Source organism: Nonomuraea sp. NPDC050547 (assembly GCF_044457345.1).
Lineage (GTDB): Bacteria > Actinomycetota > Actinomycetes > Streptosporangiales > Streptosporangiaceae > Nonomuraea.
This window is the reverse complement of record NZ_JBITGW010000020.1, coordinates 57213-113123: the sequence shown is the minus strand read 5'-3', so window position 1 is coordinate 113123 and position 55911 is coordinate 57213. Positions and strand designations below refer to the sequence as shown.

Genomic DNA, 55911 nt, shown 5'->3' with positions numbered 1-55911 from the left:
GCAGCAGGATGCGCCGCCTGCCGAGCAGCGCGCGGTAGGTGATCCCGGCAACCACGGTGTTCATCAGGTGCTCCGGTTGATCAGGTAGGAGAAGACGCTCTCCAGGTCCTCGTCGACGGGGGAGACCTGGTGCAGGTTGATGCCCTCTGCGCGGGCGACGCGCGGCAGCAGCCAGGCGAAGCGGCGGAACTCCACCGCCTGTACCTCCAGGCCGTCGGGGCCGAGCGTGACGCCGCCTGAGGAGGCGTCCACGATGAGCGCGGCGGCCAGCTTCCTGTCGTCGCTGGACTTGATGCGGAACAGGTGCGGGCGGTCGGTCATCAGGCGGCGGATCTGCCGGAAGTCGCCGGAGGCCGCGTGGCGTCCGGCGACCAGCACCTCGATGTGCTGGGCGACCCGCTCGACCTCTTCGAGGATGTGCGAGCTGAACAGGATGGTCTTGCCGGCGGTGCCCATGGCGCGGATGAGGTCCATCAGGTGCATGCGCTGGCGCGGGTCCATCCCGTTGAACGGCTCGTCGAGCAGCAGCACCTCGGGGTCGTGGACGAGGGCGGCGGCGACCTTGACGCGCTGGCGCATGCCCTTGGAGTAGGTCTCGACGCGGCGGTCCTTCGGCCCCTCCATCTCGACCGTGGCCAGCGCCTTCTGGGCGGCGCTGACGGGGTCGGACAGGCCGTGGAGCTTGGCGGCCGACAGCACGAACTGCCAGCCGGTGAGGAAGCCGTAGACGCCCTCGCGCTCGGGCACCAGGCCGATGTTGCGGTAGATGTGGTGGTTCTTCCACACCTTGGTGCCGTCGAGCGTGACGCTGCCTCCGGACGGTCCCAGGAATCCGGCCATCATGTGCAGGAGCGTCGACTTGCCCGCGCCGTTGGGGCCGAGCAGGCCGGTCACGCCGGGCCCGATCGTCATGGTGACGTCGTTGACCGCCACCACGTTGCCGTACCAGCGCGAGACCTGGGAGAGCTCGAGTTTCATTGGGCCGCCGCCTTCCGGTAGCGCAGGGCCAGCACGCCGATGGCGAAGGCGATCAGCGCGAGCGTGATCAGCGCGGGCGCGGGGCCCGGCGGATATCCGCCTTCGGAGTTGGGCGTGGTGCCGAACAACCACACCTGGACCGCGTCCACCAGCCAGAACGGGTTGAGCAGCCACGCCCATTTGGCGGCCGCTTCCTCGTTCAGCGACAACAGCGTGCCGTAGATGACCGGTACGGCGGCCAGCGACAGCAGGTAGACGGCGATGACCGAGGCCACGCCGAGCCCGCGCCGGGGCGTGAGCGAGGCCAGCGCCAGGCCGAACGCGGTCAGCAGCACCGCCAGCAGCAGCGCCATGGCCATCGCGCCCAGGTACTCCTTGGTCTGCGGCGGCCCCGGCAGGTCGATGAGCAGCTCGCCGACGTAGATGAGTGTGAGCGGCACCGCCACCAGCATGAACAGCGCGACCGTCATCGAGATGACCTTGGCGCTGACGTATTGCGCGACCGCGACCGGCCGCGAGAGGTAGAGCGGCAGCACGCGGTAGCGCAGGTCGGGGGCGACCACGGTGGGCGCCTGCGCGGCCAGGAAGATAGCGATCACCGCCTGCATGATCACCGCGAACGCGCTGTAGGCCATGCCGCGCTGCTGGAGCAGGGCCATCATGGCGATGCTCACGACCGCGGGCAGCAGCATGATGATGGCCAGCAGGAACGGCATGATCTTGCTGCGGGCCGTACGGCCGAGGCCGAAGATGCCGCGCAGGCTGTGCAGCGTCAGCGCCCGCGTCGCGTAGCCGGGGCCCAGTCGTGGCCCGTCGTAGTGGCGGTAGCCGATGTCATAGATCTCAGACGACATCCGCGGCCTCCTCCCTGAAGACGTCCTCGATGCGGTGGCGGCCCTGCTCCATCCGGATGAGGCACAGGTCGAGGTCGACCACGGCGTCGCGGATGGCGTCGAACGTCTCCGGGCCGCTCACCTTGACCAGCAGCAGGCGGCCGTGCTGGGTGACCTGCTGGCCGTGCTCCGCCAGCCGTTCGGCCAGGGGCTGCACGCCCTCCTCGACCTCGACGGTGAGGCTCTGCGTGGCCTGGGTGAACTCGGTGATGGCGGAGGAGCGCAGCAGGCGGCCGGCGTCGATGACGATCACGTGGTCGCAGATGCGTTCCAGCTCGCCGAGCAGGTGGCTGGTGACCAGGACGCTGATGCCGAACTCGGTGCCGATGCGGCGGATCAGCGCGAGCATCTCGTCGCGCCCGCGCGGGTCGAGGCCGTTGGTGGGCTCGTCGAGGAAGATCATCTTTGGGTCGTGTACGAGCGCCTGCGCCAGCTTGACCCGCTGCTTCATGCCGGTGGAGTAGCCGCCCATGGCGCGGTAGCGCTCTTCGGCCAGCCCCACGTGGCGCAGGACGTCGGCGGCGCGTTCGCGGGCGGCCGTGCGCGGCAGCCCGGACATCTGGGCGAGGTGGACGACGAACTCGGTGGCCGACACGTCGGGCGGCAGGCAGTCGTGCTCGGGCATGTAGCCGACGAGGCGGCGAATCTGCGTGCCCTGCGTGGTCACGTCGAGATCGAGCACCTTGGCGCCGCCCGCGGTGGGCGGCAGCAGGCCCAGGAGGATCTTGATCAGTGTCGACTTGCCCGCGCCGTTGGCGCCGACCAGGCCGGTCACGCCGGTCCCGACGTCCACCGTGAGCCGGTCGAGCGCGGTGACGGTCGGGAAGCGTTTGGTCAGCCCCTCGGTAGCGAGGATGTGCATGATCCGGACACTACCCTCCGTGGCCACCGGGTGGCCTCCTTCACGGGGAGGAGGGGCGTCCTACTTGAGGCCAGACTCTGCGCTGGATCAGGAGGGTCACGGTCCCGGCGAGGACCATGCCGAAGATGTTGACCGCCAGCTGCCAGACCGGCCCCGCCACCTCCGCCCAGTCACCCACCGCGAGCGCCACGGCCAGGTAGCCGGCGGCGGGCACGGTGGTGACCGAGATGAAGACGCCGATCAGCGCCGAGGACTTGCCCGAGGTGATCGACAGTACGCCCGCGACGCCGGCCAGCAGCGCGACGATGAATGACCAGCGGTCCGGCTTCACGATGAACTTCACCTCGTCGTTGATGTTGAGGTTCGTGATGTCGATCCAGCCGAGCCAGTGGGAGACCAGCGCGCAGGCGAAGGTGATAGCGATCGCGATGGTGAAGCCGACGAACAACGTCCGCAGCGCCTCGATCACCAGGCGCCACCGCCGGCGCAGGAGCCCGAAGCAGATCGCCGCCACCGCGCCGAACTCCGGCCCGAGCACCATCGCGCCGACGATGAGGATGGGCGAGTTCTGCAGGGCGCCGATGCCCGCGAGCTGGGTGGCGATGGCCAGGAAGGCCAGGTACGCCCAGGTGATGCGGGAGTCGCTGTGCACCCGGTGGGCCAGTTCCTCCCACACCACGGCGTCGTCGGGGTCGCCCGGAGCCTCCTCGACCGCCTCCTCGGCGACCTTGGACAGGGCCAGGTCGATGTGCTCGATCGCGATCGACCCCTCGTCCTCCAGCCACTTGAGCTTGGACAGGGCCTCGTTGGCCGACTCCCGCGCGGTGTCGCAGAAGACGAGGTCGCCGGCGGGCTCGCGGGCGGCGCCGGGCAGCACCACGATGTTGGTGACGCCCGGACACTCCGCCAGCACCCTCAGCACCTCGTCCGTACGGCCGGGAGGGCAGATCAATCGAAGATGTAGCACGGGGCCATTGTCGTAGATTCGACGTTGACGTTCTGTTGAACGGGTCCCTTCAGGCTGTGGCCATGTCAATACGCATCTGCCACGTCGACGGCGAGGACTGCTGGTTCGCCGACATCGACGACCAGGGCTGCCAGGGCCGCTTCGCCGTCTACGTGCTGGGGGAGAGCGGGGGCGGGGATCTCACGTACGGCGCAGCCGTATCCGCCTGATCGAGTGGTCGGCGCCCTTCTGCAGGACCAGGTCGGCGCGGCCGCGGGTGGGGGCGATGTTCTCCACCAGGTTCCGCTCGTTGATGTCGCGCCAGACGTTGACGGCGAAGTCGGTGGCCTCTTCGTAGGAGAGTTCGGCGATGTACTTGAAGTAGGACTTGGGGTCTTCGAAGGCGGTTCTGCGCAGCTTGTGGAAGCGGTCGACGTACCAGGTCCTGATGTCCTCGACCTTCGCGTCCACGTAGATGGAGTAGTCGAAGTAGTCGTTGACCGCCAGCGAGGTCGGGGGAGCCGGCTGGAGGACGTTGAGCCCCTCGATGATCAAGATGTCGGGGCTTTTCACGATCTGGTGGGCCCCGGGGACGATGTCGTACTCAAGGTGGCTGTAGATCGGGGCGCGTACCTCGCCCATGCCCGCCTTCACCTCCGCCACGAACCGCACCAGCGCCCGCCGGTCGTAGCTTTCCGGGAAGCCCTTGCGGTGCATGATGCCCTTGGCTTCGAGGACCTTGTTGGGGTAGAGGAAACTGTCGGTGGTCAGCAGCCCGACGTTGGGGTGTTCTGGCCAGCGGGCCAGCAGCGTGTGCAGCAACCGCGCCGTCGTCGACTTGCCGACCGCGACGCTTCCGGCGATCCCCAGCACGTACGGCACGCGCGGCCCCGGCTTGCCGAGGAAGGCGCTCAGCACGTTGCTGCGCTCCTGGGACCCGGTGTAGTGCAGGTTGAGCAGTCGGGTGAGGGGGAGGTAGATGTCGGTGACCTCGGCGAGGTCGATGGGATCATCGACGCCGCGAAGGGCTTCCAGCTCGTCTGCGGTGAGAGTCAAGGGCGTGTTTCTGCGGAGATCGCTCCACTGCTCCCTGCTCAGTTCCACGTAGCCGTTGTTCACGTTGGCAGCGTAGCGACGGCGTACAAACCGGGTCGCCAGGGGTGCCCCGCGAACCTCTCCACAGCCTGTGGACAAAACACGGGGATTACCGGTGCTTGGCACGGGGAATGATGTACTGCCTTGGCGAGGTCTGACATAGCCCGCGATCTTCCGCGCACCTTAACATCCGGTGAACAACGTCACGGAAGGTCTGCATCATGGATCGACGTCGCTTTCTCGCCGGAGCGGGAGCCGTCGCGGCGGGTGTCGCCGGGCCGTTCGCCGGGGTCGCGGAGGCCGGCGCCCGGGGTGGCGCGCTGCCGGTGACCGGGTACGGCCCGCTCAGGCCGGTGCCCGACGCCCGGGACGGCCAGGTGAGGCTCTTCCTGCCGGACGGCTTCCGCTACCGCTCGTTCAACGCGGCGGGCGAGACGTTCTCCGACGGCAGCCGGGTTCCGGGCAGGCACGACGGCATGGCCGCCTTCCGCGGCCCGCGCGGCAGCACGATCCTGGTCCGCAACCACGAGGTCAACGGTCCCGTCGGCGCGTTCGGCGACCCGGCCAGGGCCTACGACCCGGCCGCCGGCGGCGGCACCGCGACGCTGCGGGTGACCCCGTACGGGGAGGTGCTGGCCGGCGGGCCCTCGCTCAACGGCACGATGATGAACTGCTCGGGCGGCCCGATGCCGTGGGGCGCCTGGGTGACCTGCGAGGAGACGGTCAACGGCCCGGACGTGGGCAACGACTTCTCCGGCGGCGACAACTCCAAGCTCACCCAGAAGCACGGCTACGTGTTCGAGGTGCCGATCACCGGGGTCGCGCGGCCCGTGCCGATCAGGTCGGCGGGGCGCTTCGCGCACGAGTCCGCGGCCTTCGACCCGGTCAGCGGGGCCCTGTACCTGACCGAGGACAACTTCGGTTTCCCGTCCGGCTTCTACCGCTACCTTCCGCCGAAGCATCCGCTCAGGGCCGGGCGCATCCTGGACGGCGGGCGGCTGGAGATGCTGGCCGTACGGGATGAGGACGGGAAGGATCTGTCGGCGGGCCAGCCCGCGGGCGCCGTCTACCGGACCCGGTGGGTGGAGATCGCCGAGCCCGACCCGCGGTTCACCGGCAGGCCGGACAACGACACGGCGATACGGGCGGTGAGCCGGCAGGGGCTCGACCAGGGCGCGGCGATCTTCTCCAGGCTGGAGGGCGCCGTCCACCACCACGGCACCGTCTACTTCGTCTCCACCCAGGGCGGCGCCACCGGCGACACGCCGCCGTCGGGGTTCGGGAAGGGCTGCGGGCAGGTCTGGGCCTACGAGACGTGGAGCGGGCGGCTGAAGCTCGCCTACGAGTCGCCCGGCTCGACCGTCCTGGACCTGCCCGACAACGTCACCGTCAGCCCGCGCGGCACGCTGGTGCTGTGCGAGGACGGCGGCGGCGACAACTTCCTGCGCGGCCTGACCAGGCGCGGCGAGATCTTCGACTTCGCCCGGCTGGCGCCCGTTACCGGAGACCCGGGTGCGGAGTTCGCCGGTTCGACCTTCGGCCCCGGCGGGCGGACCCTCTACGTCAACATCCAGTCGAACCAGGGCGTGTCGTTCGCCATCTGGGGACCCTGGCATCGGGGCGGCTTCTGATGTGAACGACGTGCGCGAGCATCCGGAATGTTCGCACCTCGCGCACGTCGTGCGCTATGCTGGCGGGCACGTGAGAGGAGCTTCGCATGCCCGCCCAGAAGCAGCCCATTCCCTCGGTGTGGACCCGCCCACGCCGCCAGCAGCAGCAACCCGCCCTCAGCCGTGAGCGCATCGTCGCCGAGGCCGTGAAGCTCCTCGACGAAGAGGGCATGGACAACCTCAGCATGCGCACGCTCGGCACCCGGCTCAACGCGGGCGCCACCTCCCTGTACCGCCACGTCGCCAACAAGGACGAGCTCATCGAGCTCGTCGTCGACGAGGTGTACGGCGAGCTGCGCGTGCCCGAGGCGGAAGGCGACTGGCGGGCGGCGGCGACCGAGTGCGCCGACAGCCTGCGCTCGATGATCCTGCGCCACCCGTGGGTGGCCTCGGTTCTGGGCCAGGTCGGCCTGGCCGAGCTCGGCCCCAACCTGATGCGCCAGACCGACCGCATGCTGGCCATCTTCACCCTGGCCGGGTTCGAGCTCGACGAGGCCAGCCAGGCGATGAGCACGCTCATCTCCTACGTCATCGGGATGTCGACCTCCGAGGCGGCGCTGCTGTCGATGCTGGCCAGGCTCGGCCAGACCGAGGAGGAGCTGGAGGCCCAGATCCGCGCCGCTGCCGCGCAGACCAATCGGGAGCTGCCCCGGCTCCAGGCGCTGGACGAGCACATCCTGAAGAACGGCGGCGGCCCCGCGGCGATGCGCGACCGGGACTTCCGCTACGGCGTGGACCGCATCCTCGACGGCCTCGCGACCCGCCTGCCCTAGCCTGGGGACATGATCCTGGGCATCGGCGTGGACGTGGTCGACGTCAAGCGGTTCGCGGCGGCCTTGGAGCGCACCCCGGGGCTGCGCGGCAGGCTGTTCACCGAGGACGAGCGGAAGGGCCGGGCCGTCCACTCCCTGGCCGCGCGCTTCGCCGCCAAGGAGGCCGTCGCCAAGGCGCTCGGCGCGCCACCCGGCCTCGGCCACCTGGAGGCCGAGGTCGTCTGCGACGAGAACGGCCGGCCCGAGCTCCGCGTGCGCGGCAAGGCCGCCGAGGTCGCCTACGGCCTGGGCGTCAAGCGCTGGCACCTCTCGCTCTCCCACGACGCGGGTGTGGCGATGGCCTACGTGATCGCGGAGGGATAGCTTCTGATCATGCTTACCGCCTACACCGCCGATCAGATCAGGGCCGCCGAGCAGGCGCTCATGGCGCGCCTGCCCGACGGGACGCTGATGGAGCGCGCCGCCGCCGGGCTGGCCGCCTGCTGCGCCGCGATGCTCGGGCGCGTCTACGGGGCGCGGGTGGTCCTGCTCGTCGGCAGCGGCGACAACGGCGGTGACGCCCTCTATGCCGGTGTACGGCTGGCGCGGCGCGGCGCCCAGGTCGAGGCGGTCCTGGCGGGCGGCAGGGTGCACGAGGCCGGGCTGGCGGCCCTGCGGCAGGCCGGTGGGCGGGTGCGCGGCATCGAGGCGGTGGACCGGGCGGACCTGGTCGTCGACGGGCTGGTCGGGATCGGGGTGGCGGGGGCGCTGCGGGAGCCGTACGCGCGGGCCGTGGCGCGGGTGAACCAGGGGCCGGGGCTGGTGGTCGCCGTGGACGTGCCGTCCGGGGTGGACGCGAGCACGGGCCGGGTGCCGGGGCCCGCGGTACGCGCGCATGTGACGGTCACGATGGGCGCCTGCAAGACCGGGCTGCTGATCGACCCCGGCGCCGGTCACACCGGGCGGTTGGAGCTGGTCGACATCGGGCTGGGCGCGTACCTGCCGGATCCGGACGTCGCGGCGCTCACCGACGGGGACGTCGCCGATCTGCTGCCGGAGCCGGGCGCCGAGTCCGACAAGTACCGCAGAGGCGTGGTGGGGGTGGCCGCTGGCAGCGAGGAGTACACGGGGGCCGCGGTGCTGGCCGTCGGCGGGGCGCTGCACGCCGGGGCCGGCATGGTGCGCTACGCCGGCACCGCCGCGCCCGTGGCGCAGGTGCGCTCCCACTGGCCCGAGGCGGTCGTCACCGAGTTGCGCGAGCCCTCGCTCGACGGCGTCGGCCGCGTGCAGGCCTGGGTGCTCGGCCCAGGGCTCGGCACCGGCGACTTCGCCCACGAGCTGGCCAGGAGGGTGCTGGCCAGTGACGTGCCCGTGCTGGTGGACGCCGACGCGCTCACGCTGGTCTCGCGCGACGCCACGCTGCTGCGCCGCAGCGCGCCCGTGCTGATCACGCCGCACGCCGGGGAACTGGCGCGGCTGATGCGGGTCCCGCGCGAGCGCGTCGAGGCGGGCAGGCTGGAGCACGCCCGCAGGGCGGCGGCCGATCTCGGCGTGACGGTGCTGCTCAAGGGCTCCACGACGCTGGTGGCCGAGCAGGACAGGCCGGTGCGGGTCAACCGTACGGGCACCGCGCGGCTGGCCACGGGCGGCACCGGCGACGTGCTGGCCGGGGTGGCGGGGGCGCTGCTGGCCCAGGGGCTGAGCTGCTATGACGCCGGGTCGTGCGGGGCGTACCTGCACGGGCTGGCGGGACGGCTGGCCGCCGACGGGGCGCCGCTGGTCACCGCGGACGTGGCCGCCGCGATCCCGGCGGCGATCAGGTCGCTGTCGTAGCCGCCCCTGCAAGCGGGCTGCGATCGAACCTCGCTCAAGCATCGAGTCCAGCTGACACACTGGAAAGATGACATCTCCGGCCGAGGCCCGCATCGATCTGTCCGCCATCAGGCACAACGTCGCCGTGCTCGCCGAGCACGCCGACGGCGCCGCGTTGATGGGCGTGGTCAAGGCGGACGCCTACGGACACGGGCTGGTGCGGGTGTCGCGGACCCTGCTCGACGCGGGGGTGAGCCGGTTGGGCACCGCCACGCTGAGCGAGGGGCTGGCCCTGCGGGCCGCGGGGATCACCGCTCCGGTCACGTCGTGGCTGCTGACGCGGGGCGGGCCGTACGAGGAGGCGTTGCGCGCGGACGTCGAGCTGTCGGCGGCGGAGACGGGGCTGCTGGGGGAGATCGCCGCCGCCGCGCGCGCCACCGGCGTCACCGCGAAGGTGCACCTGGAGGCCGACACGGGCATGAGCAGGGGCGGCGCGCCACTCGCCGCCTGGCCCGAGTTGCTGGCCGCCGCGGCGGCGCTGCGGGCCGAGGGCGCGGTCGAGGTCGTGGGCCTCTGGTCCCACTTCGCCTGTGCCGACATCCCCGGCCACCCCTCGATCGAGGCGCAGCTCGACGCCTTCGACCAGGCGCTCAAGATGGCCGACCAGGCCGGCCTCAGCGGGTCCCACGTGATCAGGCACATCGCCAACTCCGCCGCGCTGGTCGACGTGCCGCGCGCCCGCTTCGATCTGGTGCGGCCGGGCATCGCCCTCTACGGCCTGAGCCCGATCCCCGAGCTGGGTGATTTCGGTCTTCGCCAGGCGATGACCCTGGTGGCCAGGCTCGCCCTGGCCAAGCGCATGCCGGAGAATTCCGGAGTGTCCTATGGGCACCTTTATGTCACAGATCGCGAGACAACGCTTGGCCTGGTTCCCCTCGGGTACGCCGACGGGATCCTCAGACACGCGACGGGGCGGGTCGAGGTGCTGGCAGGAGGCCGCCGCAGGGCGATCGCCGGCCGGGTGTGCATGGATCAGTTCATGATCGACGTCGAGGACGACGTCATCGACGCAGGGGACGAGGTCGTCCTGTTCGGTCCTGGCAAGGACGGCGAGGCCACCTTGCAGGAATGGGCGGATAACCTCGGCACGATCACGCATGAGATCGTGACGAAGATCGGCGCACGCGTGCCGAGAGTTTATGAGGGGACATGACGACGACAACACGGCGGAAGGTTGGGATCGCCGGCGCGATCGTCGGCGCCGCTTCGGCGGGCGTCGCGGGGCTGGCCCTGGCCAAGCGCCTGGCGGTGGGCCGGATCAGGCTGCGCCCCGACTCCGAGGCCAGCGAGCCCTTCGGCGAGCTGCGCGGCAGGGAGCGCACCCACACCACCTCCGACGGCATCGACCTGCACGTGCAGATCGACGGCCCCGAGGACGCGCCGCTGACGATCGTGCTGTGCCACGGCTACTGCCTCAACCTGGAGTCCTGGCACTACCAGCGCCGCGACCTGCGCGAGGAGCATCGCCTGGTGCTGTGGGACCAGCGATCCCACGGCCGCTCGCAGCGCGCCGCCCCCGAGGACAGCACGATCGACCGGCTCGGCGACGACCTGGCCGAGGTGCTGGAGCGCTTCGTGCCCGGCCCGTGCGTGCTGGTCGGCCACTCGATGGGCGGCATGACCATCATGGCGCTGGCAGACCGCCACCCCGAGCTGTTCGGCGACAAGATCCGCGCCGTCTCGCTCATGGCCACCAGCGCGGGAAAGCTGGCCGAGCTGACGCTGGGCCTGCCCGCGATGGTCTCCAAGGCGGTCCACAAGATCGCACCGGGCACGATCTCCCTGCTCGGCAAGCGCGGCTCCCTGGTGGACAAGACCCGCCACGCCGGCAGCGACATCGCCTTCCTGATCACCCGCTTCGTCGGCTTCGGCGACTCCAAGAACGTCAGCCCGACGCTGGTCGACTTCGCCGAGTCGATGATCCGCGCTACCCCGACCGAGGTGTTCGCGAACTTCTACCCGGCCCTCATGGACCACGACAAGCTCTCGGCGCTGCACGTGCTCGATCCGGTGCCGACCGCGATCCTCGTCGGCGACAAGGACTGGCTGACCCCGCCCGAGCACGGCAGGGCGATGGCCGAGGCCCTGCCCAGGGCGAGCTTCACCGAGGTGCCCGACACCTCGCACCTCATCCAGCTGGAGCGCCCGGCCGTGGTCAACGAGGCGCTGCGCGATCTGATCAAGGAGATCTAGTGGAAAGGCTCGCCACCGCCGAGGACATGCGCGCGTACGGCACGCGGCTGGCGGCCCGGCTGCGCGCGGGAGACCTGCTGGTGCTGTCCGGCCCGCTGGGCGCCGGGAAGACCACGATGGTCCAGGGGATCGCCGAAGGCCTGAAGGTCCGCGGCCCGATCACCTCGCCCACGTTCGTCATCGCCCGCGTGCATCCGTCGCTGTGCGAGGGTCCGCCGCTCGTGCACGCGGACGCGTACCGGCTGGGCGGGGATCTGGAGGTCGACGACCTCGACCTGGACGCCTCGCTGGAGGAGTCGGTCACCATCGTCGAGTGGGGCGAGGGCCTGGTGGAGGGGCTGTCGGAGGACCGCTTGGAGATCCACATCGACCGGGAGGGCGGCGACGACGTCCGCCTTGTCACCCTGCGCGGGGTCGGCGAGCGCTGGGCCGACACGCCGTCTGATCGCGCAGAAGAGTAAAACGCTCCTCAGGCCCCGGCAACCCTGGCACCCTTGACGAGTATCGACATTGGCGTAAATCATGATCATTGGTCATGGATTTACCTAGATTTTCTGGGTATCAGGTGGGGCGGTATCCGCAATTCTGGTGGATGCTGAGGGAAGTCGGCGGAGTGGGGTGCGGCCGTGCTCAGGGTCAGGCAAGTCGCGTACGCAGGTGCCATCGTCATGTTCGGCGTCGTCGGCTGCACAGCCGACGCCTCGACCGATCCCACGGCCACGCCCTCGGCGAGCCCCACGACCACCGCGACCACCTCCCCACAGGCCACGGCGAGCGCCACACGGGCGCCCATCGACGTCCAGCTCAACCCCGACCGCGTCACCGCGGGCGAGACCTCCAAGGTCTGGATCCTGGCCAACTGCCCGGTGCCCACCGGCGGCCCCGCGCACGTCGGCACCGCCTCCTCCAACGCGTTCCTGTCCGGCGTCACGCTCAACCCCGTGCCGCCCGCCACCCCGTCGGCCAGCCCCGCCAACGCCACGGCCACCCCCGCGCCCGTCCCCTGGGTACGCGGGCAGGCGTCGGTCTCCGGCACCGTCAAACGCGGCAACTACACCGTCGACGTCAAGTGCGACGGCACCAGCCACACCGGCAGGGCCACGCTGCGCGTGGTCAGGGCCACCGACGACACGCCCACCGGCGTGCCCACCAAGGCGCCCAGGGCGGGCGGCGGCGGCACGTTCGGCCAGGACGCCGGTGACGACTCCTCGATGCCGATCGGCCCCGTAGGCGTGATCGTCGGCCTGGCCCTGGCGGGCGGCGCCATACTGATCCTCAAGCGCCGCCGGGCCTGAGCATGGCCCGTGCGGGACGGATCGTGCTGGCGGGCGCGATCACCGGCCTGGTGCTGGTGGCGTTCGGCAAGACCGTGGAGAAGAAGGCCGAGGCCGTCGTCCCGGAGAGCATCGGCATCCCCTCCATCGACGTGGACGCGCCGCTGATGAAGCTCGGGCTGACGAAGGACGGCGAGGTCGAGCTGCCGCCGTACGAGAAGCCCAAGCTGGCCGGCTGGTACGAGAAGAGCGCCGTCCCGGGGGAGAAGGGCGCCTCCGTCATCGTCGGACACGTGGACACCAAGACCGCCCCGGCCGTCTTCTACAAGCTGAAGCACCTGCGCAAGGGCCAGATCGTCCGCGTGGAGCGCAGCGACGGCAAGACCGCGGAGTACAAGGTCGACTCGGTCGAGCAGGTGCACAAGAACGACTTCCCAGCCAAGCGCGTCTACGTCGAGGACGGGCTCAAGCTGGTCACCTGCGGCGGAAAATTCGATTACGCCAAGGGCGAGTACGACGATAACGTCATCGTCTATGCCTCCCGCGCCTGATGCCTCCGGAGTAAGAGTCCCCTGGTCGGAGGTGGCCGCGCCGGTGCGCGCCCGCGTCGAGGACCTGCTCGGCGGGCGCGTGGCGGAGGCCGTCACCCAGACCGGCGGCTTCTCTCCCGCCACCGCCTCGCGGCTCCTGCTCGACACCGGCCGCCGCGCCTTCGTCAAGGCGGTCGGCCCCGGCGTCAACGACCGGGCCACCGCCCTGTACCGCGACGAGGCCCGCGTGGCCGCCGCGCTGCCGCCCAGCGTCCCCGCGCCGCGCATGCTCACCTCCTTCGAACAGGACGGCTGGGTGGTGCTGCTCTTCGAGGACGTCGACGGCCGCCCACCGGCGATGCCGTGGCGGCGCGACGAACTCGACCGCGTCCTGGCCGCCGCCGACGAACTCGCCGCCTCGCTCACCCCCGCCCCCATCGACGCGCCGCCCATCGCCGAGGTCTTCGGCCAGATGTTCCGCGGCTGGCGGCGGCTCGGCCACGGCGAGGACCACGACGGGCTCGACCCGTGGATCGTCCGCAACCTCGACGCCCTGGCCGAGCTGGAGTCCGGCTGGGAGAGCGCCGCCGCCGGCGACACGCTCGTCCACGCCGACCTGCGCGCCGACAACGTCCTGCTCACCGACGAACGCGTCTACGTCGTCGACTGGCCCTACGCCTGTCTGGGCGCCGCCTGGTTCGACCGGCTGGCCATGCTGCCCTCCGTCACCATGCAGGGCGGCCCCCGTCCCGGCGAGCTACTCGCCGACCCCGACCCGGCCGTGACCTGCGTCATCGCCGCCCTGGCCGGCTTCTTCGTACGGCAGAGCCGTCAGCCGCCGCCACCCGGCATCCCCACCGTCAGAGCCTTCCAGGCGGCGCAGGGCGAGGTCGCCGTCGAATGGCTTCGCGAGCGGACAGGATGGTCATGACGCGGGGCCGGTAGGCTCATTGTTCGTGCTGGTCCTGGCTTTCGATACCGCGACACCCGCTGTCACCGCCGCTCTCCACGACGGTGACCGCGTGCTCGCCGAGTCCACCACGGTCGACGCGCGCCGCCACGGCGAGCTGCTCGTGCCCACCATCGAGAAGGTGCTGGCAGAGGCTCGGGTGCGGCTGCGCGAGGTGACCGCCATCGTCGCCGGCACCGGCCCCGGCCCCTACACGGGGCTGCGGGTCGGGCTGATGACCGCCCAGGGGCTGGGCACCGCGCTCGGGCTGGCCGAGGTCTACGGCGTCTGCACGCTCGACGCCCTCGCCTACGGCACCCGCCGGGACGAGCCCTTCCTCGTGGTGACCGACGCGCGGCGCAAGGAACTGTTCTGGGCCCGCTACGACGACGCGCGCACGCGGGCCGAGGGGCCGTTCGTGGACAGGCCGGCCGACATTCCGCGAGACGGGCTGCCGGTCGCCGGGGCCGACCTCTACCCGGAGGTGCTGGGGGAGGCGGTGGCGCCGCCGTACCCCTTGGCGGGGTTTCTGGCCGCGCTGGCGGCCGAGCGCATCGCGGCGGGGCAGCCGCTCGACGAGCCGCGCCCCATCTACTTGCGGCGGCCCGACGCGGTCGAGCCCAAGGCACCCAAGAAGGTGACCGACAGGGAGCCCAGGCGGACCAGGGAGCGGGCGTGAGACTGCGGCAGATGACCGACGCGGACCTGCCCGCGGTCATGGCCATCGAGCGCGCGACGTTCCCGCTGGACGCGTGGAGCGAGGGGATGATGCGCGGCGAGCTGGCCGACCAGCCGCGCACCCGGCACTACGTCGTCGCGCTGCGCGACGACGGCGAGATCGTCGGCTACGCGGGGCTCGCCGCGGCCGGCGACCAGGCCGACGTGCAGACCATCGCGGTGCTACACGACCACCAGAGCCGGGGCATCGGCGGCGCGATGCTGACCGAACTGCTCGGCGAGGCGCGCCGGCGCGGAGCCAGGGAGATCTTCCTGGAGGTCAGGTCCGACAACCCGCGGGCCAAGGCGGTCTACGAACGGTTCGGTTTCGAGGAGATCGGCCTGCGCCGGCGCTACTACGACGACGGCACCGACGCGGTCATGATGAGAAGGAAGCTGGATGGCTGACAAGCACGAACCCCTGGTCCTCGGCATCGAGACCTCGTGCGACGAGACCGGGGTGGGGATCGTACGCGGGCACACGCTGCTGGCCAACACGATCGCCTCCAGCATGCACGAGCACGCCAGGTTCGGCGGCGTGGTGCCGGAGGTGGCCTCGCGGGCGCACCTGGAGGCGATGACGCCGGTCGTGGAGGGGGCGCTGACCGAGGCGGGCCTGACGTTCTCCGACATCGACGCGATCGCGGTCACCGCCGGTCCCGGACTGGCCGGGGCGCTGCTGGTGGGCGTGGCCGCCGCCAAGTCCTACTCGCTCGGCCTGGGCGTCCCCCTCTACGGAGTCAACCACCTGGCCGCCCACGTCGCCGTCGACCAGCTCGAACACGGGCCGCTGCCCAAACCCTGCATCGCCATGCTGGTGTCCGGCGGTCACTCGTCGCTTCTCCTGGTCCCCGACGTCGCCCAGGACGTGATCTCCCTCGGCTCCACCGTCGACGACGCCGCCGGTGAGGCCTTCGACAAGGTCGCGCGGGTGCTCGGCCTGCCCTTCCCCGGCGGCCCCCACATCGACCGCGCCGCCCGCGACGGCTCCGCCGCCGCGATCAGCTTCCCCCGCGGCAAGATGGACGACGGTACCCTCGACTTCTCCTTCTCCGGCCTGAAGACCGCCGTGGCCCGCTGGGTCGAGGCCCAGGACTCGATCCACGTGCCGGACGTCGCCGCCTCCTTCCAGGAGGCCGTGGTGGACGTGCTGACCCGCAAGGCCCTTCAGGCGTGCAAGAAGTACGGTGTGAAGGACCTGCTCATCGGTGGTGGCGTCGCGGCCAACTCACGGCTGCGCGCGCTGGCCCAGGAGCGTTGCGACAAGGCGGGCGTACGGCTGCGCGTGCCCCGCCCCGGACTCTGCACCGACAACGGCGCCATGGTCGCCGCGCTGGGCTCTGACCTGCTGGCGGCCGGGATCACCCCGTCGGCGCTGGACATCCCCGCCGACTCGTCGCTGCCCATCACGACCGTTCACGTGTGAGGCGACCACCCGCCAGGGCGGCGGCGTTCTGTGCTCCGGGGCCGCGGTTCCTCACGCCACCGATGCGGGTCTTGTGAGGTTCCGGGTTTCACGTGGGACGTCGCCGCGCCCGAGGTCGCACGTGTGACGGCCCCCAGGGGTATTCCGGCGCCGCGCGGTGGGGGTTCGGCGCCGCGCTGGACGGCGGCCAGCGCGGCGCACGGAACCCGGTCAAGAGCGGAGTTGTCACGGCGAGCACCCCGTGAGCCCTCACGACCATCGCTCGACGGGCGGTCAGAGGTATGGCGGGGCGGGTGCGTGGGCTCTGCCGTAGCTGCTCCAAAGGCCCTTTGAGTCAGTCCTTGGATCGCGTCGGGCGGAGGAGCGCCTCGGCGAGGGCGAGCATGGTCTCCTCCAGGGCGCCGAGGCGCTTGGTGAGGTCGGTGGAGGCGTCGGTGACGGACTGGGTCAGCTCGTCGCGGTCCGGGCGGGCCTCGATCGTGGCCGAGAGTTCGGCGGAGGCGGCGGCCAGGCGTTCGTCGATGGCGTCGAAGCGCCTGACCTGCTCGGTCGTCTGCGAGTCGAGCAGTTCGCCCACCCGCTCGGCGATCGCCAGCGTCGCGGGCAACTGGCCGACGCGCTGGTTGACCGCCTCGACCCGGTCGTCGACGCCCTCCAGCTGCTCGGTGCCGCGGGTGAGCTGGGTGTCCACGCCGTCGAAGCGGGCCACCACGTGCTCCTCGACCTCGCCGAGGCGCTCGTCGAGGGATTCGAAGGCGTTGTCGAGCTTGTTGAAGCGGCCCTCGGTGCGCGTGGCGGTGTCGGAGCGGTGCTGGTCGGCGGCGGCCAGCCACTCGTCGACGATGGTGACCCGCCCGTCGAGCGTCTCGAAGCGGGCGTCGACCCGGCCGTCGAGGTCGCCGATGCGCTTGCCCATGTGGTTGTCGAGGTCGCCGATGTGGGTGTCGAGCTCGCCGACGCGCTTGTCGAGCCCGACGAGGCGGTTGTCGACGCCGCCGACCCTGCCGTCGATGCCGTCGAGGCGGGTGTCGATGTCGGCCAGGCACTCGTCGGCGGTCTCGATGCGGCCGTCGACGCTGTTGAGCCGGCCGTCGACGGCGATCAGGCGGCCGTCGACCCGGTCGACCCGGCTGTCGAGGCCGTCGAAGCGGCCGGACAGCCGCTCCTCCGCCGTCTCCACCCTCGCGTCGACCTGCTCGACGGCGCTCTTGAGCTCCTCGCCGACCGCGCCGATGCGGGCGGTGAGGGTGCCGGAAAGGTCGGCCATGCCGCCCTCGACCCGCTCGGTGCGGGCCGTGAGCTCGCCGATGGACTTGTCGAGCCGGGTGAAGCGGCTGGCCGCCGCCTCCATGCTGGCGTTGAGCTGGCCGAGCTTCCCGGCGAAGTCGCCGAGCCGCTTGGCGATGCCCTCGGTGCCGTCGAGCACCGTCTGCAACCGCTTGAGCGCCTCGTCGACGCTCTCGCCGACCGTGCCGACGTCCGCCCACAGGCTGGGCAGCTCGATGACGGGGCTGACGCGCTGGCTGACGTTCTCCACGCGGGCGTCGACGTTGCCGATCTGCTCGCCGACGGCGTCGACGTGGTCGCGTACCGCCTCCACGTGCTGGGCCAGTCCCTCGGCCCAGACCGGCGGCTTGGTGGAGATGTCGTCGAGGCGGCCGCTCACGGACTCGAGCGTGCCGCTCAGCCCGCCGAGCTCGCGCTCGCGCACCTCGCGCAGCAGCCACTCCATGCCTTCGAGCCGCTGGCGGATCTCGTCGAGCACGGCCCCCTGGGTGCGCTGCTCGTAGACGTGGTCCTGGGCGGCGCGCGCGAGTAGCTCCCGCATCCTGTCGGATATGGCGGTCTGGCCGCCTGCCTGCAAAAGGGTGGTGTGATTGGAATGATCCACCGAAAGCTCCTTCACTCGCCGACGGAGTGCCGCGCAGCGGTGGGATAGGTCCGGTATGCAATGACTGAAGGAGAACGCGGTAATCCGCTATAGGGGGGAGAACTCCCGCCCGTCCACCTTAGCCTTTGGATCAAGGTCCGTCGGGGTGACTGGAAAAGATCCTGTTTTGTCATTTATGCAGGTGGGAGCCCCAGGCAGATGAGAACAAAAGGTTGGTTCATAATCCGCGTGAGGATGATTACTCCGGACTTGTCACCGGAAAGTCTCAGGTCTCGCCGCAATCGTTCGATGTCCACGGCGGAGCCGCGCTTCTTGATGGTGACATTTCCTATTTCGCGGGCCCGGAGTGCCGCCCGCAGCCGCTTCAGCGAGAACGGCAGCGCCTCGTCCACCTCATACCTGGCCGCCCAGGGCGTGTCCACCGGCTCGTCCCCGGTGATGTAGGCGATCATCGGATCCGCCAGCCGTCCGCCCACCATCTCGGCCACCTCGCCCACCAGATGGGCCCGGATCGCCGCCCCGTCGGGCTCGTAGACGTACCGGCCGAGCTCGCCCACCGCCGCCCGCACGCCCGTGGGCGTGAGCGTCTGCCCGCCCGGCAGCAGCGTCGCCCTGCGCCCCGCCTGCCCGGGAGTCCAGAGCGCCGCCTCCTTGACCTCTCCCTTGTACGAAACCCACTCGGCCTCGGCCGCCTCCGGTATGTACTCGTACGGAATCCCCGGCGCCACCTTCAGACACGACCCCCGAGCCCGCCCCACCAGATCCATGACCACCGGCCAGGGCGGCGAGTAGGCCTGCGGATCGAACGTCCTCCCCCTGGCGGTACGGCGGGCCGGATCGGCGAACAACGCGTCGTACTCCTCCGGGGCCACCTCCGCCGCGTCCCCCACCCGCACGCGTACCCGCTCCCCGACCCCCAGCGCCTCGGCGTTGGCCCGCGCCACGGCGGCGGTGAGCGGATCGAGCTCGACGGCGTCCACGAGATGCCCGGCCCGCGCGAGCTCCAGCGCGTCCCCGCCGATCCCGCAACAGGCGTCCACCACCCGGGCGGGCCCGTGGGTCGCCGCGGTCAGCCGCCGCGCCCGATGCGCCGCCACCTCGGCCCGGGTGGACTGCTCCAGCCCGTGGGGCGTGAAGTACATGAGCCGGGCGTCGTCCCCGAATTTCGCCACCGCCCGCGCCCTGAGCCCGGCCTGGGTGAGCGCGGCCGAGGTGAGCGCGCTGTCGTAGGTCTTCCTGAGCCGCGTGGCCGCCTTGACCGGATCGCTCCCGCTCAGCTCGACCGCCTCGTCCAGAGCTTTGCGGCCACGGGGGGTCAGCAGGTCGAGAAAGGCGTCGAGGTCCACGTCATCCGACGTTAGTGCACGCGCTCAGGTCAGCAGGTCGGCGAAGTCGACCTCGACGGGGAACGGGGACTTGGCGGTGAGCTTGCCGTGGTGGGTGACGTCGGCGCGGTAGAAGTGCGTGACCTCGTCCAGCACATATGTGTAGATGACGGGCTTGCCCTCCTCTTCTTCGACCAGCCAGAAGTGCTTGATGCGGGCGTCGGCGTACATGCGCGGCTTTACCTCCCGGTCCCGGTACTGGGACTCGGGGAAGACCACCTCAACGACAAGGTGGACGGCCTCCGAGGGGTAGGAGTTCGCGCTGTCGCTGTCGGCCGCCGCGTCGATCACCACGACGTCTGGGCAGGGGCGCTGTCTCCTGTCGATCTTGACGTCCATCTGCGTTGCTACGGCCAGGGTTTCGGGAGCCTGCGCGGTGAGGAGAGAGCGCAAGCTCGAGATGACGCGTTCGTGGAAGCGGCGTTGGGGGGACATGAGGATGAGGGCTCCGTCAATGAGTTCGACGCGCTTGAAGAGGTCCAGCTCGCCGTTGGGCCCGTCCTGAGGCAGGAGATCGAGATCGTCGGACGTCCAGCCGCCGTCCGGCGGGTAGGGCCAGTTCGCGAGTACGTCTCTCGTGCGGTCCATCGTGGCGGTCACATCACTCACTGTAAGGTCGGTGTCGTCGCCGTTCGTGGTCATCGAACCACGTTCTGCTGCGCTTTCCTCTAGGAGAGATGTTCCCCCATTCACAGCTCCGTGTCGCCCAGGGAGACCAGGAGTTTGCGGAGGGTTTCGGCCAGGGCTTTCTGGTCGGCGGGGGTGAGGGCGGACAGGAGTCTCGCCTCGTTGGCGACGTGGAGGGCCAGGAGGTCACCGGCCAGGCGTTCGCCCTCCTCGGTCAGCGCCACCAGGACCATGCGGCGGTTGCTCTCCAGCGGCCAGCGCCGCACCAGGCCGCGCTCCACCAGGCGGTCCATGCGGTTGGTCAGGGCGCCGGGGCTGACCAGGGCGGAGGCGGCCAGGTCCTTCATGCACATGGTGTGCTCCGGGTTGCCGCGCAGCAACGTGGCGAGCATGTCGAACTCCCACGGCTCCAGCCCGTGCTCGGCGAAGAACTCCTTGATGCCCCGCTCCAGCAGGCGCGAGGCGCGGGACAGGCGGCCCACCACACCCATCGGGCTCACGTCCACGTCGGGGCGGGTGGCGGCCCACTGCTTCGTGATCGCGTCCACTGCGTCTCGCATGCTGTGCACACTATCAAAAACTTCGAGGTTGAAATGTTCGAGGGTGCGGGCTACTGTCCACCACGTCGAAAGTTTCGATGTCGAAGTGTTTGGAGTGGAAGAGCGATGAAGATTCTGGTGCTGGGCGCGACGGGGTACGTCGGGGGCGCGCTCGTCGAGGAGCTCGCCGGCCGCGGTCATGAGGTCGTGGCGCTGGTACGGCCGGCCGCCGACGGGGGCAGGCGGCTGCCCGCCGTACCGGAGGAGAGGTACGGGGACCTGTCCGACGCGGCGTCGATCACCGCGGCCGTGACGCCGGACGTCGACGCGGTCGTGCACGCGGCGCAGCTCACCGGCGATGAGGCGACCGACCTCCAGGTGATCGGGGCGTTGCTCGGCGCGGGCAGGCCGGTGGTGTACGTGAGCGGCGTGTGGGTCCTCGGCGCGACCGAGGACGGGCACGAGGAGAGCGCGGCCGACCCGATCCCGATCGTGGGGTACCGGCCGAAGGTGGAGGATCTGGTGCTCGGCGCGGGCGGCGTGGTGGTGCGGCCGGGGCTGGTGCACGGGCGCGGCGGCGGTATCGCGGCGATGCTGCGCGGCTGGGCGGCCGAGCGCGGGCGCGGGGTGCACGTGGGCGAGGGCGGGGAAGGCTCGACGTTCGTGCACGTGGACGACCTGGCCGAGCTGATCGTGACGGCGGTGGAGAAGGGGCGGCCCGGCGCGATCTACCACGGGATCGCGGAGGAGCACGTGCCGCTGGCCCTGGTGGCCTCGGCCGCTGCCCGGTCGGCGGGGGCCGATGAGGGCGCGGACGTGCTGTCGTGGCCGGTGGAGGAGGCGGCGGGGGTCGTGGGCCTGCCGTTCGCCGAAGCGCTCGCGCTCAGCCAGCGTGTCAGCTCTGCGCGAACCCGTGCGGCACTCGGATGGGCCCCCAGCAGGCCGGGTATCCTCTCCGAGCTGCGGGAAGGCTCTTACGCCCGCTGAGCCGGTTCGTGTTGACTGTCAAGCCCCTCTTGCATATGTTTCGTGTTGGCACTCTCCCCTTGAGAGTGCCAACGTGCGACGAGGCAGGTCTACCACCCGCGACGGCAGGCCCCGCTGGTCGCCTCTTCTAGATCATTCAAATCTGAAGGGGAGGTCCGATCGTGACGACCGCCACTAAGGTTCCCGTTAAGCCGCTCGGCGACCGCATTGTGGTCCAGCCGCTTGAGGCCGAGCAGACCACCGCTTCCGGCCTGGTCATCCCAGACACCGCCAAGGAGAAGCCGCAAGAGGGCAAGGTCCTCGCGGTGGGCCCGGGCAACTGGGACGAGGACGGCGACAAGCGGATTCCGCTTGACGTCTCCGAGGGCGACATCGTCCTCTACAGCAAGTACGGCGGCACCGAGGTCAAGTACGGCGGCGAGGAGTACCTCGTGCTCTCCGCCCGCGACGTTCTCGCGATCATCGAGAAGTAAGCCGGTATGTGTCGGGCCCCGGACGCAGCTCTCAGCAGAGGCGACCGGGGCTTTCGACGCTAGGAGAGGACTTTCAACCAAATGGCGAAGATCCTGGAGTTCGACGAGGACGCGCGGCGCGCTCTTGAGCGCGGCGTCAACGCCCTCGCGGACGCCGTGAAGGTAACCCTCGGCCCGCGTGGCCGTAACGTCGTCATCGACAAGAAGTTCGGTGCTCCGACGATCACGAACGACGGCGTGACCATCGCTCGCGAGATCGAGCTGGAAGACCGCTACGAGAACCTCGGCGCCCAGCTCGCCAAGGAAGTGGCCACCAAGACCAACGACATCGCGGGTGACGGCACCACCACCGCGACCGTCCTGGCCCAGGCCATGGTCCGCGAAGGTCTGCGCAACGTCGCCGCCGGCGCCTCGCCGCTGTCGCTGAAGCGCGGGATCGACAAGGCCGCCAAGGCCATCAGCGACAAGCTGATCGCCAGCGCCCGCGAGGTCGGCGACAAGAAGGAGATCGCCAACGTCGCGACGATCTCCGCCCAGGACGCCAAGATCGGCGATCTCATCGCCGAGGCGTTCGACAAGGTGGGCAAGGACGGCGTCCTCACGGTCGAAGAGTCCAACGCCATGGGCATGGAGCTCGAGTTCACCGAGGGCATGCAGTTCGACAAGGGCTACCTGTCGCAGTACATGGTGACCGACCCCGAGCGCATGGAGGCCGTCCTGGAGGACGCCTACGTGCTGCTCACCCAGAGCAAGATCGCCTCCATCGCGGACTTCCTGCCGCTGCTGGAGCAGGTCGCCCAGACCAAGAAGCCGCTGTTCGTGGTCGCCGAGGACGTCGAGGGCGAGGCCCTGGCCGTCCTGGTCACCAACAAGATCCGCGGCACGTTCACCTCCGTGGCCGTCAAGGCCCCGGGCTTCGGTGACCGTCGCAAGGCGATGCTCCAGGACATGGCCATCCTCACCGGCGGCCAGGTCGTCGCCGAGGAGGTCGGGCTCAAGCTGGAGCACGTCGGTCTCGAGGTGCTCGGCACGGCCCGCCGCATCGTCGTCACCAAGGACGCCACCACCATCGTGGACGGCGCCGGCGACGCGCAGGCGATCGAGGACCGGGTCAAGGAGATCAAGCTCGCCATCGAGCAGTCCGACTCCGACTGGGACCGCGAGAAGCTGCAGGAGCGCCTGGCCAAGCTGGCCGGCGGTGTGTGCGTGCTGCGTGTCGGCGCCGCCACCGAGGTCGAGCTCAAGGAGAAGAAGCACCGTCTCGAGGACGCGATCTCCGCGACGCGCGCCGCGATCGAGGAGGGCATCGTCTCCGGCGGCGGCACCGCGCTGATCCACGTCGGCAAGGAGCTGGACGACCTCGGCCTCACCGGGGACGAGGCCACTGGCGTGGGCGTCGTCCGCCGCGCGCTGGTCGAGCCGACCCGCTGGATCGCCGAGAACGCCGGCCTCGAGGGCTACGTCGTCACCCACAAGGTGGCGGAGCTGTCCGCGGGCCACGGCCTCAACGCCGCGACCGGCGAGTACGGCAACCTGATCGACCAGGGCGTCATCGACCCCGTCAAGGTCACCCGCTCGGCGGTGCAGAATGCGGCGTCCATCGCCGGCATGCTGCTCACGACGGAGGCCCTGGTGGTCGACAAGCCCGAGGAGGAGGCCCCCGCCGCCGGCGGCGGTCACGGTCACGGCCACGGCCACTGATCGCTTCCTGGATCGCCACTGACCTCTCAAGGTCGCCAAGGCCCGTTGAGGCCGCCACGGCCCTGAGGTCGCCACGGCCCGCACCGCTCGCCGGTGCGGGCCGTTTCGCGTTCCTGCGGTGTTTGCGTGCTGTCTTCCCGCGCGTGCCATCCGCTGTGCGTGCTGTCTTCCGTGCGTGGCGTCAGTTGTGCGTGCTGTCCTCCCGTGAGGGCTGTCTTCAGGGCGGGCTGTCTTCGAGGGTTGACGTCCGTTTCGAGGGGTGCGTCGGTGGTGGGGCCGGTCGTTCGGGGTGAAGGGCGGGTTCTCGGGGTGGGCGTCCGTGCTGGGGGCGCCCCTGGCGGGGCTGGGGCGTGTTCTGCGGCCCTTCCGCTACGGCCCAGCCGCCCTACCCCCACCCGTCGCACAGGGCCGGGCTCCGTCCAGGGTGACGCTCCTCCGGTGATGCGGGGCTGGCCGCCGTTACGCGCGTATCGTGCCCGTCTGGGTGGTTCATGCCTGTATATGAGTTCTTATAAGCATGAGGCGTATGTAGCGCATGAGGTCCGGTGGGCGATCTCATGCGTAGAGGCGGCGACCGGTGGATGTCCAGATGTGGAAAGTTGGGTTATTGCGGTAAACCAACCTATGGAGTAAAGCGTCTCGCGCCCGTGACAATTTTCGCGCATTTCGGGGAATCGGGTGAAATATTCCGACTCCATAGAAAGGCTTAGTGTGGTCGTCCGATTACGGGTAGTTATCGTCTCTTCAATGTGACCAATCCGTAGCCGTTCGCCATGACGACAGGCCGGACCAGGGCGGGCATCATGCCTAACGTGAGCGAGGGAAGCGTCGCCGACGCCAAAATTGGGGTAAGGCTCGCGTCGAGACTTCCGGCACGGACGGATGACTCCGACCTAAGAGAACTGACGAGCCTCGCCGTTGCGGGCGATCGTTCTGCGATCGAATCCCTGCTCGGCGAGTTGCGGCCGATGGTGGTGCGCTATTGCCGCGCCCGGCTGGGCCGGGTTTCTGGGCAATATCACATTGCAGATGACGTGGCCCAGGAGGTCTGCATCGCGGTGCTGTCCGCACTGCCGCGCTACCGGGACATGGGCCGGCCCTTCGCCTCCTTCGTCTTCGGCATCGCCTCGCACAAGGTGGCCGACGCCTTGCGGAGTTCGGTGCGCTCCGCCGTACCCACGCAGGATCTTCCTGACGGGCCCGACGAGGGCCCGGGGCCGGAAGAGACCGTGGTCCGCTACATCGAGGTCGAGCACGCGCGCAGGCTGCTGGCCCGGCTGCCCGCCAACCAGCGCGAACTCCTGCTGCTGCGGGTGGTGTCAGGACTGTCGGCCGAAGAGACCGGTAATGTACTCGGCATGTCACCAGGAGCGGTCCGCGTCGCCCAGCATCGGGCGCTGGCCAGGTTGCGGCAGATGGCCGAGCTGGAGTCGGCTTGACGCCGGAGGAACACGTGGAGGGCGCGGCCGCGTACGGCGACCGGACGCCCCCGAGCTCGACCGGCCCGTCGTCCCACGTCCCGGCCGATCCGTCATCCGGCGGCTCGGCCCGCGCGGCGGCTGACGGCTCACCCAAGCTCTCGGACGATCCTGTGTCCGGGGGCTTGCCGGTATGTCCTTCTGGGCTGCCCGAGCCGGCCGGGCCTGTGGTCGTGGCCTGCGGGGCGGTGGCCGACGCGGGGGATTCCTCTGGGCCGGTGGCCGGGGAGTGGGAACTCGGGGGATTGACGGCCGAGGAGCAGACCGACGCGTTTCTGGATGCTCTGGCGCTCGGGTACCAGCCTGACGCGACGGATCCGGCGCTACGGCTGCTCGCGGCCTTGCGGCACGACCTCGACGATCAGCGGCGCTCTTCGGTGTCCATGACGCCGTCGACGTAGCCCCTCGCGTACTCCCAGGTCACGTAGTCGGCGGGGTCGGGGTGGAACGCGGGCTCGTGTACCTGCGGCCGGCCCTTGTCGATCATCTGGCGGAGGTTGCCGCGGAGCAGCTCCCAGTCGAAGAAGTGCTGTTCGCCGCATTCCGGGCAGTCGAGGACCAGTCCGAGGACGCCCTGGGGCTCCAGCAGCGAGCGAAAGACTTCCACGTCGGCCAGGTCGGTGATGGCCTCGTCGCGCTCGGCCGCCGTCAGCGGCTCCGGGTCGTCGAATTCGCCCATGGCCGAGGAAGGATCGTTCGGATCGTCCGCGAACGGGTCGCGGGGGACGTCTTCCAGCACCTTTCCACCATAGTGACCTAACGCAGCCTGGGCACTAATAAGCACCGCACCGACCACTTGTGCCGCATTCACCCCGGGACCACAGCTCCCGAAACACCGGCAAACCCCCTGCCAAAGCGCCGACCACGCTCAGGTCCGTCGACACCTCCGGTCCCTCGGACGGCGTGCCTGCCGGCGGCGCGGGGCGTACCGGAAAGGCCGGGTCAGCCGAGCCAGCCGCGGCGGGAGGCTTCGACCCCGGCGTGGAAGCGGGACTGTGCCCCCAGTTCGGCCATCGCGTCGGCGAAGCGGGCGCGGACGGTGCGGACCGAGACGCCGAGCTGGCGGGCGATCGAGTCGTCGCACATGCCCTGCGCGGCCAGCCGCAGCACCTGGACCATGCCGTCGCCCCGCCGCCCCCACGGCAGGGGGACGGAGCGGCTCCACAGCTCCTCGAAGAGCGAGCGCAGGACGCCGACGACGATGTTCGCGCGGACGAGGTAGAAGTTGTAGGCGTGGTCGGGCAGGCCGCCGCCCCACAGAGCGGGCAGGCCGGCGGCTTCGGGTCCCGCGGTCATGAACCAGCTGGGTACCCGGTCGAGCGTGCGGACCCTTCCGCCGGACTCCAGCAGGCGCGTGAGCTGGTCGCGGACACCTGGCAGCGTCAGGGTCGCCACCGGGATCACCGCGCGCATGCTGAGCAGGCGGCGCCGCTGGGCGTCGATCCAGGGGTCGGCGAACTTGCGGACGAAGTCGGTCATCGTGCGTTCGTCGGGGATGGCGATCAGCAACTCCAGCGGAGGAGCCTGTACGGCCATGCCGACCACGCTCTCGTAGAGCACGTCGGCCCCACTGACCAGTTCGACCGGAAAGGGGCCGCTCTGGTAGTGGCGGCCGGCGTCGTAGTCGTGGATGAGGCCGCGGATCGAGCCCAGGGCGGAGTCGATGCGCCGGCTCTCCTCGGCCAGCCGGTCCAGCCGCTCGGCGATCAGCCGGCCGAGGGCGGCGGCCGGGTGCCGGGCGAGGTACTCGCCGGACCGCTCGTCCACCACGCCCAGCCGGACGAGGTCCTCGAGCTGCCTGCCGACCCTGTCGGCCGGGCCGTCCATGGCCTCGGCGAGCTCGGCCAGCGTGGCGCGGTGCAGGCGTAGGACCGCGGTGTACAGCGCGGTCTGTGCCGGGTCGAGGCCCAGCGTCTCGAGTGGATCGGAAACGGTGGCGGGCTCGTTACGCATGTGGGGGGCTCCGTAGGGGGGACACGGGCGTGCGGCGAGAATAACCCGGCACCAGACCTCTGTCCGGGTGTTGCTCTGACTCCTTCGGCGGGGGTGCAACTTCGTGCAATTGCACGTTTTCACATTGCGGTGTGCCCATGAGTAACGCAGGCTTAACCCAGCGTCGGCATCAAGGGTCGGGCGACGCGGCCATCAGGACGCGGAGGGGGGTTCGGTGGCGTAGAGCGCGTCCGACCAGATGCCGGTGGCCGGAGGAACCGGGCGGATCACCGACCGGCCGGTTCCTCCGGCACTTTTGTGCCTCTCCGGGGGCGCCGGGGAGACGGCGGTCCGTGGGGGTCATCGTCCCCCCGGCGCATTCTCACCCCCATCTTGCGGACCCGCGCGGTTCCGTTTGCAGGCAGGCCCTAAACTTGTCGCATCAGCGCATTGGCAGGAGGGGGCCGCAGCATGTCCAAATTCACCCAAACGGGGTTGACCTTCGATGACGTGCTGCTCGTGCCGGGGTATTCGGATCTCCAACCGGGGGAGGCGGAGACCGTCACACAGCTGTCGCGCAACATCACGCTCGCCATCCCGCTGGTCTCCGCGGCCATGGACACGGTGACCGAAGCGCGCATGGCGGTGGCCATGGCCCGGCAGGGCGGCATCGGCATCCTGCACCGCAACCTGTCGATCGAGGAGCAGGCCCAGCAGGTCGACCTGGTCAAGCGGTCGGAGGCGGGGATGGTGACGAATCCGGTCACCTGTACGCCGGACGACACGCTGGCCGACGTCGAGAGGCTGTGCGCCACGTACCGGATCTCGGGCGTGCCCGTCACCGACCGCGACGGCATCCTCGTCGGCATCGTCACCAACCGTGACATGCGCTTCGAGACCGACCAGAGCCGCCCGGTGCGCGAGGTCATGACGCCGATGCCGCTGGTGACGGCGCCGGTGGGCGTGTCGCGTGACGACGCCTTCTCGCTCCTGCGCAGCAACAAGATCGAGAAGCTGCCGCTGATCGACGGCGGCGGACGGCTGCGCGGGCTCATCACGGTCAAGGACTTCACCAAGAGCGAGCAGTACCCGCTGGCCACCAAGGACGCGGGCGGCCGCCTGGTCGTGGGCGCGGCGGTGGGCGTGGGCCCCGACGCCGAACTGCGGGTCAAGGCGCTGATCGAGGCCGGTGTCGACGTCGTCGTCGTGGACGTGGCCCACGGTCACTCCAAGGGACTGGCCGACATGATCGCCACGGTCAAGGCCAACAGCAAGGTCGACGTGATCGGCGGCAACATCGCCACCAGGGCGGGCGCGCAGATGCTCGTCGACGCGGGCGCCGACGCGGTCAAGGTGGGCGTGGGCCCCGGCTCGATCTGCACCACCCGCGTCGTGGCCGGTGTGGGCGCGCCGCAGGTCACCGCCATCCATCAGGCCTCGCTCGCCTGCGGTCCCGCGGGTGTGCCGGTGATCGGCGACGGCGGCCTGCAGTACTCGGGCGACATCAGCAAGGCCATCGCGGCGGGCGCCGACTCGGTCATGCTGGGTTCGCTCCTCGCCGGGTGTGAGGAGTCCCCGGGCGAGCTGATCTTCATCAACGGCAAGCAGTTCAAGTCCTACCGCGGCATGGGTTCGCTCGGCGCGGTCCGCAACCGCGAGCGCGGCGGCATGTCCTTCAGCAAGGACCGCTACGCGCAGGCGGACGTCGGCGGCGAGGACAAATACATCCCCGAGGGCATCGAGGGACAGGTGCCCTACCGCGGCCCGGTCTCGGCGGTGGCCCACCAGCTGGTGGGCGGTTTGCGCCAGGGTATGTGGTACTCAGGATGCCGCACGATCGCGCAGATGCACTCCGACTGCGAGCTCATGCCGATCACCGCGGCGGGCCTCAAGGAGAGCCACCCGCACGACATCCAGATGACCGTTGAGGCTCCCAACTACCACAGAAGGTAAAACATGACTCAGGTGGAGATCGGCCGGGGCAAGACGGGCCGCCGGGCGTACGCGCTCGACGAGATCGGCCTCGTGCCCTCGCGGCGTACCCGTGACCCGGAAGAGGTCTCGATCGCCTGGCAGATCGACGCTTACCGGTTCGAGCTGCCTGTCGTGGTCGCGCCCATGGACAGCGTCGTCTCGCCGGCGACCGCGATCGAGATCGGCCGCCTCGGCGGCCTGGCGCCGCTCGACCTCGAAGGGCTCTGGACGCGTTACGAGGACCCGTCGCCGCTGCTGGAGGAGTGCGCCGCGCTCGACTCCGCCGCGGCCACCAAGCGGCTCCAGGAGATCTACGCGGCGCCGATCAAGGAAGAGCTGATCGGCCGGCGCATCGAGGAGATCCGCGCCTCCGGCGTCACCGCCGCCGTGCGCCTGTCGCCGCAGCGCACCGTGCAGTACCACAAGACGGTCATCGACGCGGGCGTCGACATCTTCGTCATCCGCGGCACCACCGTCTCGGCCGAGCACGTCTCGGGCAAGGCCGAACCGCTCAACCTCAAGCAGTTCATCTACGAGCTCGACGTCCCGGTGATCGTCGGTGGCTGCGCCACGCACACGGCGGCGCTGCACCTCATGCGCACGGGCGCGGCCGGCGTGCTGGTCGGCTTCGGCGGCGGCGCCTCCCACACCACCCGCAACGTGCTGGGCGTGGCGGTGCCGATGGCCACGGCCATCTCCGACGTGGCCGCCGCCCGCCGGGACTACATGGACGAGTCCGGCGGCCGGTACGTGCACGTGATCGCCGACGGCGGCATGGGCACCTCCGGGGACATCGCCAAGGCGATCGCCTGCGGCGCCGACGCGGTCATGGTCGGTTCGCCGCTGGCCAGGGCGGCCGAGGCGCCGGGCCACGGGTTCCACTGGGGCTCGGAGGCCCACCACCCCGACCTGCCGCGCGGGCGCCGGGTGGAGTTCGGCACGGTGGGCACGCTGGAGCAGATCCTCCACGGGCCCTCCAGCGTGGCCGACGGCTCGATGAACCTCATGGGCGCGCTGAAGCGCACGATGGCCTCGACCGGCTACTCCGACATCAAGGAGTTCCAGCGCGTGGAGGTCGTGGTCGCGCCGGTGCAGCGCTGACGTCCGCGACACGAAGGACCCGCCCCCTCGGGGTGCGGGTCCTTTTCCGTGTACGGCTAGCCACGGGTGAACCAGGTGACCTGGGCCCCGTTGTCGAAGCTCTCGCGGTGGGTGGGCGTGAACAGCGTCGGGTCGAAGCCGCCGGAGAAGGCCGCCACGCCGTCGCCGGCCACGACCGGGTAGCTCTTGATGATCAGCTCGTCGATCTCCGGGAGCACGCTGGCCGCCATCTTGCCGCCGCCGGCCAGCCAGACGTCCATGCCGGTGTTCTCGGCCTTGAGGCGCCTGACCAGCCCGACGGGGTCCTCGGTGACCAGGTCGACGGTGGGGTCGTCGATCTTTCCCAGGGTGGTGGAGACGACGTACTGGCGCATGTGGGCGTACGGGCTGGTGACATTGATCTCCAGGGCGGGGTCGTAGGTGCCGCGGCCCATCACGAGGGTGTCGAAGCGCTGGTTGGGCGTGCCTTCGAGGCCGACGTGCGCGCGTACGTGCGTGGGCAGGGTCTCGGGGTAGCGGGCGTTGATCCAGGCCGACATCTGGTCGGAGACGGGGTAGAAGTCCCACTGGTTGGAGGGGCCGGCGATGTAGCCGTCGATGGAGACGCCGACGTAGTAGACAAGCTTTCGCATTCTTAACTCCGTATGTAGTACTCTGTTTGAAGTGGTTTCAACGTAGTACTACAGGTGGAGTGGTGTCAAGTGCGGAAGAACCCGGAGCGGCGGCAGGCGTTGGTCGACGCCGCCATCGAGGTGCTGGCCAAGGAGGGGGCGCGCGGGCTGACGTTCCGCGCGGTCGACGCGGCGGCCGAGGTGCCGACGGGCACCGCGTCCAACTACTTCACCAGCCGCGACGACCTCCTGACCCAGGCCGGTGGCCGCATCTACGAGCGGCTGCTGCCCGACGACGAGACCATGGCCCAGCTGGACGTGGGGGATCAGGATCGTGCGCACTTCGCCCGGCTCATGCACGAACTGGTCGCCCGGGTCATGGCCTTCAACACCGGCTTCCTGGCCCTGCTCGAACTGCGCCTGGAGTCCACGCGCCGCCCGGAGCTGCGGGAGGTCGTCACCAAGCGCATCCGCGCTGACGTCGACCAGAACATCGCCAATCACGTCGCCTCCGGCCTGCCGGGCGACTCCGCCACGGTGGTGACGCTGATGCTCGCGCTCAACTGGCTGATCATGGAACGGCTGACGCTGCCCGGCCTCTTCTCGGAGCAGGAGGTGCACGAGCTGGTCGACGTGCTGGTGGAGCGTCTGATCGGCCGTTGACATCTTATTAGATAGTGCTACTATCTAATGCATGATGACTCCATGGGTGCCGGGACCCGCTGCCGGTCACACGGGCGACGTACAGGTGATGGCGTCCCGATTCGAGCTGAAGAGCCTGGCCCAGGTGCCCGGGTTCCTGTTCCAGGCGATGCGGATGTTGCTGCAGGCCCGGCGTAGCGCGGGGGCGGTGGGGGCCACGTTGAAGGCGGCGCCGTTCAGGAAGACCTTCTGGACGTTGTCGGCGTGGACGGACCGCGCGGCGCTCGGCGCGTACGCCGGGGCGCAACCGCACCGCGGCATCGTCCAGGCGTACAAGAGCGGAATGGCGGCATCGGCGTTCGAGTTCTGGACGGCCGCCGCCCCCGCCGGTTGGGACGAGGCGCACGAACGCCTCAAGGACGGCGTGGCAGGGTGACGCCCACGCTCAGGCCGCCCTCGGGCGGCGCGCTGAGGTCGAGCGTGCCCTGGTGGGCCTCGACGATGGCGGCCACGATCGACAGGCCGAGCCCGAGGCCGTCGCCCGAGGCCCGCCGCCCCGGCTCCAGGCGCCGGAACGGCTGCACCAACATCGGAACCTGCTCGGGCGGGATCACCGCGCCGGAGTTCGCGACGCGGAGGGTGGCCGTGGCGTCGTTCGCGCCGGTCTCCACCGCGATCAGGCCGCCCGGCCCGCTGTACGTCACGGCGTTGTCGACCAGGTTCGCGACCAGGCGTTCCAGGAGGGCGCGGTCACCGGAGACCGGCGCGGGAGCCAGGGTCGCGCGAACGCCCGCATGGTCCAGGAACGGCTCGGCGACCGCGGCCAGGTCGAGCGGCTCCCGCCGGCCGAGCCCTTGCTGGCCGCGGGCCAGAGTCAGGAGCGCCTCGATGAGCCGCTCCTGGTGCCGGCCCGCGGCCAGCAGCCTTTCCAGTACGGCCCGCAGCGCCACCACGTCGGCGTCCGGATCGGCCAGTGCCACCTCGGCCATCGCCCGCTGAAGGGTCAGCGGCGTGCGCAGCTCGTGCGAGGCGTTGGCCACGAAGCGGCGCTGCGCGGTGAAGGCCGCGTCGAGCCGGTCGAGAAGCTCGTCGAAGGTGTCGGCCAGCTCCCTGAGCTCGTCGTCGGGCCCGGTCGCCGACAGGCGGCGATCCAGCCGGTCGGCGGTGATGCGGCGTACCGTCGCGGTCATCACGCCCAGCGGCCGCAACGCCCGCCCGGCGACCAGCCACCCCAGCCAGAGGGAGGCCACGGCCATGGCGCCCAGCGCGATCAGCGAGTTGACCAGCAGGCGCCTGGACACGGCCGGGTCCCGGAGGGCGCCCAGCGCGGGTTCGCGGACGGTCACCGCCGTCGAGGCGCCGCCGCCCGGCAGGACGGGGGCGGCCGGTGGGCCGGGGAAGGGGGAGTGCTCGACCAGGAGATAGGTGAGCACGACCAGGAGCGCCCCGGCCAGCACGAACAGGCCGCTGTAGAGCGCGGTCAGGCGGAACCGCACGGTCTTCATGGGCTGAGAGATCCTCCTATGCGGTATCCGGCCTGGGGGATGGTTTCGATCAGCGGCGGGTCGCCGAGTTTGCGGCGCAGACGGCTGATCGTCACCTTCACGGTCTGCGTGAACGGGTCGGCGAACTCGTCCCAGCCGCGCTCCAGCAACTGCTCAGCCGAGACCACCGCGCCCTGCGCGGCCAGCAGCAGCTCCAGCACCGCGAACTCCTTCGGGCTCAACGTCAGCCGGCGTCCGTCGCGGGTGGCGACCCGGGTGGACGGATCCAGCCTGAGCCCGCCGCGAACCAGCACCGGCGGCAGCGCGGGCAGCGCCCGCCTGGCCAGCGCGCGTACCCGGGCGACCAGCTCGGCGAAGGCGAACGGCTTCGGCAGGTAGTCGTCGGCGCCGATGTCCAGGCCGGTGACGCGGTCGGAGATCGTTCCCGCCGCGGTCAGCATGAGCACCCGCGCCGGGCGGCCGCCGGCGGCGAGCGCCCTGCAGACCTCGTCCCCGTGTACGCCGGGCAGGTCGCGATCCAGGACGACCACGTCATAGGCGTTGGCCGCCGCGCGTTCCAGCGCCGCGTGGCCGTCGAAGACGACGTCCACGGCCATGCCCTCGCGCCGCAGCCCGGCGGCGACCGTCAGGGCCAGCTCCTCGTGGTCCTCGACCATCAGCACCCGCATGGTGTCCCAGAATGCCCCGCGCCCGGTTACAGCCGGGTAACCGCGGGACGCCGCCGGGCAAGCGCGGGTGTGTCCGGGCATGGGTGGGCCGGTTTCAGGGGCCAGGGCCCGGCCAAGGAGCCGGGCCTTGAGGGGCCGACGTGGGCCGTTGCGGTGGGGACCACGTCCGACGTGAGAAGCGACCCCCACGATCGGGGCCCGCGCACGACGGCGGGTGGGGGCGGGGCGGCTTGCCGTAACGGATGGGCGCCCGGACAGGGCGGCGGACCGACGGAGAGGCGATTGAGAGGAAAGCCGGAATCAGGCGCGGATCACCTTGACGCCCGCTTCGGAGAGTTGGTCGAAGAGGGCGTCGGAGAGTTGTTCGTCGGTGACGAGGGTGTCGATCTCGGACAGGGGGCAGATGCGGGCGAAGGCGCGCTTGCCGATCTTGGAGGAGTCGGCGACCACCACCACCTGGGCGGCGCGGCTGACGAGCAGGTGGTTGACGCTGGCCTCGCCCTCGTGGTGGGCCGAGGCGCCGAGTTCGGCGTCGAGCGCGTCCACGCCGAGGAACGCCGCGTCGAGGGTGACCTGGTCGAGGACGCCTCCGGCCAGCGGGCCGATGAGTTCGTAGGACTGCTGGCGGGCCACTCCGCCGGTCACCACGATCTTGACGTGCTGGCGGACGGTCAGTTCCGAGGCGATGTTCAGCGCGTTGGTGACGATGGTGAAGCCCGACTCCAGCGTCGAACGGGTGGCCAGCGTGCGGGCCAGTTCCGAGGTGGTGGTGCCGCCGTTGAGGCCGATGACGGCGCCGGGGTTGACGAGTTCGGCGGCGGCCGCGGCTATGCGGTGCTTCTCGTCGGCGTGCCGGGCGGTCTTGTAGCGCAGCGGCAGGTCGTAGCTGACGCTCTGGGCCACGGCGCCGCCCCGCGTGCGCATGAGCATCTGCTGCTGGGCGAGCTGGTCGAAGTCGCGGCGGATGGTGGCGGTGGAGACCTCGAGCGCCTGGGCGGCTTCCTCTACGGAGAGACGGCCCTCCTGGGCGAGCAATTCGAGAATCGCGTTCCATCTGTCATACCTGGACACGATTTGCCTCCTAGGTGATCCGTCAGGAGCAAGCGTGGCACAACCAGGGAGGTCAGAGCGAACAGTGCAGTTTCCTGCTCCATTCTGGTATAAAAAACGCAGAAACAATCACCCCCGGGGAGGTAAGTGGTGACCACCCACACCGAGGCAGAGATCGCCTCTCAGCCCGAATGCTGGCGCCGTGCCGTCGAGAACGTTCCCGTCGACGCGCTGCCGCGGCCGGGAGAGCGCGTCGCCGTCGTCGGCTGCGGGACCTCCTGGTTCATCGCGATGGCGTACGCCACGCTGCGCGAGCGGGCCGGGCTGGGCGAGACGGACGCGTTCGCCGCCTCCGAGGCGCCCACCGGCCGCCGCTACGACCGCGTGCTCGCCCTCACCCGCTCCGGCACCACCACCGAGGTGCTGGAGCTGCTCGGCAAGCTCGGCGACACCAGGACCACGGCGATCACCGCCGACCCGAACACCCCGATCATGAGCGCCGCCGAGCAGGTGATCGTGCTCGACTACGCCGACGAGAAGTCCGTCGTGCAGACCCGCTTCGCCACCACCCAGCTCGCCATGCTCCGCGCGAGCCTCGGCGAGGACCTCACGAAGGCGATCGCCGACGTGGCGGAGGCGGTCGCCGCGCCGCTGCCCGACGAACTGATCGAGGCCGAGCAGTTCAGCTTCCTCGGCTCCGGCTGGTCGGTGGGCCTGGCCCAGGAGGCGGCGCTGAAGATGCGCGAGGCGTCCCGGTCGTGGACCGAGGCGTACCCGGCCATGGAGTACCGCCACGGCCCGATCAGCATCGCCGGACCCGGCCGGGTCACCTGGATGCTCGGCTCCGCCCCGGAAGGACTGCGTGAGCAGGTCGAGGCCACCGGCGGCGGGTTCTTCGAGTCCGAGCTGGACCCGATGGCCGAACTCGTCCGCGCCCAGCGCGTGGCCGTCGCGCGCGCCTTCGCCCGCGGGCTCAACCCGGACGAGCCCCTGCACCTCACGCGATCTGTGATCCTTTCTTCATGAGCATCACTGCATCCGTCACTCTCTCCGACGCCCGCATCGTGAGCCCCGAGGGGGTTCACGACGGGTGGCTGACCATCGAGGACGGCCGGGTCACGCACGTCGGCCAGGGCCCGGCTCCGCGTGACGGTCACAGTCTTGGCGGACGCCACGTCGTGCCCGGGTTCGTGGACATCCACAACCACGGCGGTGCGGGCGGCTCCTTCCCGACCGGCGACCAGGAGACCGCGCGCGACGCGATCGCCCTGCACCAGAGGCACGGCACCACCACGATGGTGGCGAGCCTGGTCAGCGGGCCTGTGGCCGGCCTCGCCGCCGCGGCCGCCTCGCTGGCCGACCTGTGTGACGACGGGGTGCTGGCCGGGATCCACTTCGAGGGTCCCTACATCTCCAAGGACCGCTGCGGCGCGCACGACCCGGCCGCGCTGCGCGACCCGTCGCCGGGGGAGTTCGCCGGGCTGGTGAAGGCCGGGCGCGGGCATGTGCGCATGGTCACGATCGCCGCGGAACTGCCCGGTGCGCTCGACACCATCCGCGAGGCCGTCGGCTCCGGCGTGATCGCCGCCATCGGGCACAGCGACGCGACGTTCGAGCAGACCCAGGCCGGGATCGAGGCTGGCGGCAGCGTCGCCACCCACCTGTACAACGCGATGCCCGCGCTGGGCCACCGCGCTCCCGGGCCGATCGCCGCGCTGCTGGAGGACGAGCGGGTGACCGTCGAGCTGATCAACGACGGGGTGCACGTGCACCCGGCGATGATCAAGCTGGCCTTCGACGTCGCGGGGCCGGGCCGTACCGCGCTCATCACCGACGCGATGATGGCCACCGGCCTGTCCGACGGCGTCTACAAGCTCGGCGCCATGGACGTCAACGTGGCCGGCGGCGAGGCCCGGCTGGCCACCGACGGCACGATCGCGGGCAGCACGCTCACCATGGACGTCGCGTTCCGGCGCGCGGTGCGGATGGCCGGGCTCACGTTGCCCGAGGCGGTGAGCGTGACCTCGGCGACCCCGGCACGCGTGCTCGGACTGTCGGACCGGCTCGGCACGATCGCCGCGGGCAAGTTCGCCGACCTGGTGGTGCTCTCCTCCGACCTTGAGGTGGAGGGCGTGATGCGGCGCGGAATCTGGACCACGGAGCCCTGATGATCGTCACTGTCACCCTCAACGCCGCCCTGGACACCACCTACCGGGTCGGGGCCGTGGACTGGGACGGCGTCAACCGCGTCTCGGCGGTTCACCGGCGGGCGGGTGGCAAGGGCGTCAACGTGGCCCGCGTGCTGGCCGCCCTCGGTCACGACGTGCTGGCCGTGGGCCTCGCGGGCGGCCCGACCGGCCAGGCCGTCCTGTCCGACCTGGACTCCGCGGGGCTCGCGCACGCCTTCACCCCGATCGCGGGCGAGTCCCGCACCACACTGGTCATCTCCGCACACCCTGAGGATCCGTCGAGCGCGGGAGATCTGCCGAGCGTGGGAGATCCCTCGGGCGGGGGTGATCCGTCGGGTGCGGGAGATCTGCCGGGTGCGGGAGGTTTTTCGGGTACGGCGGCGCCCGCCGGGGGCCGGACGGCGTTGTTCAACGAGCCGGGGCCCAAGGTGACGCCCGAAGAGCTGCGAAATTTCGTGATGTCGTATGAGACGCGGGTCAAGGCGGCCGACGCGGTCGTGATCTCGGGGAGCCTGCCCCGCGGTGTGCCTGCCGACTTCTACGCCACGCTGGCCCGGATCGCCGCCCGCCACGGCGTGCCCGCCATCGTCGACGCCGACGGTGAGCCGCTGCGCCACGCACCCACCGGACGGCCCACGATCGTCAAGCCCAACCACGAGGAGCTGGCCAGGGCGGTACCCGGCGGCACCCCGGCCGAAGGCGCCCAGGCACTGCGCTCCCGGGGCGCCGAGTCGGTGGTCGTCTCCATGGGCAAGGACGGCCTGCTGGCCGTCACGCCGGAGGGGGACTTCCGGGCCCGCATGCCGTACACGGTGGAGGGGAACCCGACGGGCGCGGGCGACGCGCTCGTGGCCGGGCTGGCACTGGGCCTGGTCGAGGCGGCGGCCTGGCCGGAACGGCTGCGCAGAGCCGCGGCCCTCGGCGCCGCCGCGGTCGCCGCCCCGGTGGCAGGCGACTTCGACCACAACGTCTACACCGACATCCACCCAAAGATCGACATTTCCTAACCCCACCCACCCAACCCCAACCCAGCAGAACCGCCCGATCCAGCAGACCCGCACGACCCAGCGAACGCCCGGTTCCCGCCGGGACATCCCGATCTGAAGGAGCCCGTCATGCCCCTCGCCGGAATCGGCGACATCATCGCCAGCTCCCCCGCCGGCGTCGGCGCGTTCAACGTGATCCAGCTGGAGCACGCCACCGCCATCGTGGCCGGCGCCGAGGCCCTGGGCCTGCCGGTGGTCCTGCAGATCAGCGAGAACTGCGTCCGCTACCACGGCGCGCTCGCGCCCATCGCCCGCGCCTCGATGGCCGTGGCCGAGCTGGCCAAGGTGCCCGTCGCCGTTCACCTGGACCACGCCACGCGGCGTGACCTGGTGGAGGAGGCGGTGGAGCTGGGGATCGGGTCGGTGATGTTCGACGCCTCGGCGCTGCCCGACGAGGAGAACGTGCGGGTCACGGCCGAGGTGGCGGCGTACTGCCATGAGAGGGGTGTCTGGGTGGAGGCCGAGCTCGGCGAGGTCGGCGGCAAGGACGGCGTGCACGCGCCCGGCGCGCGCACCAAGCCGCACGAGGCGGTCGACTACGTGGCCCGCACCGGCGTGGACGCCCTGGCCGTCGCGGTCGGCAGCTCGCACGCCATGACCACGAAGGACGCCGTCCTCGACCTGGGCCTGATCGCCGAGCTGCACGCGGCGGTGCCGGTCCCGCTGGTGCTGCACGGCTCGTCGGGCGTGCCCGACGAGACCTTGAGCGCGGCGGTACGGCAGGGCATGAAGAAGATCAACATAGCCACGCACCTCAACAAGGCGTTCACCGGCGCGGTCCGCGACTACCTGGCCGGCGACGAGAAGGTGGTCGACTCCCGCAAGTATCTCAAGGCCGGCCGCGAGGCGGTGGCCCGCGAGGTGACACACCTGCTGCGGGTGCTCACGACTCCCGCATGAACCGGAGGAACGCCTGAGGGTCGTCCAGCCAGGGGAAATGCCCCGCGCCTGGCTGGACGGCCATGACGCCGCGCGGGAACAACCGGGCCATCTCCCGCACGACCTCGGGCATGGCTCCCATGTCGTACTCGCCGGCCAGCAGGCGCACCGGCCCCTCGAAATCGCCCAGGGCGGCCCGCGTGGCCGGCGGGTCGAAGGCGTCCTGGCCGTAGACGCGCGCGGCCTCGTCGTTGCGCAGCGCGTCCTCGGCGGCGACGCGGGCACGGGCGGCGTCGTCCCAGCGTCCCCAGGAGAACGGCGCGATGGCCGGCCAGTCGTCGGGCCCGCCGCGGCCTTCGGTGATGTTCACCAGGGCGGCGTAGGCGCCGGCGAACCAGGGCTCGTCCTTCCTGAGCAGGGCGAACTCGCGCCGCCGCGCCCCCGACGGCATCAGGCCGACGGCGAACACGCTGGGTGTGACCAGCGTCAGCGACCGGACACGCTCGGGATGGCGGGCGGTGTAGAGGACGGCGAGGTTGGCGCCGGCGGAGTGCGCGAGCAGGTCGAGCCGTTCCAGACCGAGGTGGCGGCGCAGGGCCTCCACGTCGGGAACGAGCCGGTCGCAACGGTAGGTGGAGGTGTCCTCCGGTACGGCAGAGCCGCCCGTGCCGCGCGGATCGAGCATGACCAGGCGCCGCTCCTCCGACAGCCCGCCCAGGTCGCCGAGGTAACCGGAGGCGGACATGGGCCCGCCCGGCAGGCAGACCAGCGGCTCGCCCCGGCCGAGCTCGTGGCAGGCCAGGGTGGTTCCGTCGTCGGCGGTGAAGGTGGTGGTGGTCATGGCCGACAAGCCTGGAGGAACCAGGTCACGAAACGAGGCGGCGCCGTAAAGCAGGGAGAAGGGGGGAATAGGGTCGGAGGGAGAGCCGACGGCCAGGACGAGCGGCAGGGGGACAGATGTCGGGTAAGGGCGCACTCGGGCCGGACGACCGGACGGCGGCGCTTGCGGCCATGGCGGAGCGAGAGCTCGATCTCGTCGTGGTCGGCGGCGGTGTCGTGGGCGCCGGCGTGGCGCTCGACGCGATCACGCGCGGGCTGCGGGTCGGCGTGGTGGAGGCCAGGGACTTCGCCTCCGGCACCTCCTCGCGCTCGTCGAAGCTGATCCACGGCGGCCTTCGCTACCTGGAGCAACTCAACTTCGAACTGGTCCGCGAGGCGCTGCAGGAGCGGGCGCTGCTGCTGCAGCGGATCGCGCCGCACCTGGTACGGCCGGTGCCGTTCCTGTTCCCGATGACGCATTTCGGGTGGGAACGGCCCTACGTGGGCGCGGGCGTGGCCCTGTACGACACGCTCGGCCTCGCCTCCGGCCAGAACAGAGGCGTACCGGGCCACCGGCACCTGTCGCGCAGCCGCGCGCTGCGCCTGGCGCCGGCGCTGAAGAAGACCTCGTTCACCGGCGCCGTGCAGTACTGGGACGCGCAGGTCGACGACGCGCGCTACGTGATGACGCTGCTGCGCACGGCCGCCTCCTACGGCGCGCACGTGGCCCAGCGCGCCCAGGTGGTCGGCTTCCTGCGTGAGGGCGAGCGCGTCACCGGGGTCCGGGTACGCGACCTGGAGAGCGGGGCCGAGCTGGACGTGCGCGCCCAGCAGGTGGTCAACGCCACCGGCGTCTGGACCGACGACATCCAGGAGCTCGTCGGCGGCCGCGGCCAGATCCACGTACGCGCCTCCAAGGGCATCCATCTGGTCGTCCCCAGGGATCGCATCCACTCGCGCACCGGCATCATCCTGCGCACGGAGAAGTCGGTGCTCTTCGTCATCCCGTGGGGCCGCCACTGGATCATCGGCACCACCGACACCCAGTGGACGCTCGACAAGGCCCACCCGGCCGCCTCCCGCGTGGACATCGACTACCTGCTCGACCACGTCAACGCGGTGCTGTCGGTGCCGCTGACGCGCGACGACGTGGAGGGCGTGTACGCGGGGCTGCGCCCGCTGCTGTCGGGCGAGTCGGAGGAGACCTCCAAGCTGTCGCGCGAGCACGTCGTCGCCCACCCGGTGCCCGGACTGGTGATGATCGCCGGGGGCAAGTACACGACGTACCGGGTGATGGCCAAGGACGCCGTCGACGCCGTGGCGCACGGCCTCGACCAGCGGGTGCCGCGCTCGTGCACCGACCGCATCCCGCTCGTGGGCGCCGAGGGCTACCAGGCGCTGTGGAACGGCCGTCAGCGCCTGGCCGCCGAATCCGGCCTGCACGTGGCCAGGATCGAACACCTTCTCCAGCGGTACGGCTCGCTCATCCACGAGGTCCTGGCCCTGATCGAGGACGACCCGTCGCTGGGCGGCCCGCTCAACGGCGCCGACGACTACCTGCGTGCCGAGATCGTCTACGCCGCCACCCACGAGGGCGCCAGACACCTCAATGACGTGCTGACCAGGCGTACCCATATCTCGATCGAGACCTTCCATCGCGGCCTGGCCGTCGCGCACGAGGCCGCGGAACTGCTGGCCGGGCCGCTCGGCTGGGACGACGAGCAGGTCAAGCGCGAGGTGGAGTACTACACCAAGCGGGTCGAGGCCGAGCGCCTGTCGCAGGAGCAGGACTCCGACCAGGCGGCCGACGCCATCCGGCTGGGCGCGCCGGAGATCGTCCCGGTCCCGGAACGGTCATGAGCGAACCGTCCCAGCGGCTGGCGGCGTCCGCCTGCCGTCGGCGTGGTGGATGAGTAAGTATTCGCATTACGTAGGTCCTACGTATAGGCGTCGCCCCTGATCGTGATCGATGTTGGCTGTTGATCCCGATCAGGAGGACCTTCATGCGACGACGCATCCCGGTACTCGCCTTACTCGCCGGCGCCCTCGCCTTATCCGGCGTGGGCGTCGCCTCCGGTGAACAGGCCCAGCAGGCCCCGCCGGCGACGCCCGCCGTACACGGCGACGACCACGGCAAGCCGGACATCGACAACAGGAAGGGCGAGGTCAGTCCGCCCGCCCAGGCCAGGAGAAGCGGCAAGGAGACCGTCCGCTGGAACGCTCTCGGCACCGCTTCCGTGGTCACGGCCGACACGCCGCTGGCCGAGGGGCTCTCATCCGATCCGGAGCAGGCGGCGCGCGCCTATCTGGCGGCCAACCCGCAGCTCTTCGGTGAGGCTCTGGGTTCGCTGGAGAAGGTGGCGGTCAATCCCATCGGCTCGGGCTTCGCCGTACTGCTGCGGCAGAAGTTCGGCGACCTGCCCGCCGGAGCGGACGGGATGGTCGTGGTCGGCGTCCAGGGCGGCAAGGCCGTCTACGCCTCCTCCTCGCTGTCACGCTCCACGGCCACGCCTCCCGCGGCCGTGATCACCGAGCAGCGGGCGCTGGAGATCGCCGCCCAGGACGCCGAGATCGACGTGGCCTCGGCGACGACCAAGCAGGTCACCGCGGTGGCGGTGCCCGCGGGTGAGAGCGTGCACCGGGCGTTCCAGGTCGTGCTCATCGGCAAGGACGTCGGTTACACGACCCACGTCGATGCCGTCAGTGGCGCGATCCTGCTGCGCGAGAGCCTGGCCGACCAGTTCGACCCGGAGTGGTCGGTGTTCCCGGCCAACCCGCCGGCCGACTACTCCTCGACCGACAACCGGCAGCGCTGGTGCTCCACTCCCGGTCCCGGCTGCGCCCTCGTAGTCGGCGGCGACCCGGCCACCGGCAAGGCGTGGGACGTGGACCACGCGACGGACACGCCCACGAACACCAGCCTCGGCAACGCGGCCCGCACGTTCGAGAACCGCGCCAGCGGCGACCCGTTCACGGTCGGCACCCGCAGCAACGTTCTGACGCCGAGCCGCAAGTACGTCTACCCGTGGACGAACGCCTGGTACAAGGCGTCGTGCAACCCGGCCGTGCTCGACCAGCCGGGCGAGGCCGACCTCGAGTCGGCGATCTCGAACCTGGGCGCGATGCACAACCGCATGCACGACTGGTCCTACCGGCTCGGCTTCACCGAGACCGCGTGGAACATGCAGGTCAGCAACGGCGACCGCGGCGGCCTCGGCGGCGACCCCGAGCAGGGCAACGCCCAGGCGGGCGCGAAGGTCCTGAGCGTACGCGACAACGCCAACCAGATCACCGGTCCCGACGGGGTCGCGCCGATCACGAACATGTACATGTGGCAGCCGATCGCCGGCTCCTTCTACTCGCCGTGTGTCGACGGTGACTACGACATGTCGGTCATCGGGCACGAGTACACGCACGCCATCTCCAACCGCATGGTCGCCGGCCCCAACGCCGGCCTCAGCGGCGCGCAGGCCGGCGCGATGGGCGAGAGCATGTCCGACCTGTTCGCGATGGAGTACCTCTACGAGAACGGCTTCCGCCCGCGCGGCAACACCCCGTACGTCACCGGCGGTTACGCCACCGGCGACGCCGAGCGCGGCATCCGCAACTACGACATGTCCAAGTCGGACCTGAACTACAGCAACATCGCCTACGACCTGGTCGGCCAGCAGGTGCACGCCGACGGCGAGATCTGGTCCTCGACCCAGTTCGACGTCCGCAAGGCCTTCCTCAAGAGGTACGGCGACGCCTCCACCCGCGTCCAGCGCGACTGCGCCGAAGGCCGCAGGGCCATCGACAAGTGCCCGGGCAACCGCCGCTGGATCCAGCTCCACTTCGACGCGTTCCTGCTCACGGCCGTCGGCACGCTCAGCTACGTCGACATGCGCGACGCGATGCTGGCCGCCGACCGGCTGCGCTTCGACGGCAAGAACCAGGACATCATGTGGAACGCCTTCGCCGAGCACGGCCTCGGTGACGGCGCCACCAGCAACGGCACCGCCGACCCCGACCCGGTGCCCAGCTTCGTCTCCCCGCACGCCAAGAACGCCACGTTCACGCTGAAGCCGGTCGGCGAGGCGAAGGACGCGGCGGTCCGCCTGTACGTGGGCGACTACGAGGGCCGCGTGGTTCCGGTGGCCGACACCGACCCGGCCACCGCGATCGACGAGACCTTCCAGATCGTGCCCGGCAAGTACGACTTCGTGGCGGTCGCGCCGGGCTTCGGCCACACGCGCTTCTCGCTGCCGGTGCCGCCCGGTGTGAAGCTGCCGCTGCCGTTGTCGCTGAGCCGTAACCACGCCTCCGCCGCGGCGGGCGCGACGGCTTCCGGCGACGGCGTCAACCAGGCCAAGCTCATCGACGAGACGGAGGCCACGAACTGGGCCTCGCTGACCGGCCCCGTGGCCGGCAAGAACGTCATCGTCGACCTGGCCGGGACCGCGCCGGTGCGCGTGGGCCGGGTCCAGGTCAGCGCCATGCTCCGGCCGAACATCGGCGACCCGGCCGACCCGGGCGGCCAGAACCGCTTCTCGGCGCTGCGCTCGTTCGAGATCCTGGCCTGCGACGCCTCCACCGGGGCCGACTGCGCCAACCCGGCGAGCTTCCGCAAGGTCTACACCAGCCCGTCCGACGCGTTCCAGACGGCCAGGCCCCGCCCGCGCGGCGCCGACCTGCTGATCGAGTCGTTCCGGGTGCGGTCGTCGAAGGCCACCCACCTCATCCTGCGTACGGTGTCCAGCCAGTGCACCGGCAACCCGGTCTACGCCGGTGAGCAGGACCAGGACCCCAACTCCGCCACCGACTGCACCACCGCCAGCCCGCTGGCCGGCCACATCAGGGCCGCCGAGCTGCAGGCGTTCACACACTAGGAAAGGCATGACCGCAGCCCCGCCGCACGCCATGCGGCGGGGCTAGCCGCTGCTTCCCGGCAGTTGCCTGCGGGAGGTCAGGCCGAGTTTGCGCAGCGCGTTGGCCACGTGCACCTCGACGGTCCTGGGCGACAGGAAGAGGCTCTCGGCGATCTCCCGGTTGGTCAGCCCTTGGGCGGCAAGACCGATCACCTGCTCCTCGCGCGGCGACACGGCGCCCTTCGTCTCGGCCGGCGCCTCCACCCTGCGGTGTAGCCTGCGCCGGATACCGGGGGTGATCGAGTCGTAGACCGCCTGCCTGGCCAGGGGCTGGCGCAGGCCGTACCGGCCGGGAGCCGGCTGGTGGAGCAGGCCCCGCCGTACCGCCTCGGCGAGACCGCGCTCGCTCTGCTCGGGCGGGAGGCCGGCGACGGCGGCGAGCGACCGCTCGCTCGCCGGCTCGTCGAGCACCGCGGCCGCCTGCACGATGCGCCGCGCCGCGACCGGCAGCGCCTCGATCTTCAGCAGTACGGCGTCGCGCAACGCCGGCGGTGTCCCGGAGCCTTTGCCTTCGGCCAGCATGCGGGCCAGTTCCTCGATCGCGAACGGTACCCCGAGCGTCAGCGGCCACAGATCCGGCGGATCGGGCAGCAGATGTTTGGCCAGCAGCGCGGTCTCCTCGGCGTCCAGCGGCGCGAGGGACAGCTGGGAGTGGCGGATGTGCGGCGGCAGGTGCGAGCGGAACGCGGCGACGGGGAAGGAGGCGTCCTCCGGACGGAAGGTCAGCAGGAGGTTGGCCCCGGCGGGCAGGCAGCGGGTGAGGAAGGCCAGCAGCTCGCGGGTGTCGGGATCGATCCAGTGCACGTCCTCGACGACCAGGGTGATCGGCTGGAGCGCGTCGACCAGCGACAGCACCGCCCGGAACAAACGATGCCGCTCGACCTGCGGGTCCTGGACAGGAGGCGGGTCGAGCGGCAAGAGGTGGGAGAACTCCGGTAACAGGGGGCGTAACGCCCCGGTGACCGGGTTGAGGCCGGGCGGGAGTTCGGCGTCGCGCAGGGCCTCCACGATCGGGCCGAACGGGAAGCGCATGGGGTGGCAGTTGCCGACCAGCAGGGGGCTGGACAGTTCGTGGAGCAGGCGCGTCTTGCCCACGCCCGCCTCGCCGTCGATCAGGACGACCGCGGGTGGGCGGGCGAGAACGGCCGACACCTGGTCGAGTTCTCGCTCTCGTCCCACGAAAGGCATCCGCACCCCCAACATCACGGTGTCAGTGGATTTTTCACCATTAGTTGGGGACTGTCCAGATCCGTTTACGTCACCGGGATCCACGCCTTCTCGGCGAGCGTGGTGGCGTCGTTGACCTGGACGCCTTCGTAGGAGACGGTCCAGAGCTCGTCGCCGATCACCATCGCCCGCTGGATGCCGGGCTGGTAGGAGTACTCCTTCTGCGTCTGCTTCGGGTGCTTGACCATGCCGAGCTTGGTGACGCCGCTCTGGTCCACCTTCATCACCATGGCGCCGGTGGTGTTGTCCTTGTAGCCGGACAGCGGGATCACCGTCAGGCCCGTCTTGGGCCAGTACAGGAACGCGTGCGGGTCCCACTCGGCCTCGGAGCCGGAGTCCTTCTGGAACATCTGCGACAGGCGGCGCGGGCCGGCCGGGTCGCTGACGTCGAACAACGACAACTGTGTGCCCAGCGTGCGGCCCTTGTCGCTGGCCTCCTGGCCGACGCCGATGAGCCGGCCGTCGCCCGCCGGGTGCAGGTAGGCGGAGTAGCCGGTGATCTTCAGCTCGCCGGTGACGCGCGGGGCGGCCGGGTCGCGCAGGTCCAGGGTGTAGAGCGGGTCGACCTGGCGGAAGGTGACCACGTAGCCGACCGGGCCGATGAAGCGCACCGAGTAGATGCGCTCACCCTTGCCCAGGCCGCCGACCTCGCCGACCCTGGCCAGGGTGTCGGCCTTGAGCACGTAGACGCTGCTGGAGCTGGTCTTCTGGTCGGACTGCGTGGTGGCCACGCGCAGGTTGCCCTCGAACTCCGACAGCGAGTACTGGTTCAGCAGGCGGCCGGGCACCTTGCCGGAGGAGACGTACTTGGGCGCGCCGGCCTGGCCGACGTCGAAGCGGTGGAGCTCGGTCTCCTCGGGCGGGATCACCGGGGTTGGCCGGGCCGGTTCGGTGGGATCGACGGGCGGCACGTCGCTCGGGGTGGCGGTGGGCGTGGCCGTGGTGGTCGGGGTGGCGGTGGCCGTGGGGGTGGGCTCGGTCGGGGAGGGCTCCTCGGCGGGCGCCTGGGCGGTCGAGGCGGTGTCCGGGGTGGCGGAGGCGGTGTCCGGGGTGGCGGCCGGGGTGGGCGGCGGCTCGACCGGGGTGTCCTCCAGCATCACCGGCCCGCTCGGCCACCACCAGCGCGGGTTGCTCGCCACGTACAGCGACTGGCCGGTGCCGTAGACGGTGTCGCCGTCGGCGGCCAGGCTGATCGGGTCGGTCCCGGCGGCCGTCACGCCCTGAGCCAGGTCGAGGCTGTGCACGGTCAGCAGCGAGGTGCCGGTGTAGTCGGCCGGGTGGCTGACCCGCTCGCAGGCCACCGAGTCCTTCTTGACCGTGCCGCTCTCGTCGGTGATCTCGATCTTGGGCAGCCAGGCTTCGACGGGAGCCTGCCGGACGACCTCTTGGTTGATCTTCTTGAGCTGTTCCTCGCCGACGCGGTCCTTCGGCTGCGGGAACTTGATGTCCGGCTGGCTGCGGGTCACGATGCGGACCGTCGAGCCGACCATGCGGGCGTCCACGTGCTCACCCTGCGGGCGTACGGTGCTGAGCACCTTGGGCTTGCCGGACAGGTCGACCAGGATGTAGGTGGTCTGCATCTGCGGGGCGAAGCTCTTCTCCAGCATCGCCATGCCGCCGCGGTAGATCACCAGCACGCGGTCGCCCGAGATGAGCAGGTCGCCGCTCATGAAGCCGCCCGGCTGGTCCTGCTTGACCAGTTCGAGCTCGGCGGTCACCTTCTTGGTCGCGGTGTCGATCACGCGCAGCCTGCCGTTCGTGACCGTGAAGACGCGGTTGCCGTCGGTCTTGACCAGGTCGGGCTCGTCCACACCGGCCTCGTGCACGTTCGTCGTGGAGTGCTCGGGCGTGGCCTTCGCCGTCATGGCGGTGTCCGACTGCACCATCTCGCGCGCGCCGAACGGCTGGATCCCCGGGCCGAACCCCCACGGGCCGACGTTCTCCGCCGCCTTCTGGCGCAGCCCGGCGAGCATGTCGTCGCAGCTGGAGTAGGCGACCAGGCGCACGTCCTTGCTCAGATCCAGGGGCGCCGGCTCCGGCGTCTGGGCGGTGGAGGTGCAGGCGGCGGCGGCCGTCGCCAGGGCGGCGACGGTCAGTGCCGTGCGGATCAGCGTCTTCATGTCCTCCATGACGGATAGCCGGGCGAAGCGGTTCAGGAGCCTCGTGTCGGATTGATGGTGAAGCTCGGGCTGAACTCCACGTCGTCGGAGACGTCCAGCAGCTTGCGGCTGAGTTTGCCGTCGAAGCCGACCACCTGGATCTCGTCGCGCGGCGCGTCGTCCTGCTCCCAGCAGAACAGGTTCGTGTTGTCGTGCCAACCGAGCACCTTGTCGCAGGCCGAGGTGAACTTGCGTACCTGTTTGCCGGTGTCCGCGTTCCACAGGCAGTGGTCGCCGTCGTCGCCGCCCGGGCAGTTGGTGACGAACATGCTGCCGTCGGGGGAGAAGACGTCCTGCGTGCCCGAGGGCAGCTCGCCCACCTCGGCGAAGTCGCGCACGGCCTTGCCCGAGGGGCCGAAGAAGCGCAGCCCGGCGTCCTTGCCGTAGACGGCGATCACGCCCTTCTCCTGGGCGTCCCATCCGTAGCCGGACTCGCGGACCTGCGCGTCGCTGACCTTGCTCAGGCGGGCCTTGCCAGTCGCGACGTCGACGATCGCGAAGCCGAGGTAGATCCAGTTGCCGCCGATCTTCTTCTCGAGGTTGAGCAGGATCCGCTTGCTGTCCTTCGACCAGCTGGCGATGCTGCTGATCTCGGGGCGGCGCACGGTCTTGACCGTGGTCCTGCCGCCGCCGGCCCGGTCGGTGATCACGATGTAGTCGTAGCCGTCGGAGGTGTAGTTCTGGCCCCGGCTGGCCATCATCGTGCCGTCGGGGGACAGCAGGGTCTCCTCGTTGTCGCCGTAGCGCTCGAATCCGCCGTCGAGGCCGTCCCTGGCGTAGTCGACCCAGTTCTTGTCGCCCTTGTCGTAGATCTCGTAGGAGGTCAGCGTAATCGGGTCGGTCGTGCTCTCGTACAGGTAGAGGCCGGCGCCGGGCAGTTTCGTCCGCTTGATCTCGGCGGTGGGTGTGGGCTTGGTGCTCGTGCGCTTCTTGGCGCTCGGCTTCGGTGACGACGAGGACGCGGTCGTCCCGCCCTGACTCCACGGTACGGCCAGCGCCACGCCCCCCAGGAGCAGGAGCGCCACGCCGATCGAGATCCCGATGAGCAGCGGCGCCCGCCGCTTCCGCCCGGACTGGTTGGTCGGCGCCGCCCCCCAGTGTGGCGGCCCGCCCATGCCCTGGCCGCCCATGCCCTGGCCGCTCATGCCGTGGCCGCTCATGCTGTGGGCGCCCATGCCTTGCCCGCCCGTGCTGTGGGCGCCCATGTTCTGGGCGGCCTGGCCCGGTGCCGACTGGCTCGGCGCCGCCCAGCTCTGTCCGGGATTGCCCGGCCCGGTGGCGAAAGGCCCCTGGCTTCCCGGACCCGTCGGGTAGGGCGTCGGCTGGGGATGGATGGTCGCCGCCGCCGCGCCCTGCGCCAGCATGCCCCCGGCCGACGGCACCGGATGCTGCAGCAGCCGCATCATGACCTGCTCGGCGGTGGGCCGCAGCGCGGGGTCCTTCTGCAGGCAGGCGCCCACCACCTCGCGCAGCGCCCCGTCCAGCGCCCCGAGGTCGGGCGGCTGGTTGAGCACCCGGTTGATGACCGCCGGCATCGTGTCGTTGCCGAACGGCGGCCGTCCCGTGGCGGCGTAGACCATCGTCGCGCCCCACGCGAACAGGTCGGCGGATGGCCCGACGGGCTGCCCCATGAACTGCTCGGGCGGCATGTACGACGGTGTCCCCACCGCCATGCTGGTCAGGGTCGAGGTGGCGTTCAGCGCGCGGGCGATGCCGAAGTCGATCACCCGCGGCCCGTCCGAGCCGATGATGACGTTGGCCGGCTTGAAGTCGCGGTGGACGATCCCGGCCTGGTGGATGGCGGCCAGCGCGGTGGCGGTGCCGATGGCCAGGCGGTGCAGCGCCGATCCGGCGTGCGGACCCTGCTCCTGGACGATCCGGTGCAGCGATGGTCCGTCGATGAACTCGCTGACGATGTAGGGCCGCTCGTTCTCGACGCCCTTGGCCAGGACGGTGGCGGTGCAGAAGGGCGCGACCTGCTCGGCGACCTGCACCTCGCGCATGAACCGCTCGATGCTGACGGAGTCGCCGGCCAGCTCGGAGCGTAACCACTTGACGGCGACGTGGTTGCCGGCCGGGTCGTTGGCGAGGTAGACGACACCCTGCCCGCCCTCGCCCAACCGGCCCAGCAACCGGTACGGTCCCAACCCTTCTGGGTCCCCTGGTCTGAGCGGCGAGAAAGACGGCATGATTCGAATTCTGGCCTCATATAGGGATGGACGACAAAACTACCGGCCAGTAGCTATCCGGAATATCATTCGGTCATGCATGTGACCCGGCAGATCACCGCCCCCTTCACCGGCGAGCAGATCGCCGAACTTCCCATCTCCGACGGCGACCACGTACGCGCCGCCTACGAGAAGGCGAGGCAGGCTCAGATGGCGTGGGCCGCCCTGCCGGTCGCCGAGCGCGCCCGCCCGTTCCTGCGCCTGCACGACGAGATACTCAACCGCCGCGACGAGATCCTCGACATCGTCCAGAACGAGACGGGCAAGGCCAGGAAGCACGCGTTCGAGGAGGTGCTCGACGTGGCCGGCTGCGCGCTGCACTACGCCCGCCGCGCCGCCCGCCTGCTCGCGCCCAAGAGCCGCAAGGGCATCTTCCCCGTGGCCACCCAGGTCACCGAGCTGCGCCAGCCCAAGGGCGTCGTCGCCCTGATCACCCCGTGGAACTACCCGCTCTCGCTGGGCGTGACCGACGCCGTACCCGCGCTGCTGGCCGGCAACGCGCTCGTCCACAAGCCCGACACCCAGACCGCGCTGTCCACGTTGTGGACCGTCGACCTGCTGGCCGAGCTCGGCCTGCCGCGCGAGATCTGGCAGGTCGTGCTCGGCGAGCCGGCCGACATCGGTGACGCGCTGCTCGACGGCGCCGACTACGTGGCGTTCACCGGCTCCACGCGCGGCGGCCGCAAGATCGCCGAAGAGGCGGCCAAGCGGCTCATCGGCTGCTCACTGGAGCTCGGCGGCAAGAACCCCATGATCGTGCTCGACGACGCCGACCTCGACGTGGCAGCGCACGGCGCGGTCCGCGCCTGCTTCACCAACGCCGGACAGCTCTGCCTGTCGATCGAACGCCTCTACGTGCACGAGTCGCGCTTCGACGACTTCGCCCTGCGCTTCGCCAAGCAGACCAAGAACCTCAAGCTCGGCGCCGGTTTCGACTGGTCGGTCCAGATGGGCTCGCTCACCTCCCGCCGCCAGCTCGACACGGTCAGCGCCCACGTGGACGACGCGATCGTCAAGGGCGCGACCCTCCTGGCCGGCGGCAGGGCCCGGCCCGACCTGGGCCCGTTCTTCTACGAGCCGACCATCCTCACCGGCGTCACCGAGAAGATGGAGCTGTGCGCCAACGAGACCTTCGGCCCCGTCGTCGCCCTCTACCCGTTCACGAGTGACGAGCACGCCGTGGCCCTGGCCAACGACACCGTCTACGGGCTCAACGCCTCCGTCTGGACCCGCGACCTGGCCAGGGGCCGATCGGTCGCCACCCGGCTGAAGGCCGGCACGGTCAACATCAACGAGGGCTACGCCTCCGCGTACGCCTCCTACGACGCGCCCATGGGCGGCATGAAGTCCTCAGGCCTCGGCCGCAGGCACGGCGCCGAGGGCCTGCTGCGCTACACCGAGGCGCAGACCGTGGCCTCCCAGAGCACGCTGCTGGGCTTCGAGGCGCCCTTCGGCCTCGGCAACGACACCTGGGCCGAGTTCATGGCCACCGCGCTCAAGACCATGCGGAGGCTGCGGCTCACATGAGCGACTTTGACGTCCTGGTCATCGGCTCCGGCTTCGGCGGCAGCGTCTCGGCGCTGCGGCTGACCGAGAAGGGCTACACGGTCGGCGTGCTGGAGGCGGGCCGCCGCTTCACCGCCGCCACGCTGCCCAAGACCTCCTGGCGGGTACGCGACTTCCTGTGGGCGCCGTGGCTCGGGCTCAAGGGCATCCAGCGCATCCACGTACTCGGCGGCGACCGGGGCGACCGCGTGATGGTGCTGGCCGGGGCGGGGGTGGGCGGCGGTTCGCTGGTCTACGCCAACACCCTCTACGAGCCGCTCGACCCCTTCTTCGCCGACGCGCAGTGGGCGGGCATCACCGACTGGAAGGCCGAGCTCGCGCCCCACTACGACCAGGCCAAGCGGATGCTCGGCGTCGTCGTCAACCCGACCACGACCCGCGCCGACGAGATCATGAAGAAGGTCGCCGCCCGGATGGGCGTGGCCGACACCTTCCGCCTCGCCCCCGTCGGCGTCTACTTCGGCGAGGACGGCGTCGACCCCTACTTCGGCGGCGCCGGACCCACGCGCAACGGCTGCGTGGAGTGCGGCGAGTGCATGACCGGCTGCCGCCACGGCGCCAAGAACATGCTCACCGAGAACTACCTCCACCTCGCCGAGAAGGCCGGGGCCCGCGTCTACCCCGAGTGCACGGTCACCTCCGTCCGTCCGCGCCCTTCCGGCGGTTACGTGGTGGAGGTCCGCAAGACGGGTTCGGTACGGCTCCGCCGTACCTTCACCGCCCGGCAGGTGATCTTCGCGGCCGGCACCTACGGCACCCAGCGGCTGCTTCACAAGCTGCGCGCCAACGGCGCGCTGCCCCGGATCTCCGCCCGGCTCGGCGTCCTGACCAGGACGAACTCAGAGGCGCTGCTCGGCTTCGAACGCCTGGCCGTGCACGGCGAGAAGCTCAACGGCGGCGTGGCCATCACCTCCTCGATCCACCCCGACGCCGAGACGCACATCGAGCCGGTGCGCTACGGCAACGGCTCCAACGCCATGGGCCTGCTGCGCACGCTGCTCGTGGACGGCGGCCAGAACCGGTGGCGGGTCTTCGGCCGCGAGCTGGCCGCGCAGCCGCTCAGGGCGCTGCGCCTGCTCAACCTGCGGCGCTGGTCGGAGCGGAGCCTCATCGCCCTGGTCATGCAGGCCAAGGACAACTCGATCTCGGTGACCCGCACCCGCTGGGGGCTGCGCGCCACGCCGGGACACGGCGAGCCGAACCCCACGTGGATTCCGGCGGGCCACGACGCGGTACGCCACGCGGCCGAGGAGATCGGCGGCCTGCCCGGCGGCTCCTGGCTGGACCTGTTCGACATCCCGGCCACCGCGCACTTCCTGGGCGGCTGCGCGATCGGCTCCTCGGCCGAGAACGGCGTGATCGACGCCTACCACCGCCTGTACGGGCACGAGGGGCTGCACGTGATCGACGGCTCCGCGATCTCCGCCAACCTGGGCGTCAACCCGTCGCTGACCATCACCGCCCAGGCCGAGCGGGCGATCGCGCTCTGGCCGAACGCCGGTGAGCCGGACGCCAGGCCGCCTTTGGGCGCGCCGTACACGCGGATGGAGCCCGTCGCGCCGCGCGCCCCCGTCGTGCCCGCCGCCGCCCCGGCCGCGCTGCGGCTGTACGGAATATCCCGGCGGCCCGGCATGTCGTAACGCGGTATGCGGATCCAATACGTGGGCGGCCCGACCGCCATCCTGGAGATCGGCGGGCTGCGCCTGCTGACCGACCCGACCTTCGACCCGCCCGGCCACTACCCCGTCGGCAGCGGGCTGACCAAGACCGACGGTCCGGGCGTGGCGGTCGCCGAGATCGGCGCGATCGACGCCGTCCTGCTCTCCCACGATCAGCATCCCGACAACCTTGACGACTCGGGACGCGAGCTGCTCGCGTCGGCGCCGCTCGTGCTGTCCACGCCGAGCGCCGCCACGCGGATCGCCGCCCAGGCGCTGCCCAACTGGAGCGAGGTGGAGCTGGGGCCGCTGACGATCACCGGCGTGCCCGCCCAGCATGGGCCCGACGGCACCGAGCACCTGGTCGGCGAGGTCACCGGGTTCGTGCTCAGGGGCGACGGCCTGCCGACCGTCTACGTCAGCGGCGACAACGCCTCACTCGACGTCGTACGCGAGATCGCCGGGCGGATCGGCGAGGTGGACGTGGCGGTGCTGTTCGCCGGAGCCGCGCGCACCCCGCTCATCCCCGACGCCGACCTCACCCTCAACAGCCGCGACGCCGCCGAGGCCGCCCGCATCCTGGGCGCGAAGCACGTGGTGCCGCTGCACTTCGAGCACTGGGCGCACTTCTCGCAGGGGCGGGCGACGCTGGCGGAGGCGTTCGCGGACGTGGACGGCGTGCGGGTGCTCGCCCCCGGAGAGTGGGCCGTCACAGGATCGTCTTGAGGAGCCCCAGCGGCGGCGAACCGAGGTCGAGCATGGCCTTGTGGAAGCGCTGCAGCGTGAAGGCCGGGCCCCACTCCTCGCGCGCCCGCTCACGCAGGTCGAGGATGAGCAGCTTGCCCCACGTGTAGCGGCCGTAGGTGGGATCGAAGGAAGCGCGGCGGGCCTCCGACAGCGCGGCGGGCCCGGACAGGTGGGTGTCGGCGGCGAAGCGGCGGGCACCCTCCTCCACCGTCATCTGCCCGGTGTGCACGCCGATCGCGCAGGCCAGCCTGGTCACCCGTACGAGAGCCTCCAGCCAGACGCCGATCTCGAAGCGCGGGTCACCGGCCTCGAAACCCTCCTCGACGCACAGCTCCTCGACGTAGTGGGCCCAGCCTTCGGCGAACGCCATCGACTGCAGCAGCCTGCGCACGTCGCCCTTCGCGTGACGCAGCGCGCGGCCGTGGGAGAAGTGGCCGGGCGCGACCTCGTGCACGTTGATCGCGGGCAACGTGGTGTGGCTGAACACCTCCAGCCACTCCTCCTGCTCCTCGACCGGCCACGAGGCGTCGGGCGGGGTGATGTAGTACCAGCTGGGGCCCTCGGGCTCACCGGGGGAGTTCCAGCACATCATCGCCATCGCCCAGCGGCGCGACTCGGGCGCGAGGCCGACCAGGCACTCGCCGTCGTGGTAGGGCACGAGGTCCTTCTCACGGGTGAACGCGATGGCCTTCTCGGTGCCGATCCTGGCGGCCTCGATGACGCCGTCGGCGCCGGGATGCTGCCTGACCAGCTCTCGGGCGACGTCCAGCGGCCTGCCGCTCTCGCCCATCTTGGCGACGGCCTCGGCCAGCAGCGTGTGGAGGCGGTCGCGTTCGGCGTCGGCGCGCTCGGCCAGCCGGCCCAGGTCGACGTCGATGCCCTCGGTGCTGCCCATCAGCCGGGCCAGTGCGGGACCGCCCAGCGAGGCGTCGGGGTCGCCGACGGCGGCGGCACGCTCGACGTGCGCGACCAGCAGCCGGTGGGCGTCGAGCGCGGCCGCGTCGGTGACGCCCGCGGCCAGGCCCTTGACCGCTCCGGCCAGCGCGGTGGCGACCGGGGCGCTGACCTGGTCGAGCGCGGCGATCGCGCCATGGACCGCCGCCGGCCACTCCGCCAGGTGAGCCGCCCTGGCGGCGGCGCGTTCCGCCTCCGGGGCGTAGTCGCGGTCGTAGCAGGCCAGGTCGAGGTTGGACAGGTGCGGCAGCGGGTTGCGGCGGTGCAGTTCAAGCTCGCCGAACTGCACGCGCAGCCCGGTCTCGAAGACCGTGAGGTGTTCGGCGTCATAGGGGTCGTCGGGCAGCGTGCCCTCGCCCAGGCGGGCCAGGCCGGACCGGACGCCCTCGGGGGAGAGGTCCTGGGTCCGGCCGTCGTACTCGTGCCTGCCGCCCATCTCGCGGGCCTCGGCCATGATCAGGTCGGTGACAGCGCGGAGCCGGGGATCGAGTTCGGTCATGAACTCGACGCTAACGCACACCCTTGATCTTCAGTACGGCCAGCGAAGCGATCAGCGAGACCACGATCCCGACCAGGAAGAGCGTGGTGTAGCCGCCCATGGTCACCAGGAAGGCGGCGAGGGCGGGGGCGGCGATCTGCGGGCCGGCGTTGGCGATGTTGAGCACGCCCATGTCCTTGCCGACCTCTTCCTTGTTCGGCAGCACCTTGGTCACCAGGGCCATGTCCACGGCCATGAAGATGCCGAAGGCGACGCCGTGCAGGACGTTGTAGACGAGCATGCCCTCGAAGGACGGCATGAGCAGCGGGATGC

General features: G+C 70.7%; 54 protein-coding genes (2 of these 54 running past the window's edge). 32 read left to right on the top strand and 22 right to left on the bottom strand.

Translation table 11 applies throughout. From position 1 onward, the window contains the following. The 5 genes in view from ACIBHY_RS41315 to ACIBHY_RS41295 are tightly spaced (at most 40 nt apart) and all read right to left on the bottom strand, a layout consistent with a single transcriptional unit that may run on beyond the window. Positions 1–64, bottom strand: partial view of an ABC transporter permease gene (locus ACIBHY_RS41315; protein ID WP_397256706.1) — the beginning only. It extends 656 nt beyond the left edge of the window; the window shows 64 of its 720 coding nt (coding positions 1–64); its start codon is at positions 62–64; its stop codon lies off the left edge, out of view. Further along, complete coding sequence (locus ACIBHY_RS41310) at positions 64–978, bottom strand: ABC transporter ATP-binding protein (protein ID WP_397256704.1); 915 nt, start codon at positions 976–978, stop codon at positions 64–66. The genes ACIBHY_RS41315 and ACIBHY_RS41310 overlap by 1 nt, the downstream gene beginning before the upstream one ends. Further along, the gene (locus ACIBHY_RS41305) at positions 975–1832 is read right to left on the bottom strand and encodes an ABC transporter permease subunit (protein ID WP_397256702.1); all 858 of its coding nucleotides are present in this window, start codon (positions 1830–1832) and stop codon (positions 975–977) included. The genes ACIBHY_RS41310 and ACIBHY_RS41305 overlap by 4 nt, the downstream gene beginning before the upstream one ends. After that, positions 1822–2733, bottom strand: a complete 912-nt coding sequence (locus tag ACIBHY_RS41300; RefSeq protein WP_379614479.1) for an ABC transporter ATP-binding protein — start codon at positions 2731–2733, stop codon at positions 1822–1824. Before ACIBHY_RS41300 ends, ACIBHY_RS41305 begins: the two co-directional genes overlap by 11 nt. Before the next feature lie 40 nt (positions 2734–2773). Next, positions 2774–3700 carry a DUF389 domain-containing protein gene (locus ACIBHY_RS41295; RefSeq protein ID WP_397256700.1) on the bottom strand — a complete coding sequence of 309 codons (927 nt, stop codon included), beginning with the start codon at positions 3698–3700 and terminating at the stop codon, positions 2774–2776. Positions 3701–3762: 62 nt separating this feature from the next. Here ACIBHY_RS41295 and ACIBHY_RS41290 point away from each other — a divergent pair, with 62 nt between their 5' ends. Further along, positions 3763–3909 (top strand): hypothetical protein, encoded by a 147-nt coding sequence (locus ACIBHY_RS41290; protein WP_397093460.1) that lies wholly within the window; start codon positions 3763–3765, stop codon positions 3907–3909. On the opposite strand, the gene coaA is transcribed toward ACIBHY_RS41290, so the two are convergent. After that, positions 3881–4783: a type I pantothenate kinase gene (gene coaA, locus ACIBHY_RS41285; protein WP_397309642.1), complete on the bottom strand. Its 903-nt coding sequence runs from the start codon at positions 4781–4783 to the stop codon at positions 3881–3883. The two genes, ACIBHY_RS41290 and coaA, sit on opposite strands and share 29 nt — an antisense overlap. A 212-nt stretch (positions 4784–4995) precedes the next feature. On the opposite strand from coaA, the gene ACIBHY_RS41280 reads away from it, so the two are divergent. The 13 genes from ACIBHY_RS41280 (at position 4996) to tsaD (ending at position 16157) form a co-directional block, all read left to right on the top strand. After that, positions 4996–6405, top strand: coding sequence for an alkaline phosphatase PhoX (locus tag ACIBHY_RS41280; RefSeq protein WP_397309589.1), 1410 nt, complete (start codon positions 4996–4998; stop codon positions 6403–6405). 86 nt (positions 6406–6491) lie between these two features. Continuing rightward, the gene (locus ACIBHY_RS41275; RefSeq protein ID WP_397256696.1) at positions 6492–7217 is read left to right on the top strand and encodes a TetR/AcrR family transcriptional regulator; all 726 of its coding nucleotides are present in this window, start codon (positions 6492–6494) and stop codon (positions 7215–7217) included. A gap of 9 nt (positions 7218–7226) precedes the next feature. Continuing rightward, positions 7227–7580 carry a holo-ACP synthase gene (locus ACIBHY_RS41270; RefSeq protein ID WP_397256694.1) on the top strand — a complete coding sequence of 118 codons (354 nt, stop codon included), beginning with the start codon at positions 7227–7229 and terminating at the stop codon, positions 7578–7580. 9 nt (positions 7581–7589) lie between these two features. After that, positions 7590–9029 carry an NAD(P)H-hydrate dehydratase gene (locus ACIBHY_RS41265; protein WP_397256693.1) on the top strand — a complete coding sequence of 480 codons (1440 nt, stop codon included), beginning with the start codon at positions 7590–7592 and terminating at the stop codon, positions 9027–9029. 67 nt (positions 9030–9096) lie between these two features. Further along, a complete protein-coding gene (gene alr, locus ACIBHY_RS41260) occupies positions 9097–10221 on the top strand; it encodes an alanine racemase (protein ID WP_397256691.1) in 1125 nt (374 codons plus the stop codon). Next, positions 10218–11261, top strand: a complete 1044-nt coding sequence (locus tag ACIBHY_RS41255; protein ID WP_397309588.1) for an alpha/beta fold hydrolase — start codon at positions 10218–10220, stop codon at positions 11259–11261. The genes alr and ACIBHY_RS41255 overlap by 4 nt, the downstream gene beginning before the upstream one ends. Beyond that, positions 11261–11722, top strand: coding sequence for a tRNA (adenosine(37)-N6)-threonylcarbamoyltransferase complex ATPase subunit type 1 TsaE (gene tsaE / locus ACIBHY_RS41250; protein ID WP_397256687.1), 462 nt, complete (start codon positions 11261–11263; stop codon positions 11720–11722). The genes ACIBHY_RS41255 and tsaE overlap by 1 nt, the downstream gene beginning before the upstream one ends. 207 nt (positions 11723–11929) lie before the next feature. Continuing rightward, complete coding sequence (locus ACIBHY_RS41245) at positions 11930–12556, top strand: hypothetical protein (RefSeq protein ID WP_397256685.1); 627 nt, start codon at positions 11930–11932, stop codon at positions 12554–12556. 2 nt (positions 12557–12558) lie between these two features. Beyond that, a complete protein-coding gene (locus ACIBHY_RS41240; RefSeq protein ID WP_397256683.1) occupies positions 12559–13086 on the top strand; it encodes a class F sortase in 528 nt (175 codons plus the stop codon). Next, positions 13070–13996 (top strand): phosphotransferase family protein, encoded by a 927-nt coding sequence (locus ACIBHY_RS41235; protein ID WP_397309587.1) that lies wholly within the window; start codon positions 13070–13072, stop codon positions 13994–13996. Before ACIBHY_RS41240 ends, ACIBHY_RS41235 begins: the two co-directional genes overlap by 17 nt. A 25-nt stretch (positions 13997–14021) precedes the next feature. Continuing rightward, a complete protein-coding gene (gene tsaB / locus ACIBHY_RS41230; protein ID WP_397256679.1) occupies positions 14022–14693 on the top strand; it encodes a tRNA (adenosine(37)-N6)-threonylcarbamoyltransferase complex dimerization subunit type 1 TsaB in 672 nt (223 codons plus the stop codon). An 11-nt stretch (positions 14694–14704) separates the two neighbouring features. After that, on the top strand, positions 14705–15139 hold the full coding sequence (rimI, locus tag ACIBHY_RS41225) for a ribosomal protein S18-alanine N-acetyltransferase (RefSeq protein ID WP_397256745.1): 435 nt from the start codon (positions 14705–14707) through the stop codon (positions 15137–15139). Then, entirely contained in the window at positions 15132–16157 is a 1026-nt protein-coding gene (gene tsaD, locus ACIBHY_RS41220; protein ID WP_397309586.1) for a tRNA (adenosine(37)-N6)-threonylcarbamoyltransferase complex transferase subunit TsaD, read from the top strand. The genes rimI and tsaD overlap by 8 nt, the downstream gene beginning before the upstream one ends. Positions 16158–16491: 334 nt before the next feature. Here the strand turns inward: tsaD and ACIBHY_RS41215 are convergent, their stop codons facing one another. The 4 genes from ACIBHY_RS41215 to ACIBHY_RS41200 form a co-directional block, all read right to left on the bottom strand. Continuing rightward, complete coding sequence (locus ACIBHY_RS41215; RefSeq protein ID WP_397256675.1) at positions 16492–18048, bottom strand: hypothetical protein; 1557 nt, start codon at positions 18046–18048, stop codon at positions 16492–16494. Positions 18049–18221: 173 nt separating this feature from the next. Continuing rightward, positions 18222–19394, bottom strand: a complete 1173-nt coding sequence (locus tag ACIBHY_RS41210; RefSeq protein WP_397256673.1) for a methyltransferase domain-containing protein — start codon at positions 19392–19394, stop codon at positions 18222–18224. Positions 19395–19418: 24 nt separating this feature from the next. After that, positions 19419–20033, bottom strand: a complete 615-nt coding sequence (locus ACIBHY_RS41205) for a Uma2 family endonuclease (RefSeq protein ID WP_397309584.1) — start codon at positions 20031–20033, stop codon at positions 19419–19421. An 89-nt stretch (positions 20034–20122) separates the two neighbouring features. Then, positions 20123–20620 (bottom strand): MarR family winged helix-turn-helix transcriptional regulator, encoded by a 498-nt coding sequence (locus tag ACIBHY_RS41200; protein WP_397256669.1) that lies wholly within the window; start codon positions 20618–20620, stop codon positions 20123–20125. A 105-nt stretch (positions 20621–20725) separates the two neighbouring features. On the opposite strand from ACIBHY_RS41200, the gene ACIBHY_RS41195 reads away from it, so the two are divergent. The 5 genes from ACIBHY_RS41195 (at position 20726) to ACIBHY_RS41175 (ending at position 25639) form a co-directional block, all read left to right on the top strand. Continuing rightward, positions 20726–21586, top strand: coding sequence for an NAD-dependent epimerase/dehydratase family protein (locus ACIBHY_RS41195; protein WP_397256667.1), 861 nt, complete (start codon positions 20726–20728; stop codon positions 21584–21586). A gap of 158 nt (positions 21587–21744) precedes the next feature. Next, on the top strand, positions 21745–22059 hold the full coding sequence (gene groES / locus ACIBHY_RS41190; protein ID WP_197093639.1) for a co-chaperone GroES: 315 nt from the start codon (positions 21745–21747) through the stop codon (positions 22057–22059). A gap of 81 nt (positions 22060–22140) precedes the next feature. Continuing rightward, complete coding sequence (groL, locus tag ACIBHY_RS41185) at positions 22141–23760, top strand: chaperonin GroEL (protein WP_397093490.1); 1620 nt, start codon at positions 22141–22143, stop codon at positions 23758–23760. 803 nt (positions 23761–24563) lie between these two features. Continuing rightward, positions 24564–25199 carry a sigma-70 family RNA polymerase sigma factor gene (locus ACIBHY_RS41180; RefSeq protein ID WP_184958018.1) on the top strand — a complete coding sequence of 212 codons (636 nt, stop codon included), beginning with the start codon at positions 24564–24566 and terminating at the stop codon, positions 25197–25199. After that, complete coding sequence (locus tag ACIBHY_RS41175; protein WP_397256663.1) at positions 25196–25639, top strand: hypothetical protein; 444 nt, start codon at positions 25196–25198, stop codon at positions 25637–25639. The genes ACIBHY_RS41180 and ACIBHY_RS41175 overlap by 4 nt, the downstream gene beginning before the upstream one ends. Here the strand turns inward: ACIBHY_RS41175 and ACIBHY_RS41170 are convergent. After that, positions 25600–25977 carry a DUF5319 domain-containing protein gene (locus ACIBHY_RS41170; protein WP_379614437.1) on the bottom strand — a complete coding sequence of 126 codons (378 nt, stop codon included), beginning with the start codon at positions 25975–25977 and terminating at the stop codon, positions 25600–25602. The two genes, ACIBHY_RS41175 and ACIBHY_RS41170, sit on opposite strands and share 40 nt — an antisense overlap. Before the next feature lie 203 nt (positions 25978–26180). Beyond that, positions 26181–27191: a LuxR C-terminal-related transcriptional regulator gene (locus ACIBHY_RS41165; protein WP_397309582.1), complete on the bottom strand. Its 1011-nt coding sequence runs from the start codon at positions 27189–27191 to the stop codon at positions 26181–26183. A gap of 450 nt (positions 27192–27641) precedes the next feature. Here ACIBHY_RS41165 and guaB point away from each other — a divergent pair, with 450 nt between their 5' ends. Beyond that, positions 27642–29123: an IMP dehydrogenase gene (gene guaB / locus ACIBHY_RS41160; RefSeq protein WP_397256660.1), complete on the top strand. Its 1482-nt coding sequence runs from the start codon at positions 27642–27644 to the stop codon at positions 29121–29123. 3 nt (positions 29124–29126) lie between these two features. Then, complete coding sequence (locus tag ACIBHY_RS41155; RefSeq protein WP_379614429.1) at positions 29127–30245, top strand: GuaB3 family IMP dehydrogenase-related protein; 1119 nt, start codon at positions 29127–29129, stop codon at positions 30243–30245. Positions 30246–30301: 56 nt separating this feature from the next. Here the strand turns inward: ACIBHY_RS41155 and ACIBHY_RS41150 are convergent, their stop codons facing one another. Next, complete coding sequence (locus ACIBHY_RS41150; RefSeq protein ID WP_397309581.1) at positions 30302–30877, bottom strand: dihydrofolate reductase family protein; 576 nt, start codon at positions 30875–30877, stop codon at positions 30302–30304. 69 nt (positions 30878–30946) lie between these two features. On the opposite strand from ACIBHY_RS41150, the gene ACIBHY_RS41145 reads away from it, so the two are divergent. Together ACIBHY_RS41145 and ACIBHY_RS41140 are read left to right on the top strand one after the other, a co-directional pair. After that, positions 30947–31519 (top strand): TetR/AcrR family transcriptional regulator, encoded by a 573-nt coding sequence (locus tag ACIBHY_RS41145; RefSeq protein WP_397309580.1) that lies wholly within the window; start codon positions 30947–30949, stop codon positions 31517–31519. Between the two features lie 31 nt (positions 31520–31550). After that, positions 31551–31934, top strand: a complete 384-nt coding sequence (locus tag ACIBHY_RS41140) for a hypothetical protein (RefSeq protein ID WP_397256654.1) — start codon at positions 31551–31553, stop codon at positions 31932–31934. Here the strand turns inward: ACIBHY_RS41140 and ACIBHY_RS41135 are convergent. The 3 genes from ACIBHY_RS41135 to ACIBHY_RS41125 form a co-directional block, all read right to left on the bottom strand. Beyond that, on the bottom strand, positions 31912–33003 hold the full coding sequence (locus tag ACIBHY_RS41135; RefSeq protein ID WP_397309579.1) for a sensor histidine kinase: 1092 nt from the start codon (positions 33001–33003) through the stop codon (positions 31912–31914). The genes ACIBHY_RS41140 and ACIBHY_RS41135 overlap by 23 nt on opposite strands. Beyond that, positions 33000–33671 carry a response regulator transcription factor gene (locus tag ACIBHY_RS41130; protein ID WP_397256650.1) on the bottom strand — a complete coding sequence of 224 codons (672 nt, stop codon included), beginning with the start codon at positions 33669–33671 and terminating at the stop codon, positions 33000–33002. The genes ACIBHY_RS41135 and ACIBHY_RS41130 overlap by 4 nt, the downstream gene beginning before the upstream one ends. Positions 33672–33971: 300 nt before the next feature. Next, complete coding sequence (locus tag ACIBHY_RS41125) at positions 33972–34742, bottom strand: DeoR/GlpR family DNA-binding transcription regulator (protein WP_397093501.1); 771 nt, start codon at positions 34740–34742, stop codon at positions 33972–33974. A 129-nt stretch (positions 34743–34871) separates the two neighbouring features. Here ACIBHY_RS41125 and ACIBHY_RS41120 point away from each other — a divergent pair, with 129 nt between their 5' ends. The 4 genes from ACIBHY_RS41120 (at position 34872) to ACIBHY_RS41105 (ending at position 38856) form a co-directional block, all read left to right on the top strand. After that, positions 34872–35747, top strand: coding sequence for an SIS domain-containing protein (locus ACIBHY_RS41120; RefSeq protein ID WP_397256648.1), 876 nt, complete (start codon positions 34872–34874; stop codon positions 35745–35747). Further along, positions 35744–36889 carry an N-acetylglucosamine-6-phosphate deacetylase gene (gene nagA, locus ACIBHY_RS41115; protein ID WP_397256646.1) on the top strand — a complete coding sequence of 382 codons (1146 nt, stop codon included), beginning with the start codon at positions 35744–35746 and terminating at the stop codon, positions 36887–36889. The genes ACIBHY_RS41120 and nagA overlap by 4 nt, the downstream gene beginning before the upstream one ends. After that, positions 36889–37917: a 1-phosphofructokinase family hexose kinase gene (locus tag ACIBHY_RS41110; protein WP_397309578.1), complete on the top strand. Its 1029-nt coding sequence runs from the start codon at positions 36889–36891 to the stop codon at positions 37915–37917. The genes nagA and ACIBHY_RS41110 overlap by 1 nt, the downstream gene beginning before the upstream one ends. 108 nt (positions 37918–38025) lie before the next feature. Next, positions 38026–38856, top strand: coding sequence for a ketose-bisphosphate aldolase (locus tag ACIBHY_RS41105; protein ID WP_397256642.1), 831 nt, complete (start codon positions 38026–38028; stop codon positions 38854–38856). On the opposite strand, the gene ACIBHY_RS41100 is transcribed toward ACIBHY_RS41105, so the two are convergent. Next, complete coding sequence (locus tag ACIBHY_RS41100) at positions 38840–39676, bottom strand: alpha/beta fold hydrolase (protein WP_397256640.1); 837 nt, start codon at positions 39674–39676, stop codon at positions 38840–38842. The two genes, ACIBHY_RS41105 and ACIBHY_RS41100, sit on opposite strands and share 17 nt — an antisense overlap. Positions 39677–39792: 116 nt before the next feature. Between ACIBHY_RS41100 and ACIBHY_RS41095 the strand changes: the two genes are divergently transcribed. After that, positions 39793–41514, top strand: coding sequence for a glycerol-3-phosphate dehydrogenase/oxidase (locus ACIBHY_RS41095; RefSeq protein WP_397256638.1), 1722 nt, complete (start codon positions 39793–39795; stop codon positions 41512–41514). Between the two features lie 143 nt (positions 41515–41657). After that, complete coding sequence (locus ACIBHY_RS41090; RefSeq protein WP_397309577.1) at positions 41658–44522, top strand: M36 family metallopeptidase; 2865 nt, start codon at positions 41658–41660, stop codon at positions 44520–44522. A gap of 42 nt (positions 44523–44564) precedes the next feature. Here ACIBHY_RS41090 and ACIBHY_RS41085 read toward each other — a convergent pair whose 3' ends face one another. From ACIBHY_RS41085 to ACIBHY_RS41075, 3 genes are all read right to left on the bottom strand, one after another. Continuing rightward, a complete protein-coding gene (locus ACIBHY_RS41085; protein WP_397309576.1) occupies positions 44565–45749 on the bottom strand; it encodes an AAA family ATPase in 1185 nt (394 codons plus the stop codon). A gap of 65 nt (positions 45750–45814) precedes the next feature. Next, positions 45815–47908, bottom strand: coding sequence for a beta-propeller domain-containing protein (locus ACIBHY_RS41080; RefSeq protein ID WP_397309575.1), 2094 nt, complete (start codon positions 47906–47908; stop codon positions 45815–45817). Between the two features lie 32 nt (positions 47909–47940). Further along, positions 47941–50079: a protein kinase gene (locus ACIBHY_RS41075; RefSeq protein ID WP_397309574.1), complete on the bottom strand. Its 2139-nt coding sequence runs from the start codon at positions 50077–50079 to the stop codon at positions 47941–47943. Positions 50080–50211: 132 nt separating this feature from the next. Here ACIBHY_RS41075 and ACIBHY_RS41070 point away from each other — a divergent pair, with 132 nt between their 5' ends. Genes ACIBHY_RS41070 through ACIBHY_RS41060 form a run of 3 tightly spaced genes read left to right on the top strand, consistent with a single transcriptional unit; the run spans position 50212 to position 54125 of the window. Continuing rightward, positions 50212–51702, top strand: a complete 1491-nt coding sequence (locus ACIBHY_RS41070; protein WP_397309573.1) for a succinic semialdehyde dehydrogenase — start codon at positions 50212–50214, stop codon at positions 51700–51702. Next, the gene (locus ACIBHY_RS41065) at positions 51699–53381 is read left to right on the top strand and encodes an FAD-dependent oxidoreductase (protein WP_397309572.1); all 1683 of its coding nucleotides are present in this window, start codon (positions 51699–51701) and stop codon (positions 53379–53381) included. The genes ACIBHY_RS41070 and ACIBHY_RS41065 overlap by 4 nt, the downstream gene beginning before the upstream one ends. A gap of 6 nt (positions 53382–53387) precedes the next feature. Next, positions 53388–54125, top strand: coding sequence for an MBL fold metallo-hydrolase (locus ACIBHY_RS41060; protein WP_397256625.1), 738 nt, complete (start codon positions 53388–53390; stop codon positions 54123–54125). On the opposite strand, the gene ACIBHY_RS41055 is transcribed toward ACIBHY_RS41060, so the two are convergent. Both ACIBHY_RS41055 and ACIBHY_RS41050 read right to left on the bottom strand, forming a co-directional pair. Next, complete coding sequence (locus tag ACIBHY_RS41055) at positions 54109–55599, bottom strand: DUF885 family protein (RefSeq protein ID WP_397309571.1); 1491 nt, start codon at positions 55597–55599, stop codon at positions 54109–54111. The genes ACIBHY_RS41060 and ACIBHY_RS41055 overlap by 17 nt on opposite strands. Before the next feature lie 10 nt (positions 55600–55609). Continuing rightward, positions 55610–55911, bottom strand: partial view of an MFS transporter gene (locus ACIBHY_RS41050; RefSeq protein WP_397256621.1) — the 3' end only. The gene runs 952 nt beyond the window's last position; only the last 302 of its 1254 coding nucleotides appear in the window; its start codon lies beyond the right edge, outside the window; its stop codon occupies positions 55610–55612.

Coding starts and splice junctions, on each gene's coding strand:
- ACIBHY_RS41310 (WP_397256704.1), bottom strand. CDS start 978: ATGAAACTCGAGCTCTCCCAGGTCTCGCGCTGGTACGGCAACGTGGTG.
- ACIBHY_RS41305 (WP_397256702.1), bottom strand. CDS start 1,832: ATGTCGTCTGAGATCTATGACATCGGCTACCGCCACTACGACGGGCCA.
- ACIBHY_RS41300 (WP_379614479.1), bottom strand. CDS start 2,733: ATGCACATCCTCGCTACCGAGGGGCTGACCAAACGCTTCCCGACCGTC.
- ACIBHY_RS41290 (WP_397093460.1), top strand. CDS start 3,763: ATGTCAATACGCATCTGCCACGTCGACGGCGAGGACTGCTGGTTCGCC.
- ACIBHY_RS41280 (WP_397309589.1), top strand. CDS start 4,996: ATGGATCGACGTCGCTTTCTCGCCGGAGCGGGAGCCGTCGCGGCGGGT.
- ACIBHY_RS41275 (WP_397256696.1), top strand. CDS start 6,492: ATGCCCGCCCAGAAGCAGCCCATTCCCTCGGTGTGGACCCGCCCACGC.
- ACIBHY_RS41270 (WP_397256694.1), top strand. CDS start 7,227: ATGATCCTGGGCATCGGCGTGGACGTGGTCGACGTCAAGCGGTTCGCG.
- ACIBHY_RS41265 (WP_397256693.1), top strand. CDS start 7,590: ATGCTTACCGCCTACACCGCCGATCAGATCAGGGCCGCCGAGCAGGCG.
- alr (WP_397256691.1), top strand. CDS start 9,097: ATGACATCTCCGGCCGAGGCCCGCATCGATCTGTCCGCCATCAGGCAC.
- ACIBHY_RS41255 (WP_397309588.1), top strand. CDS start 10,218: ATGACGACGACAACACGGCGGAAGGTTGGGATCGCCGGCGCGATCGTC.
- ACIBHY_RS41245 (WP_397256685.1), top strand. CDS start 11,930: ATGTTCGGCGTCGTCGGCTGCACAGCCGACGCCTCGACCGATCCCACG.
- ACIBHY_RS41240 (WP_397256683.1), top strand. CDS start 12,559: ATGGCCCGTGCGGGACGGATCGTGCTGGCGGGCGCGATCACCGGCCTG.
- ACIBHY_RS41235 (WP_397309587.1), top strand. CDS start 13,070: ATGCCTCCCGCGCCTGATGCCTCCGGAGTAAGAGTCCCCTGGTCGGAG.
- rimI (WP_397256745.1), top strand. CDS start 14,705: ATGACCGACGCGGACCTGCCCGCGGTCATGGCCATCGAGCGCGCGACG.
- tsaD (WP_397309586.1), top strand. CDS start 15,132: ATGGCTGACAAGCACGAACCCCTGGTCCTCGGCATCGAGACCTCGTGC.
- ACIBHY_RS41200 (WP_397256669.1), bottom strand. CDS start 20,620: ATGCGAGACGCAGTGGACGCGATCACGAAGCAGTGGGCCGCCACCCGC.
- ACIBHY_RS41195 (WP_397256667.1), top strand. CDS start 20,726: ATGAAGATTCTGGTGCTGGGCGCGACGGGGTACGTCGGGGGCGCGCTC.
- groL (WP_397093490.1), top strand. CDS start 22,141: ATGGCGAAGATCCTGGAGTTCGACGAGGACGCGCGGCGCGCTCTTGAG.
- ACIBHY_RS41180 (WP_184958018.1), top strand. CDS start 24,564: ATGCCTAACGTGAGCGAGGGAAGCGTCGCCGACGCCAAAATTGGGGTA.
- ACIBHY_RS41165 (WP_397309582.1), bottom strand. CDS start 27,191: ATGCGTAACGAGCCCGCCACCGTTTCCGATCCACTCGAGACGCTGGGC.
- guaB (WP_397256660.1), top strand. CDS start 27,642: ATGTCCAAATTCACCCAAACGGGGTTGACCTTCGATGACGTGCTGCTC.
- ACIBHY_RS41155 (WP_379614429.1), top strand. CDS start 29,127: ATGACTCAGGTGGAGATCGGCCGGGGCAAGACGGGCCGCCGGGCGTAC.
- ACIBHY_RS41150 (WP_397309581.1), bottom strand. CDS start 30,877: ATGCGAAAGCTTGTCTACTACGTCGGCGTCTCCATCGACGGCTACATC.
- ACIBHY_RS41140 (WP_397256654.1), top strand. CDS start 31,551: ATGATGACTCCATGGGTGCCGGGACCCGCTGCCGGTCACACGGGCGAC.
- ACIBHY_RS41135 (WP_397309579.1), bottom strand. CDS start 33,003: ATGAAGACCGTGCGGTTCCGCCTGACCGCGCTCTACAGCGGCCTGTTC.
- ACIBHY_RS41130 (WP_397256650.1), bottom strand. CDS start 33,671: ATGCGGGTGCTGATGGTCGAGGACCACGAGGAGCTGGCCCTGACGGTC.
- nagA (WP_397256646.1), top strand. CDS start 35,744: ATGAGCATCACTGCATCCGTCACTCTCTCCGACGCCCGCATCGTGAGC.
- ACIBHY_RS41110 (WP_397309578.1), top strand. CDS start 36,889: ATGATCGTCACTGTCACCCTCAACGCCGCCCTGGACACCACCTACCGG.
- ACIBHY_RS41105 (WP_397256642.1), top strand. CDS start 38,026: ATGCCCCTCGCCGGAATCGGCGACATCATCGCCAGCTCCCCCGCCGGC.
- ACIBHY_RS41100 (WP_397256640.1), bottom strand. CDS start 39,676: ATGACCACCACCACCTTCACCGCCGACGACGGAACCACCCTGGCCTGC.
- ACIBHY_RS41095 (WP_397256638.1), top strand. CDS start 39,793: ATGTCGGGTAAGGGCGCACTCGGGCCGGACGACCGGACGGCGGCGCTT.
- ACIBHY_RS41090 (WP_397309577.1), top strand. CDS start 41,658: ATGCGACGACGCATCCCGGTACTCGCCTTACTCGCCGGCGCCCTCGCC.
- ACIBHY_RS41085 (WP_397309576.1), bottom strand. CDS start 45,749: ATGCCTTTCGTGGGACGAGAGCGAGAACTCGACCAGGTGTCGGCCGTT.
- ACIBHY_RS41080 (WP_397309575.1), bottom strand. CDS start 47,908: ATGAAGACGCTGATCCGCACGGCACTGACCGTCGCCGCCCTGGCGACG.
- ACIBHY_RS41070 (WP_397309573.1), top strand. CDS start 50,212: ATGCATGTGACCCGGCAGATCACCGCCCCCTTCACCGGCGAGCAGATC.
- ACIBHY_RS41065 (WP_397309572.1), top strand. CDS start 51,699: ATGAGCGACTTTGACGTCCTGGTCATCGGCTCCGGCTTCGGCGGCAGC.
- ACIBHY_RS41060 (WP_397256625.1), top strand. CDS start 53,388: ATGCGGATCCAATACGTGGGCGGCCCGACCGCCATCCTGGAGATCGGC.
- ACIBHY_RS41055 (WP_397309571.1), bottom strand. CDS start 55,599: ATGACCGAACTCGATCCCCGGCTCCGCGCTGTCACCGACCTGATCATG.